The sequence below is a fragment of the Allomuricauda sp. CP2A genome, assembly GCF_001683915.1.
In the GTDB taxonomy this organism is placed as follows: domain Bacteria; phylum Bacteroidota; class Bacteroidia; order Flavobacteriales; family Flavobacteriaceae; genus Flagellimonas.
The window spans coordinates 1-57,671 of record NZ_LXTT01000034.1 but is presented as its reverse complement, the minus strand read 5'-3'; the positions used below and the strand labels follow the sequence as shown (position 1 = coordinate 57,671).

The 57,671-nt window shown below is 43.9% G+C and carries 51 protein-coding genes and 1 tRNA gene (1 of these 52 running past the window's edge); 26 read left to right on the top strand and 26 right to left on the bottom strand.

All coding sequences use genetic code 11. The features are described from left to right. Positions 1–79, top strand: the 3' end of a protein-coding gene (locus tag A7D14_RS04640; RefSeq protein ID WP_067030672.1) for a sulfate/molybdate ABC transporter ATP-binding protein. 917 nt of this gene lie to the left of the window's left edge; 79 of the gene's 996 nt are visible here — the last part of the coding sequence; the start codon falls outside the window, past its left edge; the stop codon is at positions 77–79. Further along, a complete protein-coding gene (gene arfB, locus A7D14_RS04635) occupies positions 57–461 on the top strand; it encodes an alternative ribosome rescue aminoacyl-tRNA hydrolase ArfB (protein ID WP_067030669.1) in 405 nt (134 codons plus the stop codon). Before A7D14_RS04640 ends, arfB begins: the two co-directional genes overlap by 23 nt. A gap of 3 nt (positions 462–464) precedes the next feature. Here arfB and A7D14_RS04630 read toward each other — a convergent pair whose 3' ends face one another. The 4 genes from A7D14_RS04630 to A7D14_RS04615 form a co-directional block, all read right to left on the bottom strand. Beyond that, the gene (locus A7D14_RS04630) at positions 465–800 is read right to left on the bottom strand and encodes a hypothetical protein (RefSeq protein WP_067030665.1); all 336 of its coding nucleotides are present in this window, start codon (positions 798–800) and stop codon (positions 465–467) included. 87 nt (positions 801–887) lie between these two features. Next, positions 888–1,337, bottom strand: a complete 450-nt coding sequence (locus tag A7D14_RS04625) for a 3-oxoacyl-ACP synthase (protein ID WP_067030662.1) — start codon at positions 1,335–1,337, stop codon at positions 888–890. Between the two features lie 12 nt (positions 1,338–1,349). Beyond that, positions 1,350–2,702 (bottom strand): sensor histidine kinase, encoded by a 1,353-nt coding sequence (locus A7D14_RS04620; protein WP_067030659.1) that lies wholly within the window; start codon positions 2,700–2,702, stop codon positions 1,350–1,352. Then, a complete protein-coding gene (locus A7D14_RS04615; protein ID WP_067030656.1) occupies positions 2,702–4,066 on the bottom strand; it encodes a sigma-54-dependent transcriptional regulator in 1,365 nt (454 codons plus the stop codon). The genes A7D14_RS04620 and A7D14_RS04615 overlap by 1 nt, the downstream gene beginning before the upstream one ends. Positions 4,067–4,268: 202 nt before the next feature. On the opposite strand from A7D14_RS04615, the gene A7D14_RS04610 reads away from it, so the two are divergent. The 7 genes from A7D14_RS04610 to A7D14_RS04580 all read left to right on the top strand — a co-directional run bounded on the left by A7D14_RS04610 (position 4,269) and on the right by A7D14_RS04580 (position 15,654). Continuing rightward, positions 4,269–5,609, top strand: coding sequence for a TolC family protein (locus A7D14_RS04610; RefSeq protein ID WP_067030653.1), 1,341 nt, complete (start codon positions 4,269–4,271; stop codon positions 5,607–5,609). Positions 5,610–5,617: 8 nt separating this feature from the next. Then, entirely contained in the window at positions 5,618–6,868 is a 1,251-nt protein-coding gene (locus A7D14_RS04605; RefSeq protein WP_067030651.1) for an efflux RND transporter periplasmic adaptor subunit, read from the top strand. 67 nt (positions 6,869–6,935) lie between these two features. Beyond that, the gene (locus tag A7D14_RS04600) at positions 6,936–7,631 is read left to right on the top strand and encodes an ABC transporter ATP-binding protein (RefSeq protein WP_067030648.1); all 696 of its coding nucleotides are present in this window, start codon (positions 6,936–6,938) and stop codon (positions 7,629–7,631) included. Positions 7,632–7,668: 37 nt separating this feature from the next. Further along, positions 7,669–10,104, top strand: coding sequence for an ABC transporter permease (locus tag A7D14_RS04595; RefSeq protein ID WP_067030645.1), 2,436 nt, complete (start codon positions 7,669–7,671; stop codon positions 10,102–10,104). Between the two features lie 23 nt (positions 10,105–10,127). Beyond that, positions 10,128–12,560 carry an ABC transporter permease gene (locus A7D14_RS04590; RefSeq protein WP_067030642.1) on the top strand — a complete coding sequence of 811 codons (2,433 nt, stop codon included), beginning with the start codon at positions 10,128–10,130 and terminating at the stop codon, positions 12,558–12,560. A 22-nt stretch (positions 12,561–12,582) separates the two neighbouring features. Further along, positions 12,583–14,982 carry an ABC transporter permease gene (locus A7D14_RS04585; protein WP_067030640.1) on the top strand — a complete coding sequence of 800 codons (2,400 nt, stop codon included), beginning with the start codon at positions 12,583–12,585 and terminating at the stop codon, positions 14,980–14,982. Positions 14,983–14,991: 9 nt separating this feature from the next. Then, positions 14,992–15,654, top strand: coding sequence for an ABC transporter ATP-binding protein (locus A7D14_RS04580; RefSeq protein ID WP_067030637.1), 663 nt, complete (start codon positions 14,992–14,994; stop codon positions 15,652–15,654). A gap of 257 nt (positions 15,655–15,911) precedes the next feature. Here the strand turns inward: A7D14_RS04580 and A7D14_RS19970 are convergent, their stop codons facing one another. From A7D14_RS19970 to pdxA, 8 genes are all read right to left on the bottom strand, one after another. Then, positions 15,912–16,061, bottom strand: a complete 150-nt coding sequence (locus A7D14_RS19970; protein ID WP_176712361.1) for a hypothetical protein — start codon at positions 16,059–16,061, stop codon at positions 15,912–15,914. A gap of 189 nt (positions 16,062–16,250) precedes the next feature. Further along, on the bottom strand, positions 16,251–17,369 hold the full coding sequence (locus A7D14_RS04575) for an NAD(P)/FAD-dependent oxidoreductase (RefSeq protein ID WP_067030635.1): 1,119 nt from the start codon (positions 17,367–17,369) through the stop codon (positions 16,251–16,253). A gap of 121 nt (positions 17,370–17,490) precedes the next feature. Continuing rightward, positions 17,491–18,843 carry an acetyl-CoA carboxylase biotin carboxylase subunit gene (gene accC, locus A7D14_RS04570; RefSeq protein WP_067030632.1) on the bottom strand — a complete coding sequence of 451 codons (1,353 nt, stop codon included), beginning with the start codon at positions 18,841–18,843 and terminating at the stop codon, positions 17,491–17,493. A gap of 89 nt (positions 18,844–18,932) precedes the next feature. Next, the gene (accB, locus tag A7D14_RS04565) at positions 18,933–19,427 is read right to left on the bottom strand and encodes an acetyl-CoA carboxylase biotin carboxyl carrier protein (protein WP_067030629.1); all 495 of its coding nucleotides are present in this window, start codon (positions 19,425–19,427) and stop codon (positions 18,933–18,935) included. Between the two features lie 25 nt (positions 19,428–19,452). Further along, entirely contained in the window at positions 19,453–20,451 is a 999-nt protein-coding gene (locus A7D14_RS04560) for a beta-ketoacyl-ACP synthase III (protein ID WP_067030626.1), read from the bottom strand. A 175-nt stretch (positions 20,452–20,626) separates the two neighbouring features. Further along, positions 20,627–20,827 carry a 50S ribosomal protein L32 gene (gene rpmF, locus A7D14_RS04555; RefSeq protein ID WP_067030623.1) on the bottom strand — a complete coding sequence of 67 codons (201 nt, stop codon included), beginning with the start codon at positions 20,825–20,827 and terminating at the stop codon, positions 20,627–20,629. A gap of 7 nt (positions 20,828–20,834) precedes the next feature. Next, a complete protein-coding gene (locus tag A7D14_RS04550) occupies positions 20,835–21,365 on the bottom strand; it encodes a YceD family protein (RefSeq protein WP_067030620.1) in 531 nt (176 codons plus the stop codon). Positions 21,366–21,478: 113 nt separating this feature from the next. Continuing rightward, positions 21,479–22,531, bottom strand: a complete 1,053-nt coding sequence (pdxA, locus tag A7D14_RS04545) for a 4-hydroxythreonine-4-phosphate dehydrogenase PdxA (RefSeq protein WP_067030616.1) — start codon at positions 22,529–22,531, stop codon at positions 21,479–21,481. Positions 22,532–22,589: 58 nt separating this feature from the next. Here pdxA and A7D14_RS04540 point away from each other — a divergent pair, with 58 nt between their 5' ends. From A7D14_RS04540 to A7D14_RS04530, 3 genes are all read left to right on the top strand, one after another. Beyond that, a complete protein-coding gene (locus A7D14_RS04540; protein WP_067030613.1) occupies positions 22,590–23,180 on the top strand; it encodes a riboflavin synthase in 591 nt (196 codons plus the stop codon). Between the two features lie 70 nt (positions 23,181–23,250). Further along, positions 23,251–24,006, top strand: a complete 756-nt coding sequence (locus A7D14_RS04535; protein ID WP_067030610.1) for a sulfite exporter TauE/SafE family protein — start codon at positions 23,251–23,253, stop codon at positions 24,004–24,006. A 99-nt stretch (positions 24,007–24,105) separates the two neighbouring features. After that, on the top strand, positions 24,106–24,789 hold the full coding sequence (locus A7D14_RS04530; RefSeq protein ID WP_067030607.1) for an aspartate/glutamate racemase family protein: 684 nt from the start codon (positions 24,106–24,108) through the stop codon (positions 24,787–24,789). 61 nt (positions 24,790–24,850) lie between these two features. On the opposite strand, the gene A7D14_RS04525 is transcribed toward A7D14_RS04530, so the two are convergent. The 5 genes from A7D14_RS04525 to A7D14_RS04505 all read right to left on the bottom strand — a co-directional run bounded on the left by A7D14_RS04525 (position 24,851) and on the right by A7D14_RS04505 (position 31,093). Continuing rightward, positions 24,851–27,466 carry a M14 metallopeptidase family protein gene (locus tag A7D14_RS04525; RefSeq protein ID WP_067030604.1) on the bottom strand — a complete coding sequence of 872 codons (2,616 nt, stop codon included), beginning with the start codon at positions 27,464–27,466 and terminating at the stop codon, positions 24,851–24,853. Between the two features lie 183 nt (positions 27,467–27,649). Then, the gene (locus A7D14_RS04520) at positions 27,650–29,029 is read right to left on the bottom strand and encodes a Gfo/Idh/MocA family oxidoreductase (protein WP_067030601.1); all 1,380 of its coding nucleotides are present in this window, start codon (positions 29,027–29,029) and stop codon (positions 27,650–27,652) included. Between the two features lie 178 nt (positions 29,030–29,207). Then, positions 29,208–29,281, bottom strand: a tRNA-Ile gene (locus A7D14_RS04515). A gap of 61 nt (positions 29,282–29,342) precedes the next feature. Continuing rightward, positions 29,343–29,750: a methylmalonyl-CoA epimerase gene (gene mce / locus A7D14_RS04510; RefSeq protein WP_067030598.1), complete on the bottom strand. Its 408-nt coding sequence runs from the start codon at positions 29,748–29,750 to the stop codon at positions 29,343–29,345. Between the two features lie 8 nt (positions 29,751–29,758). Continuing rightward, positions 29,759–31,093 (bottom strand): alpha-L-fucosidase, encoded by a 1,335-nt coding sequence (locus A7D14_RS04505; RefSeq protein ID WP_067030595.1) that lies wholly within the window; start codon positions 31,091–31,093, stop codon positions 29,759–29,761. Between the two features lie 227 nt (positions 31,094–31,320). On the opposite strand from A7D14_RS04505, the gene rbfA reads away from it, so the two are divergent. After that, on the top strand, positions 31,321–31,716 hold the full coding sequence (gene rbfA / locus A7D14_RS04500; RefSeq protein ID WP_067030592.1) for a 30S ribosome-binding factor RbfA: 396 nt from the start codon (positions 31,321–31,323) through the stop codon (positions 31,714–31,716). A gap of 2 nt (positions 31,717–31,718) precedes the next feature. After that, positions 31,719–32,930: an ABC transporter permease gene (locus A7D14_RS04495; protein ID WP_067030590.1), complete on the top strand. Its 1,212-nt coding sequence runs from the start codon at positions 31,719–31,721 to the stop codon at positions 32,928–32,930. On the opposite strand, the gene dusB is transcribed toward A7D14_RS04495, so the two are convergent. Together dusB and A7D14_RS04485 are read right to left on the bottom strand one after the other, a co-directional pair. Beyond that, complete coding sequence (dusB, locus tag A7D14_RS04490; protein WP_067030588.1) at positions 32,927–33,919, bottom strand: tRNA dihydrouridine synthase DusB; 993 nt, start codon at positions 33,917–33,919, stop codon at positions 32,927–32,929. The two genes, A7D14_RS04495 and dusB, sit on opposite strands and share 4 nt — an antisense overlap. 49 nt (positions 33,920–33,968) lie before the next feature. Then, on the bottom strand, positions 33,969–36,389 hold the full coding sequence (locus A7D14_RS04485; protein WP_067030586.1) for an outer membrane beta-barrel family protein: 2,421 nt from the start codon (positions 36,387–36,389) through the stop codon (positions 33,969–33,971). A 148-nt stretch (positions 36,390–36,537) separates the two neighbouring features. Here A7D14_RS04485 and lepA point away from each other — a divergent pair, with 148 nt between their 5' ends. Continuing rightward, entirely contained in the window at positions 36,538–38,334 is a 1,797-nt protein-coding gene (gene lepA / locus A7D14_RS04480) for a translation elongation factor 4 (protein ID WP_067030584.1), read from the top strand. 57 nt (positions 38,335–38,391) lie between these two features. On the opposite strand, the gene A7D14_RS04475 is transcribed toward lepA, so the two are convergent. The 3 genes from A7D14_RS04475 to A7D14_RS04465 all read right to left on the bottom strand — a co-directional run bounded on the left by A7D14_RS04475 (position 38,392) and on the right by A7D14_RS04465 (position 42,496). Next, complete coding sequence (locus tag A7D14_RS04475; RefSeq protein ID WP_067030582.1) at positions 38,392–38,646, bottom strand: hypothetical protein; 255 nt, start codon at positions 38,644–38,646, stop codon at positions 38,392–38,394. A 141-nt stretch (positions 38,647–38,787) separates the two neighbouring features. Next, a complete protein-coding gene (locus tag A7D14_RS04470) occupies positions 38,788–40,554 on the bottom strand; it encodes an SLC13 family permease (protein ID WP_067030580.1) in 1,767 nt (588 codons plus the stop codon). A gap of 88 nt (positions 40,555–40,642) precedes the next feature. After that, positions 40,643–42,496: a cation:proton antiporter gene (locus tag A7D14_RS04465; protein WP_067030578.1), complete on the bottom strand. Its 1,854-nt coding sequence runs from the start codon at positions 42,494–42,496 to the stop codon at positions 40,643–40,645. Between the two features lie 200 nt (positions 42,497–42,696). Between A7D14_RS04465 and A7D14_RS04460 the strand changes: the two genes are divergently transcribed. The 6 genes from A7D14_RS04460 (at position 42,697) to A7D14_RS04435 (ending at position 50,268) form a co-directional block, all read left to right on the top strand. Beyond that, positions 42,697–43,563 carry an MBL fold metallo-hydrolase gene (locus A7D14_RS04460; RefSeq protein WP_067030718.1) on the top strand — a complete coding sequence of 289 codons (867 nt, stop codon included), beginning with the start codon at positions 42,697–42,699 and terminating at the stop codon, positions 43,561–43,563. Positions 43,564–43,589: 26 nt separating this feature from the next. Further along, a complete protein-coding gene (locus A7D14_RS04455; RefSeq protein ID WP_067030575.1) occupies positions 43,590–45,239 on the top strand; it encodes a S8 family peptidase in 1,650 nt (549 codons plus the stop codon). Between the two features lie 3 nt (positions 45,240–45,242). Beyond that, the gene (locus A7D14_RS04450) at positions 45,243–47,093 is read left to right on the top strand and encodes a M1 family metallopeptidase (RefSeq protein WP_067030572.1); all 1,851 of its coding nucleotides are present in this window, start codon (positions 45,243–45,245) and stop codon (positions 47,091–47,093) included. Positions 47,094–47,133: 40 nt separating this feature from the next. Continuing rightward, positions 47,134–47,532, top strand: a complete 399-nt coding sequence (gene rnpA / locus A7D14_RS04445; RefSeq protein ID WP_067030569.1) for a ribonuclease P protein component — start codon at positions 47,134–47,136, stop codon at positions 47,530–47,532. Further along, entirely contained in the window at positions 47,516–49,147 is a 1,632-nt protein-coding gene (locus A7D14_RS04440) for a S41 family peptidase (RefSeq protein ID WP_067030566.1), read from the top strand. The genes rnpA and A7D14_RS04440 overlap by 17 nt, the downstream gene beginning before the upstream one ends. 158 nt (positions 49,148–49,305) lie before the next feature. Next, the gene (locus A7D14_RS04435) at positions 49,306–50,268 is read left to right on the top strand and encodes a hypothetical protein (protein WP_141673217.1); all 963 of its coding nucleotides are present in this window, start codon (positions 49,306–49,308) and stop codon (positions 50,266–50,268) included. Here A7D14_RS04435 and A7D14_RS04430 read toward each other — a convergent pair. Beyond that, on the bottom strand, positions 50,265–50,816 hold the full coding sequence (locus A7D14_RS04430; protein ID WP_067030559.1) for a hypothetical protein: 552 nt from the start codon (positions 50,814–50,816) through the stop codon (positions 50,265–50,267). The genes A7D14_RS04435 and A7D14_RS04430 overlap by 4 nt on opposite strands. A 229-nt stretch (positions 50,817–51,045) precedes the next feature. On the opposite strand from A7D14_RS04430, the gene A7D14_RS04425 reads away from it, so the two are divergent. The 5 genes from A7D14_RS04425 to A7D14_RS04405 are packed head-to-tail and all read left to right on the top strand — an operon-like array spanning position 51,046 to position 55,385. After that, complete coding sequence (locus A7D14_RS04425; protein ID WP_083157978.1) at positions 51,046–51,996, top strand: DUF2157 domain-containing protein; 951 nt, start codon at positions 51,046–51,048, stop codon at positions 51,994–51,996. Beyond that, the gene (locus A7D14_RS04420; RefSeq protein WP_067030556.1) at positions 51,984–53,060 is read left to right on the top strand and encodes a DUF4401 domain-containing protein; all 1,077 of its coding nucleotides are present in this window, start codon (positions 51,984–51,986) and stop codon (positions 53,058–53,060) included. Before A7D14_RS04425 ends, A7D14_RS04420 begins: the two co-directional genes overlap by 13 nt. Next, positions 53,047–53,535 (top strand): GDYXXLXY domain-containing protein, encoded by a 489-nt coding sequence (locus tag A7D14_RS04415; protein ID WP_067030553.1) that lies wholly within the window; start codon positions 53,047–53,049, stop codon positions 53,533–53,535. The genes A7D14_RS04420 and A7D14_RS04415 overlap by 14 nt, the downstream gene beginning before the upstream one ends. A 16-nt stretch (positions 53,536–53,551) precedes the next feature. Further along, complete coding sequence (dcm, locus tag A7D14_RS04410; RefSeq protein WP_067030550.1) at positions 53,552–54,799, top strand: DNA (cytosine-5-)-methyltransferase; 1,248 nt, start codon at positions 53,552–53,554, stop codon at positions 54,797–54,799. Further along, the gene (locus A7D14_RS04405; RefSeq protein ID WP_067030547.1) at positions 54,777–55,385 is read left to right on the top strand and encodes a hypothetical protein; all 609 of its coding nucleotides are present in this window, start codon (positions 54,777–54,779) and stop codon (positions 55,383–55,385) included. Before dcm ends, A7D14_RS04405 begins: the two co-directional genes overlap by 23 nt. 201 nt (positions 55,386–55,586) lie before the next feature. Here the strand turns inward: A7D14_RS04405 and A7D14_RS04400 are convergent, their stop codons facing one another. From A7D14_RS04400 to rpiB, 3 genes are read right to left on the bottom strand one after another with little or no spacing between them, the layout of a single operon-like run. Next, positions 55,587–56,027, bottom strand: coding sequence for a GNAT family N-acetyltransferase (locus A7D14_RS04400; protein WP_067030544.1), 441 nt, complete (start codon positions 56,025–56,027; stop codon positions 55,587–55,589). Continuing rightward, positions 56,027–56,947, bottom strand: coding sequence for a cation diffusion facilitator family transporter (locus A7D14_RS04395; protein ID WP_067030541.1), 921 nt, complete (start codon positions 56,945–56,947; stop codon positions 56,027–56,029). Before A7D14_RS04395 ends, A7D14_RS04400 begins: the two co-directional genes overlap by 1 nt. Before the next feature lie 9 nt (positions 56,948–56,956). Next, positions 56,957–57,388, bottom strand: a complete 432-nt coding sequence (gene rpiB, locus A7D14_RS04390) for a ribose 5-phosphate isomerase B (protein WP_067030538.1) — start codon at positions 57,386–57,388, stop codon at positions 56,957–56,959. Between the last annotated feature and the right edge of the window lie 283 nt (positions 57,389–57,671).

The following is a 57,671-nucleotide window of genomic DNA, read 5'->3' as shown; positions in this document are numbered from 1 at the left end:
GGGCGACACCATTTTTCTTAATGTATCTTTGAAGACCATCAATAGGCGTCTTCAGGGTGAACAAACAACAAGTCCATAGCGAATTACAATTTAAGGCCGTGCGAAGCAGTGGTGCTGGTGGGCAGCATGTGAACAAGGTTTCATCCAAAGTGGAACTGTCTTTTGATGTTCCTGCTTCCGAAGGTCTATCCGATGTGGAAAAAGAGCGCCTGCTTCAAAAATTGAAGACCAGAATCACCAATGATGGTGTCCTAATGTTGCAATGCGATGAGGCCCGAAGTCAACACAAAAACAAGGAATTGGTGGTAAAACGGTTTTTCGAGGTATTGAAAAAGGGCTTGGCGGTTCCCAAAAAAAGAAAGCCCACAAAACCTACCAAATCTTCCATTGAAAAACGATTGAAATCCAAAAAGAAGGCTGCGGAGAAGAAGGCCAAACGCAAACCGCCGGATGTTGGGTGAAGTTTATCCCTCTTGTTCATCCTCAATCTTCCAAATAAGTTCCCGCATTTGGTCCAAAAGCTCAGCTTCCTCAAAAGGAATAAGCTGGGCTGCCACCTCCAAAACGGTCTGGACGTGTACATGAGGCTCCCTAATGTTTTTGTGTTCTTCCATATTGGGATTTCCCAAGGCCAAAACGCAGACATTGATCATGGCTTCAATATGAAATAGCAGGTCTTGGTGGCCTTTAACGTGAAAATACTCCACACCAGAACCTCCTTTTTTTGGTTGCAAGGTTTGGTAATGTTCTTTCATCAAAAGCTCCAAACTTTTCAAAAAAGCCGTATCGATATTTTTCATGGTTAAAGATTTAGGTTGCTTTAACCAAAGAAACGTGATATATCTGAAAAAAGCGCGGACGATAATCCGCATCAAATAGAATGAATTCTAAACCACCTCCAAAACCGAATGGGAGCTTCCATTAAAAACAAAAGTGTCCCCAACTTCCTTTCCAAAAAGTAATTGTGCAATGGGCGACCCGGAAGAAATGCAATAAATAAGACTTCCATCCTGTTTAAAGACTCCTGCGGAAATAGCAATGAAATAGTGGGCCAAACTTGTTCTCACCAAACTCCCCAACCGAATTTTATCGGACTTTTTCCCAATATCGATTTTTTGGAGAACCGCTTTGGTCCTGTTCAACTCCTGAAGTTGCTGTGCCAGTTTTTCCTGTTCCAACTGTACCATGGCGCGCCCTGTTTCGTGTTTGTCCCCTGCACTGCTCTTGGTCTCGGAATCCAAGGATTCCTGAAGCGAAGCCCCGCTGCGCTGCAAACGTGCTGTTCTTTGGTCCATATAATCCCAGCAAAACTGTAAAAGTTCTTTTTTCCTTTCCATTGCTGTACAAAATTATGCGAAAGTAAGCCTAAAAACAGTTTCGCGGTTGGGCACGGAATGAACTTGAATACCCCCTCCGTGCAACTGCATCACCCGCTTGGAAAGGCTGAGCCCAATTCCGGTGCCCTCACTTTTGGTGGTGAAAAAGGGCACAAAAATCTCATCGATCACATCTGGCGGAATTCCAGGTCCGTTGTCCCGAATATCGATATATTTTTTGCCGTTGTTCTCAATCCCCGCCACCATGAGCACCCTGCCCTTTTCTACAGAAGCAACGGCCTGTAGTGCATTTTTGCCCAAATTGATCAGTACTTGACTGATCAGTTTTTCATCAATGAACAATTCCAAATCCTCGGGGTGACATTCTACCTGAAATTCTGTTTGCCCATCATGCAATCGGGCCGACATTAAAACATCGATTTTTTCCAAAAGATTCTTTGCGCTTACTATGGTTTTGTTCGGTTCTGGAACATGCAACAAACTTCGATAGGATTGTACAAAGTCCATAAGGTCCCCACCTTGTTCTTTGATGACCTCCAATCCTTTCAGCGTATTTTTTATCTGACTTTCCTCCAATTCTTCCATTGGAGTGATTTTTCCATTTTTTCTATAATATTTGATGATGGAGTCCGATATGGAAGCAATCGGGGTTATGGTGTTCATGATCTCATGTGTAAGAACCCTGATCAATCGAACCCACGACTCTGTTTCCTTCTCGTCCAACTCTTTGTGAATATCCTGCACTACGACCATCAAAAGTGATTTTCCATCCAAGGTCAATGGTGTGGATTTGATGGCCAGTTGGGTTTGCTCCCGCTCATTGGACAGCTGAAAAAGTTTTCGCTCAAAAGGTTCAAACGATTCAAAAATTTTATAGAGGTTTTCATCTACTTGACTCAATTGTTTAATATGGTTCAACGGGCTATAATCCAATAATTTCTCAAGCGTTGGGTTGGAAAACAAAATGTGCCCTTTTTCATTGTAGGTCATGATGCCAATGCTGGCCTGCTTTAAAATTTCCTGATAATATTGCTCCCTGATCTGCAATTGAAGGTGCATTTCTTGGATAAGCCCATTGACACGATTTAGACTTTGGTTGAGCTCCTTGAACGATTTTATGGAAATCCGTTCCGGGAACCGGAGGGTAAAATCCTCATTCCGGATGGCATCAAAAAAATAGGCAATCTTCCGATTGGTCCTATTGATGAACACTATGAGTGAATACACCTGGGAGACCAAAAGTACCAGGGTTAAAACCAACATTAAATGCCACTTCTCGGCCAAAGCAAAAGGAAAGGCCACGGCGGTCAACGTGATCAAAAGTACACGGATGATAAGCTGAATATAAAAGTGTCGGCTGGCCATTATTCGTTCTTTTTCTTCAACTTATTGTAGAGCGTCTGACGGGAAATTCCCAATTGGTCGGCAGCAGCGCTGTAGTTTCCATCATTTTGATCCAAGGCACGGAAAATCATCTGTTGTTCCATTTCATCAAGTGTCATTGGCCCTTCATCAATAGACTGCATGGGCTTGGCATGCAGCAAAAAATCAGAAGGTTTTAGCACGTTGCCGTCGGAGAGGATCACGGCCCGTTCCATGGTGTGCTGTAGTTCCCGAACATTTCCGGGCCATGGGTATTCCATTAATTTTTCCTGGGCCAAATTATTGATTCGCAATCCAGCTTTATCATACTTATGGGCAAATCGTTTCAGAAAGAAATCGGCCAACACCAAAATATCGTCATCCCGTTCTCGTAAAGGGGGCACTTCTATATTGATGGTGTTGATGCGATACAGAAGATCCTCGCGGAACAGTCCGTCCACCACCATCTGTTCCAGATTGCAGTTGGTGGCGCAGATCAATCGAATATCGACCTTCACGGGCTTGTTGGATCCCACGCGGACCACAGATCTATTTTGGATGGAAGATAGTAGTTTGGCCTGCATTTGAAGGGAAAGGTTTCCAATTTCGTCCAAAAACAAGGTGCCTTGATGGGCGGCCTCAAACTTTCCGGCACGGTCTTCCTTGGCATCGGTGAAGGAACCCTTGACATGACCGAAAAGTTCGCTTTCAAACAGATTTTCGGCAATGGAGCCCATGTCCACATTGATGAACACCTCGTTTTTTCGGGAAGACAAACGGTGCAATTCGCGGGCAATGAGTTCTTTCCCGGTTCCATTTTCACCGGTAATCAGGACATTAACATCGGTCTTTGCCACCTTGCCCACCAAGTTCAGCACCGAGGTCAACGCTTTGGATTGGCCAATGATAAAGTTCTTGTCCTCATTAATGACCTGCTTCAGGTTGCTCTCCTTTTTCTTAAGGTTATGGATTTCCTGTTTGGACTTTCGCAGTTCATAGGCCGAACGAACCGTGGTCATCAGCCGTTCATTGTTCCAAGGTTTCAGCACAAAATCCGTGGCACCTTGCTTTAGGGCGGTCACCGCCAAATCCACTGCGCCGTAGGCGGTCATCATGATCACCGAGGTGTGGGGCGATTTCTTTTTGATCTCATTGAGCCAATACAAGCCTTCGTTGCCCGTGTTCACCCCAGCGGAAAAATTCATGTCCAACAGCACAATATCAATGTCTTGCATATTGGGAAAAGAAGAAATCTGATTGGGATTGAACAGGCTTTGAACACTTTTGTATTCAAACTGCAATAAAATCTCCAAAGCACTCAATACGCTTTTATTATCATCTATGACCAAAATCTTGGCGTCTATCATTTTGCTGCACTTGATATTTCTCCTAAAACTACGAATTGGGGCGATACAATTGTTTAAAGTGTAAAATAATTGGACATTTTTTGTACAAAAATTTTACACCTTCTCTTTGTTTATGCCGTCAATTCATTTTTAATGTTCTGATTATCATTGAACTATGATTTTGGCACAAGAATAGCCACTATGATTGGCACAGGAATAGACTATGAACCTCAAAACACACATTTCCGTCGCACTATTTTTTATCCCTGTCCTGGTATTTTCACAGGAGACATGGACTTTGGATGAGTGCGTGGCCTACGCCATAGAACACAACCTTCAGATAAAGAACACGACCTATAACAAAGATTCCAGCAAGGAAAGTTATCGGCAGTCGGTCCGGGACCTATTGCCCTCGGTAAATGGGTATACGGATTATCGGATTCGGTACGGTAGATCTGCGGATCCCAACACCAACGATTATGTAAACACAGAGTTTTTCAGCAACAACTATTCCCTGAACGCGAATTTGGATCTTTTCCGTGGTTTCCAAAAATTGAATGCGATCAAGGCCTCCAAGTTTATCTATAAAGCTACCCAAGAAGATATCTTACAGGAAAAGTTTTTGTTGGCCTTTCGGGTGATGGGTGCCTTTTACGACATTAAGTTTTATGAAGGCCTTGTGGCCAACTCACTGGAACAACTCGAAATATCACAGGCCAATTATGATTTGGCGAACAAACAGGTGGAGCTGGGCCTAATGGCAGGCGCCGATCTGTACGAAGCCGAATCCAATCTATTGGGCGACAAACTTTTGGTGACGCAAAACCAAAACCTGCTTGCCAATGCCAAGTTGGTCCTTCTCCAAGAAATGAATCTTACCGAAGTAGATGACATTGTACTCCAAGAAAGCTTGGAAACGCTTCCCGAAGAAGCCATTGAAGGTGTTTCGGTGGATTCACTATACAAGACCGCCAGAGGCTTTGTGCCTTTGGTAAAGTCGCAGGAGTATCGGGTCAATGCGGCCAAAAAACAATTGCAGGCCATTCGTGGCGGTCTATTGCCTTCATTGGCTTTAGTGGCCGGATATGGAACCAGTTATTTTGAGACGAATGTTGACGATGATGGAAATATCATTCCTTTTAGAACGCAGTTCAAGGACAATACCTCAAAATTTTTTGGGGCCGAGCTGAGCATTCCCATCAGCAATGGGTGGGCCAACCACTCCAGGGTAAAGCAACAAAAAATTGCCTACCTCCAAGCCAAGAACAATCTGGAGATCCAAGAGCAGGAACTCTTCCAAACCATACAGCAACTGGTACAGACCCATGAAGCATTGATTGTAGAATTGGAACAGAGCAACAAAAGGGTACAAGCCCAGCAATTGGCCTTTACCATCGCCCAAAAACGCTATGAAAAAGGCCTTATAAATGCTTTGGACCTTTTTCAGGCCAAGAATTTGTTTGGGGTGGCACAAAACGAAAATTTACAGGTAGGCCTCCGATTGAGAGTGAACAAGAGCACCATAGATTTTTACAGTGGCTTGCCCATTTTTAATATCAACTAAACAATACCATGGATATACAATTAGAAAAAAAGAAAGGACTTAAACCAAAACATTACGGCTACATTGCTTTGGGCGTTTTGCTGTTGTTCTTGGGCTGGAAACTCCTTTTTGCCAATTCGGTATCTACTTACAGAACAGAAAAGGAGCGTCTTTCCATAACAAAGGTAAGTGCTGGCAAGTTTGATGATTACATTACCATAAATGGCAATGTGGCACCTATTGCAACCATTTATATGGATGCCTATGAAGGGGGTCGGGTCGCGGAAAAATTGATTGAGGAAGGCTCCATGGTAAAGAAGGGTGACATCATCCTGAAGCTGGAGAACATGGCACTCTACGAACAGATTTTGGCCAGTGAAAGTAATCTGGCCTTGAAGCAGAACGATCTCCGGTCCACAAAACTCACTTTTGATTCCAGACAGGTTGAAGGAAGAAGAAACTTGGCCACGGCTGAATATGATCTGCAACGGTTGAAGCGAAACTATGAGCAGAACCAAGAACTGTACAAGGACGAATTGATTTCCAAAGAGACTTACCTCCTTTCCCAAGAAAATTATGAGCTGGCCAAGAAACAATATGAAATCGTAAAGCTACAAACCGAGCAGGATGATGAGTTGCGCAAGACTTCACTTACCGGGCTCGATGCAGACCTGGAGCGTATGCAAAAAACCCTCTCCATGGTCTATGAGCGTTTGGACCACCTAAATGTACGTGCACCCGCAGATGGACAATTGGGATTTTTGGATGCTGAGATCGGACAAAGCATCTCCCAAGGGGAACGTATTGGGCAAATCAACGTACTTACCGATTTTAAAATTGAGGCCGAGATTGACGAGCACTACATTGATCGTGTCAAACGGGACCTTTCGGCCATCTTGGAGCGGAATGAGAAAGAATACAACCTTCGGTTGCGAAAAGTATACCCCGAAGTCAGGAATGGTCGCTTTAAGGTAGATCTTGTTTTTACCGATGAAAGACCAGAGACCATACGAGCCGGACAGAGTTACAACATTCGGTTACAATTGGGAGAATCCAGTGATGCATTATTACTGCCCAAAGGCGGCTTTTTCCAAAGTACCGGCGGACAATGGGTCTTTGTGGTGAATCCAAGCGGGGATGAGGCCCTAAAACGCAATGTGCGTTTAGGCAAGCAAAACTCAAGATACTATGAGGTCCTAGAGGGTCTCCAACCCGGGGAAAAAGTAATTACAAGCAACTATGACAGCTTTGGCACAGCAGAACGAATTGTGTTAAAATAATAAAGAAACGTAACAGTACAGGAATTTGTTAAGTCTATATACTAACAGCTAAAACAACCATTAGAAAATGATACAGATACAGAATCTAAAGAAAAGCTTCCGAACCGAAGAAGTGGAAACCCTGGCGCTCAACGGCGTAAACCTGAAAGTGGCCGAGGGTGAGTTTGTGGCCATCATGGGACCATCCGGATGTGGAAAATCGACCTTACTCAATATTATTGGGATGTTGGACAACCCTACTGAGGGAAGTTATGAGTTTGCAGGCCATAGGGTGGAAGGCCTTAAGGAAAGTCAACGAACCCAACTGCGAAAAGGCAATTTGGGTTTTGTCTTTCAAAGTTTTAACCTCATTGACGAACTTACCGTTTTTGAAAATGTGGAACTCCCACTGATCTATTTAAAAATGAGCAAATCGGAACGCAGGGAAAAAGTGAACACCGTCCTGGAGCGCATGAAAATTGCACACCGTTCAAAACACTTTCCCCAACAACTTTCGGGAGGACAACAACAACGGGTCGCCATTGCCCGGGCCGTAGTGACCAACCCAAAACTGATCTTGGCGGATGAGCCAACGGGTAACCTGGATTCCAAAAATGGGATTGAGGTCATGAACCTCTTGACGGAACTCAACCAAGAGGGCACCACCATTGTTATGGTAACGCACTCCGATCGCGATTCGCATTATGCACACAGGGTCATCAACCTATTTGATGGTCAAATTGTTACCGAAAGCCAGAACAAACCCATGAAAGCCATGATCTAGGAGTTTATTCATCAATCTCAATCAAAAAACCATCATCATGTTCAAGAACAATATAAAAATCGCTTGGCGAAATTTAAAAAAGCAGCCCTTTTTTACCTTTCTCAACACTTTCGGACTCGCTGTGGGTATGGCCGGGGCACTTTTAATCTGTCTTTATATCTACGATGAATTGAGCTATGACAAAATGTTTTCCGATGCAGACCGTATCCATAGGGTCAATGTTGATATAAAATTTGGCGGTGAGGCCCGAAATTTTGCCGTAACGCCGGCTCCTATGGCAGAAAGCATAAAAAATGACTTTGACGAAGTTGAAATGGTCACGCGGTTCAGGACCCGGGGCAGTATGCTAATTCGCAAATCGGACGCCCGCGCCAACGTAAAAGAAGAGGGATCTACTTATGTTGACCCTTCTTTTCTTGACATGTTTGGCATACCTCTTCTTGCTGGTGATCCAAAAACAGCACTGACACGCCCCAACACCTTAATTTTAACTGAAACCGCAGCCAAAAAACACTTTGGTATTGAGGATGCCGTAGGACAGACTGTTGTTTTGAATAATACAGAAAACTATACCGTTGTGGGGGTAATCCCTGATTTTCCCAGCAATTCATTTTTAAGGAACCACTCCATATTCCTTTCAATGACAGGATTCGGAGATGCTCAAATTGTCAATTGGGGCAGCAATAACTACCAGACCTACATCAAACTCATTCCATCTGCCAAAGCAGAGGATATGCAGGTCCAATTGCGCGGTTTCTTGGGAAAATATATGATTCCCGGGGTACAGCAGTTTTTGCCGGGAATTACCGAAGAACAATTGATTGCCGCCGGCAACTATGTTGTTTACAGCACTATCCCCATGACAGATATTCATTTGCACTCCCATCGTGTTGCTGAAATAAGTCCCAACAATGATATCCAAAGCATTTACATTCTTTCTTTTATTGCCCTTTTCCTTATTGTTTTGGCCAGTGTCAACTTTATGAATCTTTCTACGGCCTATTCGCTAAAAAGGGCCAAAGAGGTTGGGGTAAGAAAAGCTTTGGGGTCTAAAAAAGGGGAACTTGTCCGACAGTTTATGATGGAGTCCGGGGTGGTATCATTCATATCCTTGATCTTGGCCATTGGTATAGCATGTGTGGCAATGCCTTTCTTCAACGACTTATCCAACAAGGATATCACCATTCCCTATTTGAGTTGGGGCTTTTGGTTGGTTGTTCTGGCATCCACAATGGCATTGGCGTTTCTTTCGGGAAGCTACCCCGCATTCTTTATGTCCAGGTTCATGCCCATAAAGGTTCTCAAAGGGTCGGGTGAGACCAGTGTGGGTGGAGGAAAAATCAGGAACGCTTTGGTTGTTTTTCAGTTTATCATTTCCATCTTTCTTATCATAAGCACCATAGTTGTCTACCAACAACTCAATTATATACAAAGCAAAAATTTAGGGTACTCCAAAGACCAGGTTCTCATCGTAGATGATGTATACACGGCGGGCAACGGAATAGAAACATTCAAGGAAAAAGTAAAACAGTTGGCCTTTGTTGAGAATGCCAGTTTAAGCAGCTTTTTGCCAACCCCTTCTGACCGGAGCGATAGCACCTTTGCCCCTGAAGATGGTGCCACTGAGCAGGAAAATGCGGTGAGTATGCAGCGATGGGGAGTGGACCATGATTATATCCAGACCTTGGGTCTTGAATTGTTGGCAGGAAGAAACTTTGACCCTCTGTTTGGTTCAGATTCAACCAGCATCATTGTAAACGAATCTGCAGTTGCCATTATGGGGCTTTCTCCAAAGGAGGCCATCAGCAAACGCTACACTCCTGACATGGCCGTGGAAAATGCCGAGTTCTTTACCATCATAGGTGTGGTCAAGGATTTCCATTTCGATTCGCTACGGGAGAACATAGAAGCCCTTAGTCTCCATTTGCAAGATGGGGCAAGGTCCATGGCCGTTAAAGTCAAGGCGGGAAATTTTTCAAATGCCGTCTCCAGTATTGAACGCATCTGGAACGACCTTGTTCCGGGAGAACCCTTCAACTATTATTTCATGGAGGATTCCTTCAATGACTCTTACCAAGCCGAGCAGCGTTTAGGGCGAATTTTTATCATTTTTACCATTCTTTCCATCCTTATTGCTTGTTTGGGCCTGTTTGGTCTGGCCATTTTCAATGCTGAAAAGAAAACCAAGGAGATTGGCATCAGAAAAGTATTGGGTGCGGGTGTGGCCCAGATCACATATGCGCTTACCCTTGATTTTTTAAAGCTTGTCGGCATTGCCATATTGGTTTCGTTACCGTTAGGATGGTATGCCATGGAATATTGGCTTGAAGATTTCACCTATCGTATCAATATTGGTTGGAGCGTCTTTGTATTGGCATCGTTTTTAGCCCTTATCATCTCTATCCTCTCTGTGGGTTACCAAAGTGTTCGGGCTGCCGTGGCCAATCCGGTCAAAAGCCTTAGAACAGAATAATCAAATAAGAAAAACACACTAAAATGTTCAAGAACAACATCAAAATAGCCTGGAGGAGTTTAAAAAGCCAACCTTTTTTTACGTTCCTCAACACCTTTGGACTTGCCATAGGTATTGCTGGAGGAATATTGATCGCTTTGTTCATCTATGATGAATTGAGCTATGACAAAATGTTTGCCGACGCCGAACGCATCTACAGAGTTGACAGTGATATTAAGTTTGGCGGTGCCGAAATGAAAGCTGCGGAAGCAGCAGCTCCCATGGCCGCAACCATGCAAAGGGATTTTCCGCAAATAGAATCAACGGTACGGTTCAGGGATCGGGGGAGTCTGCTGTTACGAAAAAGTAATACAGAGACCAATACCAAGGAACTTCGGGTAACCTTTGTGGATTCCACTTTCTTCGATTTTTTTGGAATCAATCTTCTGGTGGGGGACAAAAGGACCGCTCTCAACGAACCCAACACCTTGGTGCTTACCAAAACCGCTGCTGAAAAACATTTTGGCGTACAAAACGCTTTGGGCCAGAGCATGTTGTTGAACAATACCGACACCTACACCGTAACCGGGGTCATAGACGACTTGCCCAAAAATTCATTTTTAAGGGAACATTCTGTTTTTATGGCAATGTCCGGTTATGCCGATTCCCACGATCCAAATTGGGGCAGCAACAACTATTTCACTTTCATCAAGTTGATTCCCTCTGCCAATGTCGAAGAGTTTCAGGAGCCATTGAACGGCATTGTGGACAACTATATATTTCCATGGGCGCAGCAATATTTTCCGGGCATGACCAAGGAATCCTTCATTGCATCGGGCAACTATGTGAACTTCTATACAAAACCCCTAACGGACATACATCTGTATTCCCATCGCGATGCAGAAATGAGTGCCAACAGCAGCATCCAAAATGTGTACATCTTATCTTTTATTGGTTTGTTCTTGATTGTCTTGGCCAGTGTCAACTTTATGAACCTTTCCACGGCACAATCCCTGAAAAGGGCAAAAGAAGTAGGGGTCAGAAAGACGTTGGGCTCCAAAAAATTAGACCTTGTCCGACAATTTCTCATTGAGTCGGGGTTGATTTCATTCATATCCTTGTTGGTGGCATTGCTCATAGTCATATCAGTACTCCCCTTTTTCAATGACCTTGCAGGAAAATCCATTTCCTTGCCCTATTCCAGTCCTTTTTTCTGGGGAACCCTGTTTCTGGGAACGTTATTGCTCGGTCTGTTTTCAGGCAGTTATCCTGCTTTCTTTTTGTCCCGATTCATGCCTGTAAAAACCCTTAAAGGAGGTTCTCAAGGAGATGTTGGTGGAGGCAATATCAGAAATGCGCTGGTGGTATTCCAATTTGCCATTTCTGTTTTTCTGATCGTGGGCACAATAGTCGTTTATCAACAATTACAATTTATACAGAACAAAGATCTTGGGTTTACCAAAGACCAGATAGTGCTTGTTGACGATATTTTTGCCGTAGGAGATCAAACCCAAAGTTTTAAAGACGAGATTCTTAAACTCAGCCAAGTGGAAAGTGCCACATTGAGCTATTTCTTCCCAACCCCTTCTTCACGCTCCAACAGTTCGTTTTTTCCAGAAGGGTCCAGAAACCAGGAAGATGCCCTTCAGATGCAAACCTGGGATGTTGATGAAGACTATATCCCTACAATGAATATGGATTTGGTGGCTGGGCGCAACTTCAATATGGATTTTCCAACGGACTCTTTGGCTGTGATTGTGAATGAGGCTACGCTAAAGGTTCTTGGTGTCGGACCTGAGGAAGCCTTGGGCATGCGGGTCTCTCAGGATTCGGAAATGGAAAACCCCGAATTCAACACCATAATTGGCGTGGTCAAAAATTTTCATTATGAATCGTTACGTGAAAACATTGGGGCATTAGGACTGTTTTTGGGGAGGACCTCTGGTATGCTGGCCGTAAAAATGAATCCGGGAAACTTTTCTTCCACTTTGGCAGGCATTGAAGGCCTTTGGAACAAGTTTGCCCCTGGACAACCTTTTTCCTATCGTTTTATGGACGATTCCTTCAATACTACCTATGAGGCCGAACAACGTTTGGGGAAAATCTTTCTGGTGTTCACCATACTTTCAATCTTGATCGCGTGTTTGGGACTCTTCGGTCTCGCCGCTTTCAATGCACAAAAGCGCACCAAAGAAATTGGCGTGCGTAAAGTCTTAGGGGCCACCGTGGGCCAAATCACTTTTAGGCTAACCACCGATTTCCTAAAAATGGTGGGCGTTGCCATTCTTATTTCAATGCCCATTGGTTGGTTTGCCATGAACAAATGGTTGGAAGACTTTTCATACCGCATTGAAATAGGCTGGTGGGTGTTTGTGCTGGCCGCAATTTTAGCCGTAAGTGTGGCCATATTGACCGTAGGCTACCAAAGTATAAAGGCCGCTGTGGTAAATCCTGTAAAAAGTCTTCGAACCGAATAAATCACATCAAAAACAAACCATCATGATAAAGAATTATTTAAAAATAGCCTGGAGAAACCTCACCAAGAACAAGGCCTATACCATAATTAATGTGGGTGGATTGGCCCTTGGTATGGCCGTAGCCTTAATTATTGGGTTATGGATCAGTGACGAATTGTCCCATAATGGTTATTTCACAAACAAGGACAAAATTGCCCAAGTGTACCAGTCACAGACCTTTAATGGCGAAACTGGAACCGGTCCTGCCCTGCCCCGACCCTTGGAAAAGGCATTTCGTGATGGTTACATGGACAATTTTGAATACTTGGTGATGTCTTCTTGGACCAACTCCCATTATTTAAAATATAAGGATATCAACATCTCCAGAACAGGCAACTTTATGCAGCGGGAGGCACCTGAAATGTTCGATCTAAAAATCCTTAAAGGTGAAAAAGACGGCCTCCGTGAAATCAACTCCATTATGCTGTCCTTGTCAACCGCCAAGGCGCTGTTCGGTGATGAGGACCCTATCGGAAAGGCAATAAAAATTAATGGGGAGTTTGATATGATGGTGACAGCTGTCTATGAAGACATCCCCTTCAACACTTCCTTCAACGAAGTAACGTACATCATGCCTTGGGAACAGTATGTTTCCAATTCGGAATGGGTACAAAATGCAGAGGACAATTGGGGCAACAACTCCTTTCAAATGTTCGTTCAAATTGCCGACAACACCACCATGGAACGTGTTACATCAACCCTAAAAGATGTAAAAAAGAATTTGAACGAGGATACCGCAGAATTCAACCCACAGCTCTTTTTGTTGCCCATGAAGGATTGGTACTTGCGCAGTCGTTTTGAAAACGGAAAACAAGTTGGCGGAAGAATAAAATATGTATGGCTTTTTGGGGTAATCGGCATTTTTGTGTTGCTTTTGGCGTGCATCAACTTTATGAACCTTAGCACCGCCCGCTCTGAGAAAAGGGCCAAGGAAGTGGGAATCAGAAAATCAATCGGTTCACAAAGAGGACAGTTGATCAACCAGTTTTTGGGAGAATCTTTCTTGGTGGTTCTTTTTGCATTTGTCATTGCTATTTTAATGGTGGTTTTATCATTGAACGGCTTCAATGAATTGGCCCGAAAGGAAATGGATTTCCCTTGGGGAAGACTTGATTTTTGGGGCGTTTCAATCCTCTTTATAATAGTTACAGCGCTTTTGGCAGGCAGTTACCCTGCGCTGTACCTGTCTTCCTTCAGGCCTGTTGATGTATTGAAGGGCACCTTTCAGACCGGGAAACATTCCGGTTTGGCGCGAAAGATATTGGTGGTGCTCCAGTTTACGGTTTCCGTGGCTTTTATTATAGGTACCGTCATTGTAATGCAGCAAATCAATCATGCCAAAAACCGTCCTGTTGGGTATGACAAGGAAGGTTTGGTTCAGGTACCTACCATGAGCCCAGAGTTTTATGGGAAATATGACTTGATGCGCAACGAATTCCTGAATTCTGGAGCTGTTGTGGAAATGTCTTCCTCCAGTAGCCCCACTACAAGTATTTGGTCCAACAGAAGTGGTTGGACATGGGAAGGCAAACCCGAGGGTTTTCAGGAAGATTTTGCATGGACAGAGGTCTCCCCAGAGTATGCAAAATCCCTCAACCTCAAAATTGTGGCAGGAAGGGATTTTTCCAGAGAGTTTCCTTCAGATTCCAATGCTATTCTCCTCAATGAGACCGCAGTAAAATACTTGGGACTCAAAAATCCTGTGGGCATGATTCTCAGGGATACAAATAAAGAAAATCCAGATGAACCCCTTACCGTTATTGGTGTAGTAGAGGACATGATTACCCAGTCTCCCTACAAACCTGTTAAACAGGGTGTTTATGCTTTTGATAAATACGGTGAACCTTACTACTATAACCTTCGGTTAAACCCAAAACAAAGTGCCAGTCAAAATTTGGCCATTGTTGAACGAGTCTTTAAGGAACACTTCCCCGATATTCCGTTCCAGTATGATTTTGTTGATGAGGAGTATGGCGAAAAATTTGCGGCTGAGGAACGAATAGGAACGCTGTCTGGCATTTTTACCGCCTTGGCCATATTGATCAGTTGTTTGGGACTTTTTGGCCTAACCTCCTTTGTGGCCGAACAGCGTACCAAGGAAATTGGTGTCCGAAAAGTGCTCGGTGCTACGATATTCAATGTTTGGAACATGCTCTCCAAGGACTTTTTAAAATTGATCATCATTTCATGTTTTATCGCTGTGCCCATTGCCTACTATGTGATGAACGGCTGGCTACAGGAATATCCCTACAGGGTCATTCTAAAATGGTGGGTTTTTGCCTTGGCCATGATCGGGGCTTTGTTGATTACCGTAGTCACCGTAAGTTTTCAGGCCATCAGGGCAGCTAGGGCCAATCCCGTGAAAAGTTTGCGGACTGAATAATTAAGAAATATGCTACTACAACTCAACAACATTTTTAAATGGGTCAACTCAGCTGGCCAACGTGTTTTTCTTTTGAAGGACATCAATCTTGAAGTGGAAGAAGGGGAGTTTATCTCTGTAATGGGGCCTTCCGGCTCCGGTAAATCAACTTTGCTGAATGTTATTGGTATGTTGGACACGTTTGATGAAGGCGAATATCAATTTTTGGACGAGCCGGTACATTCGCTCAAGGAAAAGAACAGGGCCAACCTTTATAAGGAATACATCGGTTTTGTGTTCCAATCCTACCACTTGCTGGATGAGCTTACGGTAAAGGAAAACCTGGAAATGCCCTTGCTCTATAAAAAAATAAAGGGTCCTGAACGAAAGGCCAAGGTGGCCGATATGCTGGATCGGTTCAACATTGTGGGCAAAAAAGACCTTTTCCCGGCCCAACTCAGTGGTGGACAACAACAATTGGTAGGTGTTGCCCGCGCCTTGATTTCCAATCCCAAACTTATTTTGGCCGATGAGCCCACCGGAAATTTGAATTCCAAACAAGGGGAAGAAATCATGGAATTGTTCAAGGAACTGAATGACGAGGGGGTTACGATCATACAGGTCACACATTCTGAAAAAAATGCGGAATATGGCTCACGAATCATCAATTTGTTGGACGGGAGAATGGTTTGACCGTTAAATCTCCCCCTATGCTTTGCATCTATAACCAAAGAAACAAGACCGCTTCGCTTATAGAATCAAGAAACTAGACTTGATTAACCATTTGTGGCATTGGTGAAATTCGTGTCAAAAGATTATTGGAAGTCCGAAGCCGGGAGTCGGGTGTCAGTTTGCAGTACGCAGTCGGCAGTAAATCAATAACTTAGTCCAAAGTCTGGTGTCTTGGTTCTTTTGTCTTGCCTCTTTGTTCTTGAACTTGATGCCTGAGTTTAAACTTGTCCGAAGTCCGAAGTTTTGGAATTTGGAATTTGGTGCTTGATGCCCGAAGTCGGATGTCCGTTCTTGGTTTCAAGTTTCAGGTTGTTGGATGATTCGGTTATTGGTCTTTGCTCTTGTTTCTCTTCTCTTTGTTCTTGCAATTGATGTTTGAGTTTAAACTTGTCCGAAGTCCGAAGTTTTGGAATTTGGAGTTTGGAATTTGGTGCTTGATGCCCAAGGTCAGGAGTCAGTTTGCAGTACGCAGTCGGCAGTAAATCAATAACTTAGTCCAAAGTCTGGTGTCTTGGTTCTTTTGTCTTGCCTCTTTGTTCTTGAACTTGAGCTTGAGTTTATTTAGCCAAATCGGCAAGTTCTTTGCCCACCAAACTTCCCAGGGCAACCCCCATTCCGCCAAGACGGACACCGCAATAAATAGAATTGGAAATTGGTTTGACTATGGGCGATTTTTGGCCGCCGACACCCATAATACCGCTCCATCTTCGGTCTATTTCAACCTTTTGATGGGGTAAAATTACTTCGGCCAGCAATTTTTCAAGGGAATTTTGAATGACCTCTGTCTCCCCAAATTCCATGGTTTCCTCGGTTTTAAGGTCAAGGTTACGACCTCCACCAAACAAAATACGGTCATCAATATTCCTGAAATAATAGTACCCCTCATCAAAATGAAAAGTCCCTTTTATGTTCAGGTTTTTGATGGGTTGGGTGACCAACACCTGGGCCCTGGCAGGCTTCACGGTTTCCGACCTCAACAATGTTGAGGCAAACCCATTCGTGGCAACAAACACTTTTTTGGATTCAAACTCAAAATCTTCGGTGACAATTAAGGCTTTTTCACCTTCATCTTGAATATTCTTGACTTCTATGCCGTTTAAAATGGGGATTTGGGCATCATGGCATTTTTGGAGCAAAGCTTTCATCATCTTGCCCGTGTCCAACTGCCCTTCAAATTTATGTGTGATGTATTGCCCTTGAATCTTCCCAAAACCAAAAATATTTTTGGTTTTTTTGAATGGTGCATCGCCAAAAACAGGATGTAATACTTCGTTTAGGACATCTATCTGGTTCATACAGCTCTCAAACAATTCAGGGCGGTCTTTTAAAAACAGCTCATGACCTCCGTGTTGTTCAAAACCGATGGCTTTATCTCCCAAAAGCTTTCGCAACAATTGGATTCCTTTATATCTTTTTTGAACCAATTGGACCACTTCCTCCTCAGAATGGGAATTAAGGTCGGAAACGAGTTCAGAAATACTTCCAAAACAGGCAAATCCAGCATTTTTGGTACTAGCTCCTTGGGGAAGACTTCCTTTTTCCAAGACCAAAATCTTGCTTGTGGGATACTTTTCCTTTAACCGAAGGGCACAATTGAGCCCCACCAAGCCACTTCCAATCACGGTAAAGTCCACTTGGGACAGCCAGGTCTTATATTCCCAATAGCTTAGCTCCATAGCGCCAGATTGTCCAAATGTCAGTTCGCCTGCCTTTGTCGGCAGACAGGCGCAGTCGAGAACTAAATGGGACACGAGCCGTCAAAAAAGGCTTCGACTGCGCTCAGCCTGACACTTGTAGTTAATCTTGATATTTAGGATCCATTTTAAACCCTTCCATGAATTTGGTGGTGTAATTTCCAGCCAAATAATCGGGGTGATCCATTAATTGTCTGTGGAACGGAATGGTGGTTTTCACGCCCTCTATCACAAACTCGTCCAAAGCCCTTCGCATTTTGTTGATGGCCTCTTCCCTGGTTTGGGCCGTGGTGATCAACTTGGCGATCATGGAGTCATAGTTCGGCGGAATCATGTATCCACTATACACATGCGTGTCCAAGCGAATCCCATGGCCTCCCGGCGTGTGCAGCGTGGTGATTTTTCCCGGTGAAGGTCTAAAATCGTTATACGGATCTTCCGCATTGATTCGGCATTCAATGGAGTGCAACTTTGGATAGTAATTTTTTCCTGAAATAGGCACACCACCAGCTACCAAAATCTGCTCCCGAATCAAATCATAGTCCACAACCTGTTCGGTAATGGGGTGCTCCACCTGAATACGGGTGTTCATCTCCATGAAGTAGAAGTTTCGGTGTTTGTCCACCAAAAACTCCACAGTTCCTGCTCCTTCATACTTAATATATTCCGCAGCTTTTACCGCTGCCTTGCCCATCTCTTCCCGAAGGGAATCCGTCATAAACGGAGATGGAGTCTCTTCTGTCAATTTTTGGTGTCTACGCTGTATGGAGCAGTCTCTTTCCGATAAGTGGCACGCTTTTCCATATTGATCCCCAACCACTTGTATTTCAATATGTCTTGGCTCTTCAATGAGCTTTTCCATGTACATTCCACCATTCCCAAATGCAGCGGTGGCCTCTTTGACAGCGCTTTCAAAGTTCTTTTCCATTTCGTCTTCGGACCAAATGGCGCGCATGCCTTTTCCACCACCTCCGGCTGTGGCCTTGATCATAACGGGATAACCCATTTTTTTGGCATCCTTCTTGGCGTGGGCAACATCTTTCAACAAACCATCGGAACCGGGAACAGTGGGAACTCCTGCTTTTTTCATGGTTTCCTTGGCAGTTGCCTTGTCGCCCATCTTTTCTATCTGCTCGCCCGAAGCTCCTATGAATTTAATGTCGTGCTCCGCACAAATCTTGGAGAATTTGGCATTTTCTGAAAGAAATCCATATCCTGGGTGAATGGCATCAGCATTGGTAATCTCTGCCGCAGCAATAATGTTGGGTATCTTTAAATAGGATTCGTGGCTTGGTGGAGGGCCAATACAAACAGCCTCATCCGCAAAACGCACATGAAGGCTTTCCTCATCGGCCTTGGAGTATACGGCCACGGTTTTTATGCCCATTTCCTTGCAGGTGCGGATAATACGAAGCGCAATCTCACCCCTATTTGCAATTAATATCTTTTTAAACATAGAATTCAATTTTAAATTCTGGGTTCTAAACTTTAAATGGTTTTAAACAACTAGCAATTAGTCACCTAAAATTTAGCATTTAAAATTATCTATGATGGGTCTACCAAAAACAAAGGTTGGTCAAATTCAACTGGAGAAGAATCTTCAACCAAAACCTTCACTATTTTTCCAGAAACTTCAGATTCAATGTCGTTGAACAGCTTCATGGCTTCGATCACACAGAGAACATCGCCTTGGCTAACGGTTGTGCCTACCTCAACAAATGGTGGTTTGTCCGGTGAAGGTTTTCTGTAGAATGTTCCAATAATAGGTGATTTTATAGTGATGTACTTAGAGTCATCCGATTTTGATCCAGAGTCTGCCTTGTTCGTTTCGGGTGCTTGGGCGGCAGGTGCTTGGGCCGCTGGAGGAGCAGACTGGGCCTGGGGAACAGGTATTTGCTGTACAATGGTTGTTTCTGGCGAGCTTGAACTGCTGCTGACCGTTCGAATCGTGATCTTGAGGTCTTCCATCTCCAATTTCACCTCGCTGGCGCCCGATTTGGCGACAAACTTGATCAAACTTTGAATTTCCTTAATGTCCATGGAATATGATTTTGTTGGTTCTGTGCTATTTTGAATTATAGGCCCATTTTAAGTAAATGGATCCCCATGTAAACCCTCCGCCAAAGGCGGCAAAAATTAAATTGTCCCCTTTCTTCAATTGTTTTTCATAATCAAACAACAATAAGGGCAATGTGGCGGATGTTGTGTTTCCGTACCGATCTATATTGATCATCACCTTTTCGGGTTCCACGCCCATTCGGTTGGCGGTTGCATCAATAATACGTTTGTTGGCCTGGTGTGGTACCAACCAGTGTACATCTTCATGGCTAAGGTTGTTCCGTTCCATGATCAGTGCGGAGACATCGGCCATATTGGAAACGGCAAATTTAAAAACTGACTTACCGTCCTGATATACATAATGTTGTTTGTTCTTCACGGTTTCTTCGGAAGCAGGTAGAATGGAACCTCCAGCATCAATCTTTAAAAACTGTCGTCCTACCCCATCGGATCGCAAATACTCGTCCTGTAATCCCAAACCTTCTTCATTGGGCTCAAAAAGTACCGCTCCGGCACCATCACCAAAAATGATGCAGGTGGTACGATCGGTATAATCAATGATCGATGACATTTTATCGGCTCCGATCACCAAGACTTTCTTATATCTTCCAGATTCAATATAGCTAGCCGCGGTTGACATTCCATACAAGAAACTGGAACATGCCGCTTGTAGGTCATAGGCAAAAGCGTTTACCGCTCCAATTTCTGAGGCTACATATGCCGCAGTTGATGCAACCGGAAGATCGGGAGTGGCCGTAGCCACCAGCACAAAGTCAATTTCAGATGGGTCAACACCACTTTTCTGTATCAAATCTTCGGCAGCTTTTATGGCCAAATACGACGTTCCGGCGTTCTCCTTTTTTAAGATTCTCCGCTCTTTGATTCCCGTTCTGGTGGTAATCCATTCATCGTTGGTGTCTACCATGGTTTCCAGCACTTTGTTGGACAGAACGAAATCTGGAACATATCCTCCCACAGCTGTGATTGCCGCTGTTGTTTTCTTCATTTTAGCGTCTCTTTTATTGTCAAAAACATTGAAATTTGACCCAAAAGCGGTGAAAATTAGTCATTTTATATGACTTTTTGGTCAAAAGCAGTTCGTTTTTAAATTATAACATCTGCCCATAAAAAAACTCCCGTTGTTGCTTAACGGGAGTTGGTTTATTATGAGAAGGTTGCGGTTAGGCCGCAGTTTCTTCTTCGGTATTGTCAATTAATACTTGGCCTCTGTAATACAATTTACCCTCATGCCAATGTGCCCTGTGGTACAGGTGCATTTCTCCAGTTGCCGAATCCTTGGCAATGGTAGGGGCCACAGCTTTGTAGTGGGTTCTTCTTTTGTCCCTTCTGGTCTTTGATGTTTTTCTTTTAGGATGTGCCATTATAAACCTATTTGTCCGTTAGTAACTTTTTTAAATCGTCCCATCTGGGATCTGTCTTTTCTGATTCTCTTTTGTTCTCTTTTGGCTGTAATTCTTCCAGCTTTTCCAAGATATCCGACTTTAACGTTCCATCTACCACACCTGGGTGTACCCGCTTTTGCGGAACGGCCAGCACCAACATCTCATAGATATACTGTGCAATGTTGAACTGGTGCTCTCCATGGGGAATGATCAAGATTTCATCGTCCTCGTCATTATATTCATCCCCAAATTTTACTACAAGATGCAAATCTGAACCAATGGGTTGATCAAAGGGTTCCCCCGTTAGATCACAGTCCACATTTACCGTTCCCTTTGCCTTGATTTCCAGTTCCATCATATTGTTCATTTTTTCCAATATGGCGGTGACAAGAAGGTCAGCTCCGTTAAACTCTTGGTATTCAAAAGATTCAAAGAACGAATTGTCAATCTTGTACACAAATTCATGTTTTCCCAACTTCAATCCTGAAAAAGGGATAAAAAACTCCTTCAGCTTCATCGTTTCTACACTTAGGGTTTGTGTACCAGCCCGTAAAGGCGGGTGCAAAGATACTACTTATTTGCAAAACTGCAATTCCAAAGCTAACAAATATCAAATCCAAGAACAACTTTTTAGCTGGCTCTCTTTGTCTTTTGCTTTTGCAATGGATTTTGAGTCAGTTCCATATACTCTGAACGGTTCCTAAAGACTTTAATTGCCATGAAAACAGCTTCTTTAAAGGAGCTCTCATCGGCCTGTCCCTTTCCGGCAATTTCGTAGGCCGTTCCATGGTCCGGTGAGGTACGGATTCGCTCCAACCCAGCGGTATAATTGACCCCTTTTCCAAAGGAAAGGGTTTTGAACGGAATAAGTCCTTGATCGTGGTAGGCCGCCAAAATCGCATCAAAATTGGTGTGGGTATTGGATCCAAAGAAACTATCCGCAGAATAGGGTCCATAGACCAACGTTCCCTTGTTGAACAGTTCCTGTATCACGGGTCTTAGGATCTTGTCGTCCTCTTCACCTATAGTTCCATGGTCCCCGCTGTGCGGATTGATGCCGAGCAAAGCTATTTTGGGCCTGCGGATGCCAAAGTCCATTTTGAGCGACTTTTCCATGATGGCCACTTTGTTGCGAATCAATTTAGGGGTAATGGCTTGTGCCACATCCTTTACGGCGATGTGGTCGGTCAACAATCCTACCCGAAGCGTATCGGCCACCATGAACATCAGGCTTTCCCCTTTGAGTTCTTGCGCCAAAAAGTCCGTGTGGCCCGGAAATTTGAAATCGTCGGCCTGTACGTTGTTTTTATTGATGGGTGCCGTTACCAGCACATCAATCTTCCCTTCCTTCAAGGCATCAACGGCAGCCCTGAGCGATTTAATGGCATATTTTCCACCTTCTTCCGTAGCTTTTCCATATTCGATGTTCGGAACTTCCTTCCACACGTTTACAATATTGATCTTGCCATCCAAAGCTTGGGCGGCATCCCTCACCCCATTAAAGGTAATATCGATTCCCAAATCCGATTTTTGCTGGGAGATGGTCTTGTTCGATGCAAAAATGACAGGGGTACAGAAGTCCAACATTCTGGCATCTTCAAAAGTCTTTAGGGCCACTTCACACCCAATGCCGTTAAGGTCCCCAATGGAAATCCCGAGCTTTATTTTTTGCGTTTCTTTCATAGAATCAATACTGATATAGCTACTTTTGCACTACAAAGCTAGTCAATTAATAACATTCATGTTCACAGGTATTATAGAGACTTTGGGGAAAGTTGAAAAGCTCGAAAAAGAAGATGGAAATCTACACATTACCGTTTCATCCAGCATCACCCAGGAATTGAAAATAGATCAAAGCGTTTCCCACAACGGGGTATGCCTTACGGTGGTGGCCATTCAAGATGACTCGTACACTGTGACCGCCATTGAAGAGACCTTGGACAAGAGCAGTTTGGGCACTTTAAAAGTGGGAGACATTGTAAATTTGGAACGCGCCATGCTTTTGGGTGCGCGATTGGATGGGCATATTGTGCAGGGCCATGTAGACCAGACTGCGGTTTGCGCGTCCATTGACCAAAAAGATGGAAGTTGGTTCTTCACCTTTCAATACGACCCTAAGCTAAACAACATTACCATTGAAAAGGGCTCCATAACCGTGGATGGGGTAAGTCTTACCGTGGTGGATTCCAAAAAAGACAGCTTTAGCGTGGCCATTATTCCCTATACGTATGAACACACCCGATTCCATACCTATAAAGAGGGCACCGTAGTGAACCTGGAATTTGATGTAGTGGGCAAGTACGTAGCCCGACTTATGGATTTACGAAGCTGATATCGGCATTCCGGTTCTTCAACCCAAGATATCTTTTTGGGTTACTTTTGCAATCAACCAATACCATTGAATGGACCTTTCGCCACTCTCCCAAATTTCTATTGCCTCATGGGTCATGGCTGCTACAGCCGTATTTCTTATGGGGGTGTCCAAAGCAGGTTTGAAGGGCATGTCCATTTTCAACGTAACCCTTATGGCTTTGGCCTTTGGCTCAAGAGCTTCAACGGGTTTGATTGTTCCCCTATTGATCGTTGGTGACATCTTTGCGGTTATTTATTACAACAGGCATACCCAATGGAAGTACATTTTACGGTTTCTCCCTTGGATGATTCTGGGCATTTTTGTTGGGGTCCTTATTGGTAAGGATCTTCCTGAGCAAGAGTTCAAATGGGGGATGGTCACGGTTATTTTTATCAGTTTGGGGCTATTGTACTGGTGGGACCGACGAAAAACGGAACACGTCCCCACCCATTGGCTTTTTGCAGGATCCATGGGAATCATGGCCGGGATTTGCACCATGATCGGAAATTTGGCCGGAGCCTTTACCAATATTTTCTTTTTGGGGATGCGATTACCCAAGAATGAGTTCGTGGGCACAGCCGCTTGGCTCTTTTTTATTACCAATACGTTTAAACTTCCCTTTCACATCTTTGTTTGGAAAACAGTCACTGAGGAAACCCTCTTAATCAACCTTCGGTTGCTTCCTGCCATTTTGGTGGGGCTTTTTCTAGGCGTGGTCATCGTAAAGAAAATCAATGAGAAAAACTACAAGCGCTTTATTTTAATTGTAACTGCCATTGGGGCCATCGCCATTCTTTTTAAATAAAGGAATAAAACTGTTTTCCAATGTTTTTCGTCATAGGATTTCTATAATTTATTCTGAATCTTTACCCACTTAGTCAATTCATCAAAGAAAATAAGCCTTATGAAAACCTTGGGAATGATTGGTGGAACTTCATGGCATTCCACCGTTGAATACTATAGACTTATCAATCAAATAGCTGCCAAAAAAATTGGGGAACATGCCAATCCTCCCATGATCATCCATAGCATTAATATTGAATTGATGCGTGAACAAAACAAGGAAAAAATAAATGCGACGTATTTAGAGACTTCCCTGAAACTTCAAGAGGCAGGGGCTTTGGCCATAGTAATTTGTGCCAATACCCCTCATATGGTCTATGACTATGTACAGCCAAAAATTGATATTCCCATTCTGCATATTGCTGATGCCACGGGAAAAGAGGCCCAAAAATTGGGGCTCAAAACGCTGGGGCTTTTGGGGAACCGCCCCACCATGACCGGTGATTTTATCCCCAAAGTACTCAACGCAAATTACCATATCGAAACCATCATTCCACAAGCTGATGACATCCCCCAAGCACATCACTATGTGTCTGCCGAGTTGACTCAGGGAATCTTCTCGGATGCTGCCAAGGAGTTTTTCCTGGAGCAAATACGTCTGCTTGAAGCCAAAGGTGCTGAAGGTATAATTTTAGGGTGCACGGAATTGCCATTGCTTATAAAACAGGCTGAGGTTGAGCTGCCCATCTTAGCCACTACGGATCTTCATGCGCAAATGGCCGTTGATTTTATTTTTCAAGAGTAGCACACAAAAAACCCATCGATTTGATGGGTTTCTTTCTATATTAATTTATGTGTTGGTTGTTTTAATCAGCCGCTCCCTCATAAATCGCATTAAAGATCAATTTATAGGTTCCGCGGGGCTGTGCGCGAAATTGGGACCTAAATGCAAACAGGATTACAGATCCTTTTCCATATTTTACCTTGACCAGTGCCGGCTTTTTGGCGATATACTTGTTTTCTCCCATGGCCCAGCCGCTCATCAAGAGGTTCTTCTCGGCATAGGTGGCAATGACCTCAACATCAGGTTTAGGCGCATCTTTAATGTCTTCTACTCCCCCTTCTCCTTTTTTGCTCTGTTTGTTGATGGTAAAAGCCCTGCTCTTATTAAAGGATACCGCTACGGTGTCCTTCATTCCAAAGGCCAACGGGTTTGTAGTATCCATTCCTGTCTTGATCAAGGATCCCGGGATGAAGAAATCCTTACTATCCACCCCCTCAACTGCGTCTTTCAACGGAAGCCCAAACTGCTCAATGACAAAATCGCTGGCGGCGTCAAAGGCCAACAATGTGCCTCCATTCTTCACGTAGTTGCTCAGGGCGAGGGAACCTTCCAAGCCAATACCTCCGGTAAACTTCTCGGGCATTTCCAAAGGTGTGTGGCCATGCAAAATTGATTTTGCTTCTTGGGATGGCAATATGATAGCATCATACTTGGACAAATCCACGGCTTTAATGTCCGCATCGTGCAGCGTATCGGTGTCAAAAGCATACTCATCCATGACAAAGCGGGTCCACCCTTCATCCATATTGGCCACCCATGACTTGTAAAGTCCAACTTTGGGCAAATGAATTTTGGTCAACTGAACCTCAGGTTTGGCCATCAATCCGGTAAACTCCAAGCCATACTCATCGGCGAGGGATTCCATCAAAGTTTTGTCCCCGGAAACCACAAAAGATCCCGCTGGAAAAGAAAACTTCCCAGCTTTGAACTCCGTCATGGCCTTGTAAGCAGTGCCCCCGGCTTTTAAGATTTTATTTGTGGCTGCAACGGAAGCATTTGTATTTACGCTCAACGCATATCCAAATGAGCCATTACGGTTAAGGCTTCCCTCGTAGTACTCCACCAATCCAGCAACCTTCTCAGTGGAGGCATCAAAGGGCTCTGTTATTTTAGCAACGTCCACGCCCATTTGCATGGGTAACGTCCAGCCTGCCAAATCATAAGGCGTATCCGGTGGGCCGCCAGGGTATTGAAAGCGGGTGGGGTAGTTCTGTTTTTCCATCAAATCCAACAAATAGGGTCTGAAAGCCTGTCCACCGAAGATGACATAGGAACCCTTTTCATATTTCGTGTCGCCAATAGTGAAGTCCTTGGTGGCTTTTTCAACCTCAATACCTCCTCGCCGCAAAACATTCACCAAATTGACGGCTTCAAAGGAATCCCACTGCTCCTTTCCGATCACATAGGCAAAAGGCCCTTCCGTCTTGGCTTTTTCAATGGCAGATGCTCCCATTTTATAGATATTGTAGAGGTAGTTGCTCTTTCGGTCCGCAGCCAAATCCAACACGGCCCAAGTAGCGGTGAGCATATAATCCACGGCATCCCTAAAATGGGATTCGCCTCCTTTCCACGGGTCTGGGTACATAATATCCGTTCCATCCGTAGGCGTGCCGCCGGCAACGGTTTTTGGGAGTTTTTCCGGGTCATAGAATCGTGGTGTTGGGGAAGTGTGTCCTGTTTCAGTTAGGATACCGATCATATTATGATAATATGGTACGGTTCTGCCCCCTCCGTTCCAAAACATGGTATAAAAATTATCGGCAATGGCTCCCGGCATGTTTTCCAAGGAAAAGCGTTTGGACATGGCCGAACCTACTTCACTGACGCCTGCCGTTACGGCGGGATGTATCTTTGGATTTACGGGGTCCGCATACGGCGGAATGGAAATCTTGGTCCACGAAGGCGACGATTGGTGGTGGTTGTACACAATCTGCGGATACCATTCGTTGTACAATACTTTGGTGACATTATAGGTTTCTGGCATGGTGTTCATAAACCAGTCCCGGTTATTGTCGTGCCCCATATAATAATGGTAGAGAATGGGAGGTCTTGACGTTTCATAAGGTGTATCCCGGTTTTTTCGGTACCAATCCACCACAATATCCAATCCATCAGGGTTCATTACGGGCATTAATAGCGTGATGACATTTTCCCTCACTTTCTGCATTTCGGGAGTTTCCGAAGTTGCCAAGGTGTAGGCCAATTCAGAGGTCATTTGACCGTGCGCCAACTCGGTGGAGTGCATTCCACCATCTATCCACACAATGGCCTTCCCTTCTTGGGACAGTTTTGCCGCTTCATCATCATTGACTTGGGCCCGGGCCAGTTTGGTGCTGATGTCTTTCCACTTATCCAGCTGCGCGAGATTTTCTTCGGTGGAGATAAACAGCAGATACATTTTACGGCCTAGGACGGTTTCACCAATTTCAATTTTTTTGACCCTTTTTGAAGCATTGTCCAGTTTGGTAAGGTAATCCTCAATTTGGGTATAATCTGCCAATTGGTAGTCGTCCCCAACTCGAAAGCCATAAACATCCTGGGGGGATGGAACACTTTGCGCAATGGTGAACGAGACGAAGGCCAAAGTCATCACTGCGGAAAGCAGCAACGCTTTGTGGGTTGCACTTTTTGGAATCATTTTTTGGGTTGTTAGTTTGAATTTCGTTGGAAATTACGGAATCCTGAGGAGGAACGTAAATCTCAAGGCAGTGAATTGCCTTACCAAGGCTTCTTTTCGCGGGTAAGCCCACTATTTTCCAGTGATGTGTAGCATCAGCAAAACCCTTGGTCAATGATCTATGAATTTTTATGCCGATTGAATTCATAAAATGTTTGCAGATGGGTGCTCCCACGGGCCACGATACTGCCTTTTTAATAATGCCGTGGCCTCGGGGTCATCCACAATGATTCTCTTTTGGGGATTGTAGATCAATGGTCGTTCCAAATCCATGGAAAGATTGGCCATGATACAGCTTGCGGTGGAAATATGGCCTTGCTCCACATCGGCCACCGGCAGTGTGTCTTGTTCAATGGCGGCCAACAAATCCAACATGTGGGCCCTCGTTGCCGGAGCCGTATGGAGTTCAATGTCTTTTTCTTTTAAATCCTCTGGATATTTCTCGCGTTCATACACCACATCTTTTTTGATGGTTTCACCGCCGTCATTTGGAATAAACTCGTACTTGTGTACACTTCCTTTAAGGGTTCCCTTTTCTCCGTAAATAAAAAAGGCCCATGGATATTCGGGATCCGGAGGGGTGCCCCAACTGCGGTGCTGCCAAATGCAATTCAGCTCTTCAAACTCAAATATGGCGGTCTGGGTATCCGAAATATTGGCCATGGAATCTTTTTGCACATAAATACCTCCGGTGGAGCTTACTTTTTTGGGCCATCCCAGCCCCAACATCCAACGTACCGTGTCCAACATATGAACGCACATATCACCGACTATACCGTTTCCATATTCCATAAAAGCACGCCAGTTTCGGTGTGGCAGACCAACAAAAGGTCGCAAAGCAGCGGGACCGGACCAAAGATCGTAATCAAAATAATCGGGAACCTCCTGAACGGGGGGATTGGCATTCCAACGCATGTGGTAATAGCAACACATGTCCACATGGGATATTTTACCTAACAATCCGGCATCAATGATGTTTTTCTTGCCTTCAACCAAGTGCGGTGTACTTCTTCGCTGGGTTCCCACTTGGACCTTCTTTCCCAACTTTCGTGCGGTTGCCAAAATTGCCTCACCCTCCAAAACATCAAGACTTATCGGTTTTTGCAAGTACAAATGTGCCCCGGATTCCATAGCCTCAATGGCCTGAAGTGCGTGCCAATGGTCTGGTGAGCCGATAAGTACAATGTCCAAATCCTTTTCGGCCAACATTTTGCGGTAATCTTTGTATAAACGCGGTTTTCTGCCCGATTTCTGTCTTTGTGAAACCAGTGTTGCGGTTTCCTCCAGATAGTTGCGGTCCACATCGCACAGCGAAACCACTTCCACATTGGCCACTTGAATCAGTTTGAACAAATCGCTTTTACCATACCATCCACAACCAATGAGTCCAACATTCCATTTTTTGGGGGCATACACCAAGTCCAACCCGTAGGCGCCAAATGATGATAGGGCCAAGGCGGCGGTGGAGCCCTTTAAAAAGTTTCTTCGGTTGATGTAAAACGACTTGGATTCACTATTCCTCATGGTGGGTTTTTGACCTTCAATTTAAGATTAATCTTTTAATTGTTCGTCTGGGTTGGCTCCCATCATTTTTTGAGAAACAAGAAAGGGTTAAAGTTTATAGCGAAAAAAATTGACGCGATATTTGACCCCATTGCATTAAAAAAACCCTTCCAAATCTGTGCCTTGAAAGGGTTTTAAGTGGTCCCACCTGGGCTCGAACCAGGGACCCCCTGATTATGAGTCAGGTGCTCTAACCAGCTGAGCTATAGGACCCGCAATTTTTGCGGATGCAATATTAGTGTTTATTTTGCTTCATCGCAAGGTTTTAACGCCGCTACCCCGCTTTTATTTCCTGGCAGAGCTCCACCAAAACCCCATTGGTGCCCTTGGGATGCAAGAATGCCACCAGTTTGTTATCCGCTCCTTTTTTGGGGATTTCGTTTAAAACAACAAAGCCTTCTTCCTTCAACCGGGCCATTTCTGAAACGATGTCTTCCACCGCAAAGGCAATATGGTGGATACCCTCCCCTTTCTTTTCCAAAAACTTGGCGATGGGGCTATCCGGACTTGTGGCCTCCAACAGTTCCACTTTATTGGGCCCCGATTTAAAAAACGAGGTCTTTACCCCCTCGGAAGTGACCTCTTCGGTTTTATAGTGTGGCACACCCAAAAGTTTGGCGAACAAAATGTTCGATGCTTCCAAATCTTTTACGGCAATGCCAATGTGTTCAATCTTGTCCATGAAATTTGTTAATTACTTTCAATAACGGCCCCATCCTCTCTATATAAATCCACTTCCCCATCCAAAAGCACGGCGAGCACGGTCATGTTTTCATCCAGAACATGCTCCGGGACTTTAATGTACTTTATTCCAGGGTATTCACTCCAATATACCTTCCCCATTACCTGATGTTGCAGTTTGGCACCTTGGCCCACCACCCAGATTCGATTGATGTTGTTCTTGAGACCACGCATCACGACTTCGCCCTTAGGGTTTCCTTTTACAAAAAGATATAGCGTCCTTCTGTCTTTCGAGAGCGTGGATGGTCCATAAAAATGTTCTTTCGGGATTCCAGCCATTGTTCCGTATAGGGCTTCTTTGTGTTTGTGGACCCATCTTCCCAACCCTTTCATAAGTGCTACTTGCGCTTCGGGAATGCTCCCATCCGCTTTGGGTCCAATGTCCAGCAAAAGGTTGCCCCCATTACCGATCACATCAGCAAAAATACCGATGATCTGGTCCGTGGTTTTATAGTTAAGGTCTGTTTTTTGATATCCCCACGAGTCGTTCATCGTCATGCAAAGCTCCCAATAAGGATTATCGGGACGGGTAATGGGCATGCCCTGCTCCGGTGTTTCATAGTCCCCGTGTCCCTTTAGTCTGGAATTGAGAATGGTGTTGGGATTTTTGGCCAACAACATTTTCCTCACCTTTGGTGCTTCCCATTCTTCGGCGCTGTGTTCCCAATCCCCATCAAACCAATAGAGGTCTGGATTGTAACGATCTGAAAGTTCCTTCAATTGACCTTGGTAATAGGTCAAAAATTTGTTCCATCTATTGGGTTCTTCCTCAATTTTGTACCTGATGGAGTCCCTTGTAAAATGGGTGTAATCTGCATAAGACCAATCGGGAAGCGAATAATAGATGCCCACTTTTAGTTCTTTGTCCCGAAGCTTTTCCACAAAAGGAGTAAGCACATCTTTTTTGGACGAAGCATGTTCCGCCGCGTTCAATGTCCCAAAACGGGTGTCCCAAAGCGCAAACCCGTCATGGTGCTTGGCAGTGATCACTGAATATTGGGCCCCGCTCTCCACAATAAGCTCCGCCCAAAGGGCGGGGTCGTATTTTTTGGCCGTGAACCCCTTGGTCTGTTTTAGATAATCCTTATGGGAAATGTACCCATTGAAAAACGACCAAGATTCATCAATGCCATCCACCGAATATAGTCCCCAATGGATGAAAATGCCCAACTTGGCATCCTTGAACCATTGCATTTTCTGCTGATGGGCCAAAACCGTGTCCTGCGTTTGCGAACATGCTGGCCAAAAAGCCAAAACCACCAAGGCGGCAAAGCATCTTTTCATTTGTTCAGATTTTTTCCATTATCGAGGAGGTTTGATGCGTTGTCGGAATCAAACATGTCCCGTACCAAAATACATATTCTTGGATAAAATAGTTGATGTCGTTATGGTTAAATATCTTTTCCTTCCCATTATGCGAGCTGTTATCGAAAAAAACGGATAATCCAAGAATAGTCCATCTTCAAACGTCCAATCTAGGGAATAGTCAGTATTTCGCTTATTTTTGCAGTATGGAGGAAACACAACGGCAGAAGAAAATAGCGGGAATCATTCAAAAAGACTTGGCGGACATCTTGCAAAGAGCTGCTACGGATGGCGGACTCAAGGGAACTTTGATTTCCGTAACCAAGGTATCCGTGACCACGGATTTATCCATTGCCAAAGTGTACGTGAGCATTTTCCCCAATAAAAATGCCAAAGAGTTGCTGGATGGCATCAAAGACAATCAGGTGGCCATACGGTATGATTTGGCCCAACGCACCAAGCATCAATTGCGACGCGTGCCCGAGCTTACTTTTTATCTTGATGATTCCCTGGAATACATCGATAAGATTGAAAAATCACTCAAAGGCGAAGAAAATCCCATTGAAAATAGGGACTTGCTTGATAAACGAAAGAAATCCTGATTTTGAACTTTCCGCTGTATATCGCTAAACGTTATCTGCGCTCAAAGAGCAACCAAAATGCGGTAAACATCATTAATTTCATCACTTTTTTGGTGATTGTCATCGGGTCTGCTGCACTTTTTATTGTGCTTTCGGCCTTTGCGGGATTAAAAACTTTTAGCCTCTCTTTTTCCAACACCTTTGATCCCGACCTAAAAGCTCAACCTACTACCGGAAAATACTTTTCCATCGCAACTGATGAAGAAACTGCTCTAAAAAATGTTGAAGGGCTGGCCAATTACTCGAAAGAACTTGAGGAAAGAGCCTATCTCACCTTCAAGGAAAAAAGTTGTATCGCCTACATTAAAGGCATAGATGGAAATTATAGAGCGGTAACCGGGGTGGACAGCACCCTCTATTTTGGAAATTGGGGCGATATGGAATACAATGGCGTTATGGGCATTGGCATTTATAACCAGCTGGGTGTCCCCATTGACAATTATAGAAATCCCATGACGGTTTTGGTGCCCAAGCCCGGAAAAGGAGCCTTTTCACAGCAGGGGCTTAATCCCCCCAAACCCTATAACCAACTTTCGTTGGTGCTGAGTGGGGTGTATGCCGTTGAGGAAAATCTGGACAAAAAATATGTTTTTGCACAACTCCCGTTAGTCCAAGAATTGTTGGAGCGGGACAGCACGGAAATTTCTGGTATCAATTTTAAATTGAATGAAGGGGCGTCCATTGATGATGTGAAGAGTTCCATCAATACGATTTTAGGTGATAAAGTCTTGGTCCTGACCCGCCAAGAACAAAATAGTACGCTGCACCGCATGTTGAAAACCGAGAATTTGGCCACTTATCTCATTTTTACCTTGGTGTTGATCATCGCACTTTTTAATGTGGTCGGGGCCATTATCATGATGATTTTGGACAAGCAGCAGAACTCAAAAACGCTCTTCAGTTTGGGAACCACCCTTAAAGAACTGCGGCGGATTTACTTCATCCAAGGGCTTTTGGTCACTTCTTTGGGTGGACTCATTGGGGTTTTGATAGGTTCCTTGTTGATTGCTTCGCAATTGTTCTTTGGATGGTTGAAAATCACGCCCTCTCTGGCCTATCCTGTGGAATATGATATTATGAATGTGCTTTTGGTCTTGGCCACGATTGTGGTCCTGGGCTTTATCTCATCAAAAATTGCGAGTAGCCGAATTACCAAAAAGTTGATCATGGATTAGGCGAACTGGTAATCGCCAAACTTTTCCTGCACCTCATCAAAAGCGGCAAAAACATCGGCTGCATCATCACTGGTCACCATTTTCATTCGATATTCCTTGAAGTGGGGAATGCCCTTAAAATAGTTGGTGTAATGTCTTCGGGTTTCAAAAACCCCTAATTTTTCACCCTTCCAATCAATCGCCATTTGTAAATGTCGGCGTGCAGCATCCACACGTTCTTCCATGGTGGGCGGGTCCAAATGTTGACCGGTTTTGAAGTAGTGCTTCACCTCCTTGAAAAACCATGGGTTGCCAATGCTGGCCCTACCTATCATGGCACCATCCAGGCCATATTCGTCCCGCATTTTTACAGCGGCTTCGGGCGTGTCCACATCTCCGTTGCCAAAAACAGGGATATGCATTCTGGGATTGTTCTTTACTTCGGCAATGGGAGCCCAGTCGGCTTCGCCCTTGTACATCTGCACCCGGGTACGCCCATGGATGGATATGGCCTCAATCCCAACGTCCTGCAATCGCTCTGCGACCTCAACAATTTTAATGGAGTTGGAATCCCATCCCAATCGGGTCTTTACGGTGACGGGCAGGTTGGTCCGCTTTACCATTTCGGCGGTCAGTTTTACCATTAAGGGAATATCCCGCAAAATCCCAGCTCCGGCATTTTTGCAGACCACTTTTTTAACGGGACAACCAAAATTGATATCGATGATATCCGGATTGGATTGTTCTACAATGTCCACCGCCTGCAACATGGAATCCAGCTCCGCACCAAAGATTTGGATGCCCACAGGACGTTCCTTTTCATAAATGTCCAGTTTGATGACACTTTTGGCGGCATCCCTGATCAATCCTTCGGAAGAAATGAACTCCGTATACACCACATCGGCACCCTGCTCCTTGCACAAAGCACGAAAAGGAGGGTCGCTCACATCTTCCATTGGAGCAAGCAACAATGGAAAATCAGGAAGTTCTATGTTTCGAATTTTTGGCAAATCTTATTTTTTGGATTGCAAAAGTACAAAATACCCGATAATCAAGGCATTACTCTTGAGCTTCAAGTCGGTCCCGTTCCTTTTTATCGATGCCTCTTTGATTGTCCTGTAACCTAAAGTTTCCAAAATTATAGGTAAATCCTACCCGGATAAACTGGGTTTCGGGCCGTCTTCTATAAAAATTATCCTGATTCAAGTAGTTAGAGGTATAGGTAGGAATCCATTTTTCCAAAAGATTCTCCGCGGCAACGGAAATTACAGCCCTATTGTTGAACAGTGACTTTCGTAATCCCAAGGTGAGGTTCAACTGCTCATCAGAAATGTATGAGCCAAACAAAAAATTGGAAATATAGGTCATGGTGACCTCCCCGGTCAAGCTACCGTCTTTGGAGAGCGTCAAATAATTGGCCAAATAGCCATAGACCCCATCCACCTCGTTGGTGTATTCCACATTTCCACTTTCAACGGCCAAAAAGGTTTCCTCTTCATGAAAAAGTGAGGTGTAGGCATATAGAAACCAAGATGGAAGGATGGTCTTGCTCAGCGTAAAGTCCAATCCGTAGGATGTGCTTTCCAATACATTCTGCTTGAGCTCCACCAAGGTTTGGTTGTCATTGTCCTGAAAGACCAAATAGGCGATATTGGCTCCGTTATCCCGATAGTAGACATCGAAAAAATATTCGCTGTTCAGGGTATAGTTAAGGTTAAAGTTGTTGCTGAAACTTGGTGTCAATCTTGGATTGCCCTCCTCGTAATCGTTCTCATTGAAGAAAAACCGAAATGGGTTGAGGTCGTTGTACTTGGGCCGATCCACATTTCTACCATAATCAAAGGAAAAGCTATGCTTGTCCGAAGGTGAGTACAACAGGTAGAGGGAAGGAAAAGGTTCAAAAAAATCTTGGGTATTGGTCTCGTTCAGGGTCAAGGACACCCCTTCTGCCTCAGTAAGTTCTCCCCGCAATCCCAATTTCATGGACCATTTTTCCCAGTTTTTTACAAAGCTGAAATAGGCTGCATACACGTCCTCATCATAGGTGAAGTCATCGGATAGTGATGAATCCACAGTATTGCTACTGCCATTAAAGTTGAAAAAATCCACATTACTTTCCGAAGCGATGGAGGAAATCTTGGCCCCCGTTTCTATGGACGCGTTGCCCACGGGTGCGGAAAAATCTACTTGCCCGGTGAAAATCTGGATGTCTTGCTGCGAATCGGAATCAAAACCAAAATCCCTTAAAAAACTACCGTTGGAATCAAAATAATCCGATGCCAAATTTTGGAAGGACTGCCCATTGTAATACGTATAATGGCCGTTAAAGCTCAATCGTGCCCCCGGTTTTTTCAATTTGTGCACATAACTTAAGTCAACCGCCAAGTTGGTGTTGTCCATAGTGGTGTTGTTCAAGGTGGTAAAGGTGGAGTCCAACTCATATTGGGCATTTCGCATCTCGTTACTTAAGCGGGTTTGTTGCTCCTGATTGGGGTTGAACAATAAGCTTGAGGTGAGATTTATGCTGTTGTTATCATCCAAGTCGTAGTCCATGATAAAGCTTCCGGTATGGGACTGGGTGCTTTTGATTTGGTTGTATCTCGTATCCCAACGCGAAAAAACCGAATTGGTACCATCCATAAAATTGATTCCCTTTTCCGTTTTTCTAATCTCTTTTTGGGGGTTGAAGGTATAATTGGCAAAAAGGTTGAGCTTGTCCGTTTTATAATAATGACTGGTTCCCAAATTAAATTTTGGAAACACCGCTTGGGTGTACGTTCCGTTGACGCTCCCCTTATAGCCAGGGATAATGTTCTTGCTCGTGATGATATTAAGGATGGGCCCGCCTTCGGCATCATACTGGGCGGGCGGATTGATCATAACCTCAACCGATTTGATATTGACCCCGGAAAGCCCCTGCAACAAATCCTGAACTTCTTGGCCCGACAATTGTACCGCTCTACCGTTAAGATAAACCCTTGCACTTTCCCCCCTGACCAACAATCGGTCATCATTTACAATGACGCCCGGCGTACTTCTTAGGATATCCCAAGTTGTGCCTTGCGAAACTATGGTGTTTTCAACCGAAAAGACCAGTCTGTCTGGTAACCGTTGTAGTTTTGGTCGCTGTGCGGTAACGACTACTTCGTCCAATTCATTGGTCTCCAGTGGTATGATCAATGCCCCAAGGGAAACATCCTGGGCAATATCCAATGCACGTGGCTCAGAGCCCCGCCCTACGTAGCTCGCCTGTAAAAGATACAGATCTGGGTCAACCTCGGTAAGGGCAAAAAAACCGTTGTCATCTGCGGACGTGCCTTTTACAAAAGTGGTATCGGCCGCCTGCAAAAGCAAGATGTTGGCGAAAGGAATAGTCTGGTTTTGTTCATCCACAACCTTTCCCGTAATCTTATAGGTCTGACCACTGGCGTGGTTGACCATAACAAACACCAATAAAACAATATAGGTGAGGTTTTTCATTTAAGTTGGGGTTGAACATCAAATCTAAGAAAATATTTTAGAGCGGTGCGAAGCCTGTTTTCTTATTTGCAAAAAACCATTCTCAGGTATTTAAAACAACTATATTTGCAGTTGCTTAGTAGCCCATTTTTGTTGAGCAATTGTTGATATGGAGAAGATTAGGAATTTTTGCATTATTGCGCATATAGACCACGGGAAGAGTACGTTGGCAGATCGCTTATTGGATTTTACCGGCTCTGTCACCGAACGTGAAAAACAAGATCAGTTGTTGGACAACATGGACTTGGAGCGCGAACGGGGCATTACCATTAAAAGTCATGCCATACAAATGGATTATGTTCATGAGGGAGAAGCCTATGTTCTTAACTTGATCGACACTCCCGGGCATGTGGATTTTTCCTATGAAGTGTCCCGCTCCATTGCTGCTTGTGAAGGCGCACTTTTGGTTGTTGACGCCGCTCAGAGCATTCAAGCACAAACCATTTCCAACCTTTATTTGGCCTTGGAGAACGACTTGGAAATCATTCCCGTTCTCAACAAGGTGGATTTGCCCAGTGCCAATCCGGAAGAGGTTACGGATGATATCGTGGACCTTTTGGGCTGCAAACCTGAAGATGTCATTCCCGCCAGTGCCAAAACAGGAATTGGAATCCAAGAAATCCTTACCGCCATTATAGATCGTATTCCTCCTCCAAAAGGAAACCCAAACGAACCATTGCAGGCATTGGTTTTTGACTCGGTCTACAATCCGTTCAGGGGCGTGGAGACCTATTTTAGGGTCATTAATGGAGAAATTACAAAAGGACAGAAAATAAAGTTTGTGGCCACCGGGAAGTCCTATTATGCCGATGAGATCGGCACTTTGAAACTCAAACAGCTCCCTAAAAACAAAATATCGGCAGGAGATGTGGGCTATTTGATCACCGGTATCAAAGATGCCCGCGAAGTTAAGGTGGGGGATACCATAACCGATGCCGTAAACCCAACAAAAAACCCAATTGGAGGGTTTGAAGATGTAAAACCTATGGTTTTTGCCGGAATCTATCCTGTGGACACCGAGGATTTTGAAGAACTGCGTTCTTCCATGGAAAAATTGCAGCTTAATGATGCTTCCCTGGTCTTTACTCCCGAAAGCAGTGCCGCCTTGGGCTTTGGTTTCAGATGTGGCTTTTTGGGCATGCTCCACATGGAAATTATCCAGGAACGCTTGGAGCGCGAGTTTGATATGACCGTGATCACCACGGTGCCCAACGTAAGCTACCATGCTTTCACCACCAAGGACACGGAAACGCCAGTGATTGTCAACAACCCATCCGATTTACCCGACCCGTCTACTTTGGACCGCGTTGAGGAGCCTTACATCAAGGCCACTATCATCACCAAATCCGATTTTGTGGGAAATGTGATGTCGCTTTGTATTGAAAAAAGGGGACAGATTGTCAACCAGACCTATTTGACCACGGAGCGGGTGGAACTTATTTTCGATATGCCCTTGGCTGAAATCGTTTTTGATTTTTACGACCGATTGAAAACCATTTCAAAAGGATACGCCTCTTTTGATTATTCCCCAATAGGAATGCGAGTCTCCAAACTGGTCCGAGTGGATATTCTCTTGAACGCCCAGCCCGTTGATGCCTTATCCGCATTGGTCCATTTTGATAATGCGCACAACATAGGTAAGCGCATGTGCGAAAAATTGAAGGAACTCATCCCCAGACAACAGTTTGATATTCCCATCCAAGCCGCCATTGGTTCCAAGATCATTTCGCGGGAAACCATCAAGGCTTTGCGAAAGGATGTAACGGCCAAGTGTTATGGTGGGGATATTTCGCGTAAGAGAAAATTGCTGGAAAAGCAGAAAAAAGGGAAAAAGCGTATGCGCCAAGTGGGCAATGTGGAGATTCCGCAGCAAGCTTTTATGGCTGTTTTAAAATTGAATGATTAGGGGAACTTTTTTGCCAAAAAGATTGTTCTAGGGCAAACATATTTATCAAAATTAGGGCTAAAGTGGGAGATCGGAGTCACAAAACCCTTGTACGGCCTGTTTTAAAGTGAGATTCCCCAGGGCTTCTTCATCAATTGTTATTATGTTTCCGCCTTCTTTGTACTCGTAGGTGCCATTTCCCTTGTCACACAGTTCAAAGGTATTGCCCAAACTTGAGGTACAGGATTCACATTTCTTGGTTGGGCCATCATCTTTGGAACAGGCCGTCATTAATGCGGCAGCAACAACTGCCATAAGCACAAGTTTTTTCATCTAAATGGTTTTTATTTGGAATAAAACATCAAAATACTTGTACTCCAGCGTTTATTTGTTCTTCAATTGATGGATGCCCTATATTAATTGACGTATTAGGAGTATACCGTAGTTTAAAGATTTGTAATTCTTCTTGATTATCTAAAAGGGAAAAAAGTAAGGGATTACAAAAGTGGCGGCAATCCAAATAATGATATTAAGCGGTGTCCCTACCTTTAAAAAGTCATTGAACTTGTAATTTCCCGGTGCATAGACCATGGTGTTGGTGGGATAGCTTACGGGCGTCATGAACGTAAGGGAGCAGGCGAACATCACCGCCACCAAAAAAGGCCGTTCACTGACCTCCATGGCCGCGGCAAGACTGATTACTATCGGGGTCATAAGGGCCGCTGTAGCCTTGCTGGAGAGCACATTGGTACTCAAAAAAGTGACCAAATACAAAATGCTCAGGGTAATTTGGGCATCGTAGCTTCCCAAGGTCTGCTCTATAAAAAGGGCTATTCTTTCGGCCCCTCCGGTTTTTTCAAGGGCCGTTCCCATGGAAAGCACACCTGCCATCATAAAAATGACCTTCCATTCCACTGCTTCGTAGGCTTCCTTTGGTTTTAAGGTGGAGGTGGCCACCAACAACAAAGCGCCAACCATACTGCTGATCAAAATGGAGGTAAGGTTTAGCGAAGCCGCAAGCACTACCCCCACTGCAATAACAAGGGCAGGAATGGCTTTTTTTAAATTGACTTTCCCGTGCTTGTGCTCGGAAAGGGCCACCACCAAGTTCTGGGCAACCAACGCATCCACATCGGCCTCGGTGCCCAAAATCAGTAACATGTCTCCTTCGGTCAACTTTACATCGGCGAGCTTTTCATACAAAATCTCCCCACGTTGCCTTATGGCCAAGACCGAGCCATTGTATTGCCTCCTAAAATTAAGGGAGCGAAGGGAGCCCTCCGTCAATTTGGAGCCAAAGGGAATAATGACCTCATAAATGTGTTTCTCAAGTTCAGCTTCGTCCAACTGTTTGTCTCCAGTGATTTTATATCCTTTCAGGCTTCGGATGCCGTTGAGTGCTTTCGGGGGAATCATAACTTTCATTACGTCCCCTTCCAATATAAATGTTTCAGGGCCTATGTTTTGCTTGATGGATCCTTCCCTCAATATGGTCAAGACCTGCACATTGTGATCATTGACCAATTTGGACATGCGCAACGGCTTTTTGCTGTCTGGACAATTGTTTTCCACCAGTAATTCGGTAATGTACTTTTCAGCCTCTTTGGTAAGTGCGTTCTGCTCCTTTTCTGCCTTGGGCAACAGAAGGGGCGCCACAAAAAAGATGTAGGCAAAACCAATTACGGCCAAGCAAAGTGCCGCCAAACTGAATTCGAACATCCCAAAGCCCTTCAGTCCATATTCTTCGGTGTAACTGCTCACGAGAATATTGGTGGACGTGCCGATCAAGGTACAGGTGCCCCCAAAAAGTGCCGAAAACGATATGGGGATCAATAGCATCCCCGGAGATATTTTGGTTTCCCTACAAACGGTTAGCGCAATGGGCAAAAGTAGCGCCACTACAGCGGAATCGTTCACAAAAGCGGAAAACATGCCCGCAATGAGGCAAAACGTGATCAGGGCAATGCTGTAATGCATTTTGGCCAGTTTTATGATCCTATGGCTAAGACCATCCAAAATTCCTGAGTTGAACACCCCGGCACTTACCACGAACATGCACCCAAGTGTTAAGGTGGCCGGGTGGTTAAAGCCCGAAAAACCTTCTTTAGGACTAAGGACACCCGCCACTATGAACAGGGCCATAATGATTATGGATGTGGTATCTATGGAAAAATAGTCCTTTACAAAAAGGACAATCCCTATGCCGATGATGACGATGGTAATGATCAAATCGGTGTGCATAGCGTCCTTAATTTACTATTCTTCCCCGATAGAAAATGGTGCATTGTTTGTGATGTAAAAACCTTTTTATTCCCATATAAAAGCTTGGTTAAGCTATTTCGGGTGTCTTCCCTTCTTTGGCCACTTCCAGTTCTTTGCCCAGATACACCAACTTGTACCCTTCTTTTATTTCTTTGAACTCCAAGCTAAAGGATGGTATAATCTGCAATTCTCCTGTTGGTGTCTTTAGAAAAATAGGTACAATATCACGGTCGGCCTTTGTTATCTCGATGAGGCCTTCATAATGTTCTTTGTCCTTTAGTTCAATTTCATGGACGGTGGGGTTCTTTCTAGCTGCCTCGATCAATGTTATATAATCATCCGTATGGGAAAAGAGGCCTTCCTTCGGGTTGCTTTCAGGATTGTTCATCTCTTCTGAATTTACCAGCCTGAACGATCCATTTTCCCCAAACTGATCCTTAAAAGAATCAATTGCATATTGATTAATGTCCGAGTTCCCCGTAAGGGCCATCAGGTAGCCCACATCACTCAACTCAATGTAATCCGAGAGATTATCGGAATAGATATTGGAAACAATGGCCTCCAAACCTTGTTTTTGGGCCTTTTCCACATTGGTCCTGTTGTTGTCCACCAAGACCACATGCCTTTTGTTCTTTTGCAGGTAGGCTCCTATCAACCTGGAGGGTAAAGATGCCCCGATGATGATGATACCTTCCGATTTCTTTAAAAAGACCCCCACCATTTTTGCGAACAGCCTTGCCGTTGTGGCGTTTAGCAATACCGTTCCCAAAACAATCATGAACACCAATGGGGTAATGTACTCCGCTCCAGGCTCTCCCTTTGCAATCAACTTGGAACCGAACAAGGATGCGATACCGGCCGCAACAATACCTCTTGGTCCCACCCATCCGATAAAAAGCTTTTCGTTGAATTTCATGTTGGACCCATGAGCACTCAGAAAAACACCCAGTGGTCTAATGATGAAAACAACCGCGGCAAAAAGCACTACTGTGTTCCAGTTGTATATCAATTCCAGATCACCGATATTGATATTTGCAGCCAACAGTATGAAGAGAATGGATATCAGCAACACGCTCAACGACTCCTTAAAATAGAGCAACTCCTTTAGGTTGGGCAGGTTCATGTTCCCAAGCACCATTCCCATGACCACCACGGCCAAAAGACCTGATTCGTGCGCAAAAATGTCCGATTCTACATACACAAGTAATACAGTGGACAACGAGACTACGTTTAAGAGGTAATGAGGTATAAAATTCTTCTTTATGGCAAACCCTAGTGCATGGGCAAAAGTGAACCCGAAGGTAAATCCGAACAACAAAATTTTTGCAAATTCCACTAGTGCCGTTTGGGTAAAGGCATGTCCTTCGCCAACGCTGATAAACTCGAACACCAAAACCGCCACCAATGCGCCAATGGGGTCTATGAGGATGCCCTCCCACTTCAGTACCGTGGACACATCTTTTTTTAAGGGTATGTTTCTTAAAATTGGGGTTATTACCGTAGGTCCCGTAACAATGATCAATCCGGAAAAAAGGAAGGATATCTGCCATGAAAGCCCAAAAATATAATGGGCCGCCACACCGGCACCAAAAAAAGTAACTACTGTCCCAACGGTAATCAATTTGGTGATTACCGGGCCTACATTGGATATTTCGGCCCGTTTTAGGGTTAGCCCCCCTTCAAACAGGATGACGCTAATGGCCAAGGACACAAAATAGTAAAGCCCCTCTCCGGGAAACAACCCTTTCTCTCCGTTCCAAACGGGTTCAATGAGCTTTGATCCATCTTCGGTGTACAAAGTAGCTATGGGACCCACCAACAGACCTATCAATATTAATGGTAAAATGGCCGGCAATTTAAACCGCCAGGCCACCCATTGTGCAATGATGCCAAGAATAATGATTCCCGCAAGTTCCAGCATGGTTCAAGTTTTGTGGAAATTTACAGTTTTTCTTTTAGATTCTACCCAATCCAAAAAGATGGGTTTTTATTTATGGAATGTCCCATGGGCACGATCTTAAGTTTCCTTTGTGCGATTTTGTTAAAATACGGCCAATAAATTCTTATTTTTTAGCCATTTGCATTGTGCTTTTCTTATTTTGCATGCCATTTGCTTTCAAAATGACGATTTATCCTGTAGAGACTGGTAATTTTAAGTTGGATGGTGGGGCCATGTTCGGTGTGGTTCCAAAATCCATATGGAACAGGACCAATCCGGCCGATGCCAATAATATGATCGATTTGGGCGCCCGTTGTCTTCTGATTGAGGATGGGAACCGGCTTATTTTGATTGACAACGGTCTGGGCAACAAACAATCCGAAAAATTCTTTAGTTACTATTATCTGTGGGGAGATCATTCGTTGGATGGCTCTTTGGAAAAATTAGGGTTTCACCGGGATGACATTACCGATGTTTTTTTGACCCACCTCCATTTTGACCATTGTGGCGGAAGCATTCAATGGAACAAGGACCGAACAGGCTACGAGCCTGCTTTTAAAAATGCCAAATTTTGGACAAATCAGGATCATTGGGAATGGGCCACCAAGCCAAATCCAAGGGAAAAGGCCTCTTTTTTAAAGGAAAACCTCTTGCCAATGCAAGAAAGCGGGCAACTTCATTTTGTACAGCAAAGCAAAGATTCCTTTGTGGATAGTTCCGAAGTGGGTTTTGGAATTCATTTTGTGAACGGACATACAGACAAGCAGATGCTCCCCCATATTGCCTACAAGGGCAAAATCTTGGTTTTTGTGGCCGATCTTATCCCAACGGTTGGGCACATTCCATTGCCTTATGTGATGGGATACGACACCCGCCCTTTACTGACCATGGAAGAAAAAGCAGCATTCCTCAATAATGCGGCGAATAACGATTGGCTGCTGTTCTTTGAACATGACGCCCATAACCAACTCTGCTCCCTAAAGCATACCGAAAAAGGCGTGCGACTGGACGAAACATTCTCTTTTAACGAAATATTCAACACGCAATAAAGTTTTACATTCTATACATTTATTTTATGAATCGCACATATAGCAAACTATCATTCCTGTCTCTTTCCGCTGCACTGCTCCTGATGGGCTGTGGGGCCACTTCTTTGGTTTCCACCCCCGTTGAAAATATTGATGCTGTCCCCCTTAAGATCACAGACCTTACCGAAACCGAGAAAAAGAATTGGGGACATACCGACCTTATTACGGATACCATCCCGGGTATGAGTGTGGATAAAGCCTACAAGGAAATCATCAAAAACAAAAAAGGAAAGACCGTTATTGTGGCCGTGGTCGATTCTGGAATTGATTTGGAACACGAGGATTTGGATGGTGTGCTCTGGACCAATAAAGACGAAATCCCAAACAATGGCAAGGATGATGACGGTAATGGTTATGTGGATGACATTCACGGCTATAATTTTTTGGGCGATTCCTACAACGAGCAATTGGAATATGTACGAATGCTTCGCTTGAACATTGGTGATGCATCAGAAAGGGCCCAAGCAAGATTGTTGTTGGACAAGGAATACCCAGAGGCACTTCAAAACAAACAGCAGTATGAGCAAATTTTCCAAGTGGTAAAAGGTGCCGATGCTGCCGTTAAAGATGAGCTGGGTAAAGAAACCTATACCAAGGAAGATCTAAAATCCATTGAGCCCAAAACACCGATTATGGAGCAAAGTGTAGCCGTTCTAACGCAGATGTTCACCTACGGTGATGACATTCCCAGTGTGCTGGATGAGCTTAAAGAAGGCATTACCTATTTCGCGGATCAGGTCAACTACAACCTCAACAAAGATTTTAATGGTAGAACACCGGTTGGCGATGACCCTTATGACATCACCGATGTTCCCTACGGGAACGGGAACCCTAAAAACCAAGTTGAATCTGAAAGTCACGGTACCCATGTGGCCGGGATTATTGCCGCGGAACGAAATAATGGAATAGGAATGAACGGTGTGGCCCAAAATGTGGAAATTATGAGCGTCCGTGCCGTGCCCAATGGCGATGAATATGACAAGGATATCGCTTTGGGGATTCGTTATGCCGTTGATAATGGGGCTAAAGTCATTAATTGCAGCTTTGGAAAGGCCTTTTCCCCCGAAGCCGAATGGGTCTATGATGCCATTCGGTATGCTGCTTCCAAGGACGTATTGATCGTACATGCCGCTGGAAACGATGGCAATGATCTGGACAATCCAGAAAACCCCAACTACCCCAACGACCATAAATTTGGCCAAACAGAGATTGTGGACAACCTCATTACCGTGGGAGCCCTTACCAGTAGCTATGGCTCTGATATGGTGGCCACTTTTTCCAACTATGGAAAACAAAATGTAGATGTTTTTGCGCCTGGGGACGACATCTATTCAACGCTTCCCAACAACACCTATGATTTTCAGGGAGGCACCTCCATGGCCGCTCCGGCTGTTGCTGGCGTCTCGGCCTTGATCAGGTCATATTATCCAGATTTGTCCGCTGCTCAGGTGAAAAATATAGTTATGCAGTCCGGTCTGTTTTCAAAAGCCTCCGTAATTGTGTCTGGCGATGAAACCAAACCCACAACATTCGATAAAATCTCAAAATCAGGAAAAATGGTCAACGCCTTCAACGCCTTGCTTTTGGCGGACAATATCTCAAAAGGCAGAATGACCTTGAACAGCAATTCAAAATAAAATATGAAGCGTTTACTAGTATTCTTTTTTACAACAGTATCGGGGATTTCCCTCCTCTTCGCACAGAACAATTCATATTGGCAACAGCATGTGGATTATACCATGGATGTTGCTATGGATGTGAAAACCTATCAGTACACAGGAACACAAAAGCTGGTCTATACCAACAATTCGCCTGATGTTTTGGACCGTGTTTTTTACCATCTGTACTACAATGCCTTTCAACCGGGGAGCGAAATGGATATTCGGTTGCAGAACATCAAAGATCCCGATAACCGGATGATGGAAAACGGTGTGAGTAGAATTTCAACCCTTTCTGAAAGTGAAATGGGTTATCTGCACGTAGAAAGTCTTACGCAAGATGGACAAGCCGTATCATTTACCGAAGAAGGCACCATCCTTGTGGTTGATTTGGCCAAACCCATTCCCTCTGGTGGAAAAACAACCTTGGAAATGACCTTTAAAGGCCAAGTTCCATTACAGATTCGCCGCTCGGGAAGAAATAGCAGTGAGGGTGTGGCCCTTTCCATGAGCCAATGGTACCCCAAACTTTCCGAATATGATTTTGAAGGTTGGCATCCCAACCCGTACATCGCACGTGAGTTTCATGGCGTTTGGGGCAATTTTGATGTAAAACTCACTCTGGATAAAGACTATACCGTTGGAGGAACCGGATACCTTCAAAATCCACAAGAGATTGGGCATGGGTACGAAACCCCGGGCACTCAGGTGAAAACCAAGGGCAAGACCCTTACTTGGCATTTTGTAGCCCCAAATGTGCATGATTTTATGTGGGCCGCCGACCCAGAGTACATTCATGATGCTTTGGAAATGGAAGATGGGCCAACGCTCCATTTTTACTATAAGAACAACCCGGAAATCATTGAAAACTGGAAAAACCTACAACCAAAAACAGAAGCTGCCATGCGGTTTTTCAGCAAAAACATAGGAAAATACCCCTATGAGCAATATTCCGTGGTGCAAGGAGGTGATGGCGGTATGGAATATGCCATGAGCACCTTGGTCACGGGCAACCGGGAGTTCAGTAGTTTGGTGGGGGTCATGGTACACGAAATGGCGCACTCCTGGTTTCAGCATGTTCTAGCCACCAACGAATCAAAACACGAATGGATGGATGAGGGCTTCACCACCTTTATCAGCAGTCTCTGCATGAACGAAATTATGGGGCAGAACAAACAGAACCCGTTTGAAGGTTCCTACAAAGGGTACTACGCTTTGGTGAACTCTGGTTTGGAAAAGCCCCAGACCACCCATGCGGACCGCTATGCCACAAACTTTGCCTATGGCATATCTGCCTATAGCAAGGGGGCCATATTTTTGTCGCAATTGGGGTATGTCATCGGTCAGGATAAGTTGATGGAAACCGTCAGAAAATATTATGAGGATTTCAAATTCAAGCATCCCGTTCCCAATGATGTCATCCGAACCGCAGAAAAGGTTTCCGGAATGCAGTTGGATTGGTATCTGACGGATTGGACCAAGACCACCAACACCATAGACTATGGCATTCAAAATGTTGCTGCTGAGGGTGAAAAGACCAAAGTAACCTTGGAACGTATTGGTGAAATGCCCATGCCTTTGGATATATTGGTAGTGGGGGCTGACGGGACTCAAAACACCTATTATATTCCATTGCGAATGATGTTTGGAGAAAAAAACAATCCATATACAAATTTGGAACGAACGGTGTTGGACGATTGGGCTTGGGCATATCCCACCTATGAATTCACCATAGACATGCCTTTGGACAATGTAACGGCCATTGTAATAGACCCCTCCCAGCTCATGGCCGATGTGGATGGGGAGAACAACATATATCAATCCAACCCATAAGTTTTAATTTTGGCCCTAAGCGGCTATAATTTTTGTTTTCGTGGACACCTTAAATCGCTTTACGTTCCCAAAAAAAGAGAAGCTCAAAAGTAAAATACTATTTGAGTCGCTTTTTAATGAAGGAAAAAGCGTTTCCCGGTTTCCCTTGAAGTTGATCTATCTCAATACACCTTTTGATGATGGTGCCAAAATCAAGGTGGGCGTGGTGGCTCCAAAGAAAAAATTTAAAAATGCCGTTGACCGTAATCGCATAAAGCGACTTTTGCGTGAAGCCTATCGTCACAACAAGTCCCTTATATTTAACAACATAGAAGGTAACTTTGCGTTCTTGTTTTTATACCTTGGGAATAAGATGCCTGGTTATGCTGACATAGAAGTTGCCATGAAGCAACTTATGGAAGACTTCTTAAAAAAAGAATCCCATGAAAAAATTGATTAAAAAACAGATTTTCGTTCCCATTTTGGCGGTTGCCGTTTTGATCGGGGCAAGTAGTTTTAGTTTTAAAAGCGATTTTTTTGAAATTGCAAAGCAAATTGAAATTTTCACCACACTCTTCAAGGAGCTGAACATGAACTATGTGGATGAGACCAACCCCGCAGAGCTCATGGATTCGGCCATTAAGAGCATGTTGGACGAATTGGATCCCTACACCCGCTTTTTGAACGAGCAGGATGTGGAGGCCTATAAAATCAACAATGCCGGCGAATACTCCGGAATTGGGGCCTTGGTGCGTTCGTATGAGAGCAAATTGCTCATTGTGGAGCCCTATGAAGGGTATGCCGCGGATAAGGCCGGATTGAAAGCTGGGGACGAAATCATTAAAATTGGCGATACCCAGGTTTCTGATTTTGATAACGATGCCGGCGAACTGTTGAAGGGCGCCAACAACACTTCGGTAAACGTAACCTTTGTACGACAGGGAGAAACCAAGACCGCAACCATCACCCGTGAAGGTGTGGAGGTGGACGCCGTCCCCTTTTATGACATGATCGATGAAAAAACCGGATACATTGTGCTTTCCCGTTTTAACCGAAAAGCATCTGGACAGACCAAGTCGGCCATGCAGGACCTAAAAGGCCAGGGTGCCGAAAAACTGGTCTTGGATCTACGTGGAAATCCAGGCGGACTTCTATCCGAGGCCATAAATGTGACCAATTTGTTCGTTCCCAAGGGCGAGCTGATCGTTACCACAAAATCCAAGGTCAAAAAGTTCAACCAAGAATACAGGACCAAAAACCAACCCGAAGATTTGGATATCCCGCTCGTGGTCCTGGTCGATGGAAAAAGCGCCTCTGCCAGTGAAATTGTCTCCGGAGGGTTGCAGGATTTGGACCGTGCCGTGATCATGGGGGCCCGGAGCTTTGGAAAAGGGCTGGTACAACGTCCTCTAAAACTTACGTATGGAACACAATTGAAAGTGACCATTTCGCGCTATTATACCCCTTCTGGACGATGCATCCAATCATTGGATTATTGGAACCGCGATGAAGAGGGCAATGCCGTTCGCAATACAGATTTCCACGAATTCACCACCAAAAATGGCCGTAAGGTCTGGGATGGCGGTGGCGTAATGCCCGATTTGGTCATCAATTCCCTAAAGACCAACTCCCTTATCAATTCCTTGCAGGAGAACAATGTTCTTTTCAATTTCGCCACAGATTTCTATTACAGCCACGGTTTTGAAAGCATTGATGATTTTGTTTTTTCCGATGCGGACTACGATGCTTTTAAAAGCTATGCGAAAGAACAAAACTTCACCTTTCAAACCAAAACAGAGGAGTTGTTGGAGCAATCCATCAACACGGACGATGCACTTTTGGGCCCCGCGGTACAAGAAAAATATAAGGATTTGTTATTGGCCGTAAATCGAGGGAAAATCACCGCATTGGATACCTTTAAAGACGAAATAAAGAAAGGATTGGAAGATGAGATCATTACCCGTTACTTTTATCGAGACGGACTTTACAAATATTATCTCAATCACGATGACGCCATTTTGGCCGCAACGGAATTGTTGGACAACAAAACCAAGTACGACAGCATTCTTCATTAATTCTTTTGTTTTTTAATGGTTGGTGCGCAACCCGGCTAATTTGTTTGGGCGATCCATCAATCCATATCCTGTCATTGTCAGATCTTGTTGGTGTTCACTCCGCCCAAATCCTACCTTGGTACTAAAGATTGCTCCTAAATAACTTTAGTCCGAGACCCATGACCTACACAATTATCGCTCTGACCATCGTCTGTCTTGTCCTGCTCTTTTGGCTGTACAAGTTGATGCGCTACTGCTTTTTTCGCCCCCTTGCGTTGTGGAAGTCTCAAAAAAGCAGCTCTGTTCCCGCCAAGAATGCCACAATACTTTCGGTAAATACACTCCAAAATGGAAAGTTCCCCCTTTTGGAGCTTGACCTTCTTTTTGAAAACTTTTCAGGATATCCGGTTCAGGACAAAATTAGGTTGATGGACAAAAAGCCTCATTTAAAACGGTTTAGAAAGGATGATACCATGCGTATCTTGTTGGATTCCGGTAAAAAACCCGGCAATCCCATTTTTCCTGAGACAGGTGAATATCGGATTTCAATGATGCAAATCCTCTTTTATAGTTTTTTGACCATCGCCTACGTTGCTGGCTGCTACCTTCTTATGGGCGAGGCCATTTCAAGAATACGTGCATCCCCTGCACATTATGAGGCTATTTTTTTCAACTCCACTGAAGAGGGGAGCGTAACCTTTATTGTTGCTGTCTTGATACTGGTTTTTCTTTATTTTCTTTTAAAGCGGTTGGGGTTGTTGACCTCCAAAAAGGCCAAATCCCAAAATTGGGATCTATTGTATTATGGTTTGGGCACATCTGCCGCGGTTAAACAATATGAGAACACCGGTACCCTTGTCAATAATAATCCTGTAGTGAAATTTACCTATACGTATCCAGACCAAAGAGGCCAGATCATTGAGGGAAGTGACAAAAAGGTTCTTGGCAAGTTGGAAATAGCTGGCCTACCGGATATGCACGAGCTGGAAATCATGTACATGCCCAATAGTCCCCATATTTCCCGTTTGGCCGAAAATTTACAAAAACAGGGGTTTTCTACCTATGTGAGCCGTATGCTTCTCTTCTATTTGTTCATTTTTTCTGTAATCCTTTTGGGTTCTTTCTACCAAGATATATTCTAATCGCCCTCTTGGTAATACCCGGAAATACGATATAACGTGTCTGATTGGAAGCGGAACTCCATATTTCCATAAATATCCGTGAGACTAAAAATATTTGCTGTTGCGGTTTTTTTGGGATCAAATTTCATGGCCTCGATGAAATCCGTTTTTTTCATCCCAATCTTAATGCCGTCCATGACCGATAATTTTGGTGTAGTAATTTTGGTCTCATAGCCTCCAAAGTCATAAAAACTGATTTCTGTGTCCTGATATGTAACGGTGGTATACGTATATGCTCCATGTTCATCATCAACATACTCCTCTTTGATTTCAACTTCTTCACCCAAAAGGGACTTGATGGCCTCTATTTCCAAAGGAAAATCAAAAGGATCATAAAGCCATCCTTTATCTTCAATGCTGTATTCCAAATCGGGTTGCTCCTCTGTGCCAGTATTTGTTTCAGTAATGGTTTTTGGCTCTTCAATGTTATTTGAAATGGTTTTGGCCTTGTGCACAACCGTATCATTCGAGGTCGTTTTCTCCTGATTTTGGGAGTTTTTCTTCGGCATGCAACTCATAAAAAGAATGAACAGGACTAAAGTATATCGTACCATAGTAGCAAAGTGTTATATTTTCCCCAACTTAGGGCCAATACCGTAACAAACTGTTTATAAATTGATCAAACCCCTGTTTGGGTTTATGAAAGGCCTTTTTTTATGAACTGAAAACCGCCCTACATCAATTTATGTGTTGATACTTCTTCTATTTTGGTATCTTTCCTAAAGTTCTATCAGCCACATGCCAAAAATTGATCGCGAAGACATACAGATACTCTGCAACCACAGCAATTGGTCCGATGCGGGTGTGCGGAAAACCTTGGAAGAGCACATTTACAATGGCCTTTCTTCTTGGCGACGATTTTTACAGCTCCTGTTATTGGCTTTGGGTGTCTCCTTTACCACTGCGGGAATCATCTTTTTCTTTGCCTATAACTGGGCAGACCTGCACAAGTTTGCAAAGCTTGGATTGATTGAGTCCCTCATTGTCATTTTGATTCTGGCGGCGGTTTTCACCAAGGCAAAACCTTTGGTCAAAAAAATGCTGGTTCTGGCTGCGTCCATTTTGGTTGGGGTCTTGTATGCTGTTTTTGGACAGGTGTATCAAACCGGGGCCAATGCGTATGATTTTTTCCTGGGCTGGACGCTATGTGTTTTTGTTTGGGTCCTGTTTTCCAACTTTGCTCCCCTTTGGACGCTTTTTGTAGTCCTGGTAAACACCACGCTTTTTCTTTATGCGGAACAAGTGGCCCATGAATGGTCCGAAATGTTTTTGTATACATTGCTCTTTTCCATAAATGGGCTTTTTCTTGTGTCCTTTCTCTGGTTGCCCCGTATTCTTAAATTGGCCCCTTTTCCGTCTTGGTTTGTGCAACTTATCGCTTTGGCGACCGTTGCGTGTGCAACCATTGGTGTTTCGGGTGGAATTTTTGAAGAAATGGAACCTTCATTTTTAATACTGCTCTTCTTAACGGCATTATGTTATGGGGTGGGTATCTGGTATGGGCTAAAAACCAAGAGCCTGTTTTATCTTTCCGTTGTTCCTTTTAGTGTGATCATTATGCTTAGTGCAGCTTTGTTGGACATTTCGGATGAAGCGAGCATGCTTTTTGCCATCGGAGTTTTTATTGTGACCAGCATTACCTTGTTGATTAAAATCTTATTGAACTATCAAAAGAAATGGGCAAGTTAGAGGATATACAGCAGCATATAAAAAACATCAAATCCCTTGAGGGCTCTTCTTTTCAGTGTGATGAACCTGCTATTTTGGAAGAATATCAAAAAAGGGGTGGGGAAAAATCCAATTTTATCATTAAAGCACTCTCCATTTTTGGCGGCATCTTGGCTTCCCTTGCTTTTTTGGGCTTTCTCTTGATTTTGGGCTTATATGAGTCCGAGGCGGCAATATTGTTGGTGGGGATTGGTTTAATCATCATATCCGTTTTTCTCACAAAAAAATATGATGCGCTCATCATGGATACCATAGGTATTTCGCTCTATATGCTTGGTCTGGTGCTTTTCATTTTTGGGCTCTTCACTTTTGACATCAACGAGGATGTCGTTACACTCTTGGTCATGGCCGTGGCACTTTGCAGCTTGTTTATTGTTCAAAATCCAATTTTGTCCTTCTTTGCGCTATTGATCATTAGCGGTGGGTTTTTGACCTTGATCGTTTCCAATGATGTGTACAGCTTGGTTCATCTGTATATCAACCTACATGCTTTTGCCCTCACTTATGTGTTCTTGAACGAATCAAGCATCCTCACCTCCGATTTGAAATTGGTGAAATTGTACGACCCCCTCCGTATAGCCTTGGTGTTTTCTTTGTTATTTGGTCTTGTGGCCACCATCAAACAAGAGTTCTTTTTCTTGTCTAAAAACCATTTCTGGATATCCTCATTGGTCATTATCCTGATCTTGATGTATGTGGTCCACTCACTTCTAAAAACATTTGAGGTCTCAACTTTGAAAACCAAAATTGGGGTATATCTTTTTAGTGCCCTTACCCTATTGCCCACATTGTTTGCGCCAGCCATTTCGGGAGCGCTCCTTATTGTTTTATTGAGCTTCAAGGTCAATTACAAAACGGGCTTGTCCATAGGTATCATTTCGTTGGTGTATTTTGTGATTCAATATTATTACGATCTTAATTTTACCTTGTTGACCAAGTCCATAATCCTGTTTTCTTCAGGATTGGTATTTCTGCTCTTTTATATTTTCCTCACCAAAAAGCTAAACTCCAATGAAAAAGTATAGCGCGCTCATCATTTTGGTCAATCTGGTCCTGTTTTTGGGATTTTTTAATTATGCCATTGTGCAAAAAGAAGACATTATAGAAGATGGACAGCTGATTCTTTTGGAACTTGCCCCTGTAGATCCCCGATCTTTAATGCAAGGGGATTATATGCGGTTGAACTATGCCATTTCAGATGAAGTGATCATCGATCAGATTCCTAAACGGGGGTATTGTGTGGTCACTTTGGATTCTGAAGGCGTGGCCCAACACAATCGCTATCAAAAAAATAATGCTCCCAAAAACGAAAACGAGTATCTTATTGAATACAACATCGGTGAATGGAGCGCGGTTAAGATCGGTGCAGCATCTTTTTTCTTTCAGGAGGGCGAAGGCGAAAAATATGCTGACGCCAAATATGGTGGCATTAAAGTGGATGAAAATGGGAACAGTGTTTTGGTGGGCCTTTATGATTCCAATCGAAAAAAGATAGAATAAATCCTATTTTTGGGGCATGCAAAAACTTAAGGTCTGTGAACTTTTTGCCGGTGTGGGCGGTTTTCGTTTGGGCTTGGAAAAAACAGGGCGCTACGCAGTAGTGTGGAGCAACCAATGGGAACCTTCTACCAAAATGCAACACGCTTCCTTGGTATATGAGGCCCGTTTTGGACCCCAAAATCACTCCAACAGCAATATTGAAGAGGTAGCAACAGCCGAAATTCCCGACCACGATATGTTGGTGGGCGGTTTTCCCTGCCAGGATTACTCCGTGGCCACTACCCTAAAAAACTCCAAGGGCCTTATTGGAAAAAAGGGGGTGCTTTGGTGGTCCATTCACCGTATTCTTTCCGAAAAGAAAAATAAACCCAACTATCTCTTTTTGGAAAATGTGGATCGCCTTTTAAAATCGCCTTCCGCCCAACGGGGCCGTGATTTTGCCATAATGCTCCGAAGCTTGAATGATTTGGGGTATGCTGTGGAATGGCGTGTGATTAATGCGGCCGAGTATGGAATGCCGCAGCGCCGAAGGCGCGTTTTTTTTCTGGCGTATCACATATCCACAGAGCTGTTCAAATCCCTAAAAAATTCCAATCCTAAGGATTGGCTGTTGAAGGATGGGGTCATTTCTACAGCTTTTCCGGTGGAAAAAACTGCCCAAAATCCAGTTTCATTTGATTTGGAGCAAAATTTAGTCTCCCTTTCAAATCATTTTAATGCAGAAAAGGGACTTTCTCCGTTTTTAAACTCGGGAATCTGTGTGGATGGGTCTGTTTTCACCTTAAAAACCACACCTTCCTACGATGGACATCGTACCCTACTTTCTGATGTCTTGGAAAACGGTTCCGCAGACGCAAGTCTCTATATTGACGAAACCGACCTGCCCAAATGGGAATATTTAAAAGGTGCAAAAAAAGAAGTTCGCAAGACCAAAGCGGGTTTTGAATACAACTATAGCGAGGGAAGCATGGTGTTTCCCGATGCGCTTGATCAACCTTCCAGAACCATTATAACCGGAGAGGGCGGCAAATCCCCTTCCCGGTTTAAGCACGTGGTCCAAACCAAAAAAGGACTGCGAAGACTTTCTCCTGTTGAATTGGAACGGTTGAATATGTTTCCGGACAATCATACCTTATTGGAGGGTATTCCTGATGCCAAACGGGCATTTTTTATGGGAAACGCCTTGGTGGTGGGTGTTGTGGAACAGATAGGTTCCGCGCTGTTCCAGAAAATATCCGAAGTTGAAAAGCAAGTTCAAAGCTGACCTATCCAAAGAACAACGTTTAACCCCATTATTGGATTCGTATTATAAAAAACATTTAAAACAGTATCGTTTTGAACGAATCGGTGACTTGGAACAACAGTTTCAAGGGATAGATTTAATCCTTACGGATAAGAAAACGGGCAACACCTATTTGGTGGATGAGAAAGCCCAATTGGATTATATCAATGAAAGTCTGCCCACGTTTGCTTTTGAGCTTTTCTACGAAAAAAACCATGCCCAAAAACAGGGTTGGCTGTTCGATGCTTCCAAAAAGACCCATTTTTATGCCTTGGTGACCAGTATTTTTTCTGATGAGGAAGACTGCTTTACGGCTTGCAACATCACCTTTGTAAATCGGAAAAAACTGATCGGGCATTTGGCCGATTTGGGCTTAACACAGGAACGGTTGGAAAAAATTATCGGTGCAAATAAGAATCTTCACGGTAAATTGGGGTTGGCGAAACTAAATCCATGGCACGAGGGTTATCTTTTCTTTTCCACCCAAAACAAAGCGGAAAAACCTATAAATCTTGTATTAAAATTGGAGTATTTAATTGCTGTCGGGGTGGCAAAGCGGTTGGTTTAATATATGCCATTCCCGACTGGGCAGGAATCTATTATATAAAACACCCCTAAGGTCCCACTTCGACTTCGCTCAGTGCAGGTTCTCAAGGGGACAATTAAATTAATTCCTCTTTCAAAATTTGAGAAAATTGGATCCCTTTTCCGAAGTTATTTCTACTGTTACCCTTCGACTACGCTCAGGGTGACAGGCATTCAAAGGGCTTTACTTATACAGCATTCTAACATGGGGAATACCATCTTCCAAATATTCCTCTCCAATGGCCTCAAATCCCAAATCTGTGTAGAACTTTAAAAGATATTTCTGTGCTGAAATTTCAAGGGTCGTTTTTGGAAAGCGTTGCTCAAGCGCTGCCATGGAAACTTGCATAATCTGTTTACCATACCCATATTTCCGTTGTTCCTGGGACACCACTACCCTTCCAATGCTCGCATTTTTAAAATAATCACCCGGTTTGAACATTCGGGTGTAGGCGACCAGCTTCCCATTTTTTAATCCCAAAACATGGAGCGCTTTTTGGTCTTTGTTGTCGATATCCTGATAAACACAATCCTGTTCCACCACAAAGACTTCGCTGCGCAATCGCAGTATTTGATATAGCTCATCCGTGGAAAGTTCATCAAAGGTTTTAACAACAGCTTCCATCAATCTTGAACAATTACATGTTTGGAATCACATTTGTCAAACTCCGGTTGAATGTTCACATGGTTGATGCCGTGTTTGTGGTAAACGTTTTCTTCTATCTTTTCCAAAATAGCATCGAATTCGGATAATTTGATGTCTTCTTTAAAATCGATATGGGCCTCCATGTGCACCTCGTTTTCATTGAGTTGCCAAATATGTACATGGTGAACATTTTTTACAGGTTCTATGGTGCAGATGGTTTCTACAATGTCTTGTATTACTATGGATTTTGGGGTGAAGAGCATCAATACTTTGGTGGATTCCTTCAATAAATCGTATCCCATATAAATCAAGTAAATGCCAATCAACATGGTCAATATGGCATCCACCCAATAGATTTGGAAGAATTTCATGAGAATACCACCAATCAAAACGGCCACAGAAGCCATCATATCGGTCAACAAATGCAGGTATGCCGATTTCATGTTCATATTGCTTTCAGAATCTTTCTTCAGCAACAACACACTGAAACCATTGGCCAAAATACCCAATAAAGAAAGCCATATTACCAAACCCGATTCTATTTCTTGTGGATCGAACAGGCGTTCCACGGCTTCTTTCATCAAAAAAATGGCAACCACCACCAGGGTGGCGGCATTTACAAAAGCCGCCATAATCTCGGCTCTTTTGTACCCAAACGTTTTATGGCTGGACGCTTTTTTCTTTCCAAAAATGGTCGCTGCGTAGCTAATTACCAAGGAAAGTACATCACTGAAATTATGGAGCGCATCGGACAAAAGGGCCAAACTTCCGGAAATAAATCCTCCAATGACCTGGGAAACGGTAATGGCAATGTTCAAAAAGATGGAAATAAGAAGATTTCTTCCTTTTAAATCATTGTGTGCATGTGAATGACCATGATGGTGGTGGTGATGGCCCATGTACTTGGTTTAACTGCAGGGTATTTTTTCTATTCTCCTTTCATGTCTCCCCCCTTGAAATTCGGTGTTCAAAAAAGTCTCTACCATATCCAACGCCTGGGGTAGTGCGATAAATCGTGCTGGAAGGCTTAAAATATTAGCATTATTGTGTTCCCTGGCCAGCTCGGTTATCTCTTTGTTCCAACAAAGGGCGCCGCGTACTTTTTGGTGTTTATTGATGGTCATGGAGGCACCATTTCCGCTTCCGCAGACAACTATGCCCATATCCACTTTTCCTTCTTCCACATCCTTGGCCACAGGATGCACAAAGTCTGGATAATCCACACTGTCGGTACCATCGGTACCATAATTTATAACTTCTATTCCTTTCGATTTTAAAAGCCCAATAATGGCTAGCTTGTAGTCGGTTCCGGCATGATCGTTCCCTATGGCAATTTTCATGGTTCTGGTATTAATTTGATGGATTACAAAAATACGATTCTTTTTAATTGCCCTTGTTGATAAAAATCAACTATTCCTTTTTTGGGATTGTAATACAGCGTATTACCATTCTACCTATTTTGTTGATTGTTTTAAGAAAACTAAGCGTAATTATATTTTGTTTTTTCAAAGAATAAAACCATTACACTATTTTCTTAAGGTTTAACTTATAATTCTTTAAAAATTAATCAACCCATTGGGAACATAAAATTGGAGTAGTTAACATTAAATCAATACTAAGTTT

What these genes read in the sequence shown, in the direction of transcription:
- mce (WP_067030598.1), bottom strand. Translation starts at nt 29,750, where the DNA reads ATGGACAAGATTGAACACATTGGCATTGCCGTAAAAGATTTGGAAGCA.
- A7D14_RS04615 (WP_067030656.1), bottom strand. Translation starts at nt 4,066, where the DNA reads ATGATAGACGCCAAGATTTTGGTCATAGATGATAATAAAAGCGTATTG.
- A7D14_RS04470 (WP_067030580.1), bottom strand. Translation starts at nt 40,554, where the DNA reads ATGCACACCGATTTGATCATTACCATCGTCATCATCGGCATAGGGATT.
- A7D14_RS04400 (WP_067030544.1), bottom strand. Translation starts at nt 56,027, where the DNA reads ATGGAAGCTGTTGTTAAAACCTTTGATGAACTTTCCACGGATGAGCTA.
- A7D14_RS04475 (WP_067030582.1), bottom strand. Translation starts at nt 38,646, where the DNA reads ATGAAAAAACTTGTGCTTATGGCAGTTGTTGCTGCCGCATTAATGACG.
- A7D14_RS04435 (WP_141673217.1), top strand. Translation starts at nt 49,306, where the DNA reads ATGACCTACACAATTATCGCTCTGACCATCGTCTGTCTTGTCCTGCTC.
- A7D14_RS04420 (WP_067030556.1), top strand. Translation starts at nt 51,984, where the DNA reads ATGGGCAAGTTAGAGGATATACAGCAGCATATAAAAAACATCAAATCC.
- A7D14_RS04580 (WP_067030637.1), top strand. Translation starts at nt 14,992, where the DNA reads ATGCTACTACAACTCAACAACATTTTTAAATGGGTCAACTCAGCTGGC.
- A7D14_RS04395 (WP_067030541.1), bottom strand. Translation starts at nt 56,947, where the DNA reads ATGGGCCATCACCACCACCATCATGGTCATTCACATGCACACAATGAT.
- accC (WP_067030632.1), bottom strand. Translation starts at nt 18,843, where the DNA reads ATGTTTAAAAAGATATTAATTGCAAATAGGGGTGAGATTGCGCTTCGT.
- rpmF (WP_067030623.1), bottom strand. Translation starts at nt 20,827, where the DNA reads ATGGCACATCCTAAAAGAAAAACATCAAAGACCAGAAGGGACAAAAGA.
- rpiB (WP_067030538.1), bottom strand. Translation starts at nt 57,388, where the DNA reads ATGAAAATTGCCATAGGGAACGATCATGCCGGAACCGACTACAAGCTA.
- A7D14_RS04600 (WP_067030648.1), top strand. Translation starts at nt 6,936, where the DNA reads ATGATACAGATACAGAATCTAAAGAAAAGCTTCCGAACCGAAGAAGTG.
- A7D14_RS04595 (WP_067030645.1), top strand. Translation starts at nt 7,669, where the DNA reads ATGTTCAAGAACAATATAAAAATCGCTTGGCGAAATTTAAAAAAGCAG.
- A7D14_RS04530 (WP_067030607.1), top strand. Translation starts at nt 24,106, where the DNA reads ATGAAAACCTTGGGAATGATTGGTGGAACTTCATGGCATTCCACCGTT.
- A7D14_RS04630 (WP_067030665.1), bottom strand. Translation starts at nt 800, where the DNA reads ATGAAAAATATCGATACGGCTTTTTTGAAAAGTTTGGAGCTTTTGATG.
- A7D14_RS04505 (WP_067030595.1), bottom strand. Translation starts at nt 31,093, where the DNA reads ATGAAAAGATGCTTTGCCGCCTTGGTGGTTTTGGCTTTTTGGCCAGCA.
- A7D14_RS04560 (WP_067030626.1), bottom strand. Translation starts at nt 20,451, where the DNA reads ATGAAGAAAACAACAGCGGCAATCACAGCTGTGGGAGGATATGTTCCA.
- A7D14_RS04450 (WP_067030572.1), top strand. Translation starts at nt 45,243, where the DNA reads ATGAAGCGTTTACTAGTATTCTTTTTTACAACAGTATCGGGGATTTCC.
- A7D14_RS04520 (WP_067030601.1), bottom strand. Translation starts at nt 29,029, where the DNA reads ATGAGGAATAGTGAATCCAAGTCGTTTTACATCAACCGAAGAAACTTT.
- A7D14_RS04585 (WP_067030640.1), top strand. Translation starts at nt 12,583, where the DNA reads ATGATAAAGAATTATTTAAAAATAGCCTGGAGAAACCTCACCAAGAAC.
- A7D14_RS04535 (WP_067030610.1), top strand. Translation starts at nt 23,251, where the DNA reads ATGGACCTTTCGCCACTCTCCCAAATTTCTATTGCCTCATGGGTCATG.
- pdxA (WP_067030616.1), bottom strand. Translation starts at nt 22,531, where the DNA reads ATGAAAGAAACGCAAAAAATAAAGCTCGGGATTTCCATTGGGGACCTT.
- accB (WP_067030629.1), bottom strand. Translation starts at nt 19,427, where the DNA reads ATGGACATTAAGGAAATTCAAAGTTTGATCAAGTTTGTCGCCAAATCG.
- A7D14_RS04430 (WP_067030559.1), bottom strand. Translation starts at nt 50,816, where the DNA reads ATGCCGAAGAAAAACTCCCAAAATCAGGAGAAAACGACCTCGAATGAT.
- lepA (WP_067030584.1), top strand. Translation starts at nt 36,538, where the DNA reads ATGGAGAAGATTAGGAATTTTTGCATTATTGCGCATATAGACCACGGG.
- A7D14_RS04415 (WP_067030553.1), top strand. Translation starts at nt 53,047, where the DNA reads ATGAAAAAGTATAGCGCGCTCATCATTTTGGTCAATCTGGTCCTGTTT.
- A7D14_RS04485 (WP_067030586.1), bottom strand. Translation starts at nt 36,389, where the DNA reads ATGAAAAACCTCACCTATATTGTTTTATTGGTGTTTGTTATGGTCAAC.
- A7D14_RS04440 (WP_067030566.1), top strand. Translation starts at nt 47,516, where the DNA reads ATGAAAAAATTGATTAAAAAACAGATTTTCGTTCCCATTTTGGCGGTT.
- A7D14_RS04460 (WP_067030718.1), top strand. Translation starts at nt 42,697, where the DNA reads ATGACGATTTATCCTGTAGAGACTGGTAATTTTAAGTTGGATGGTGGG.
- dcm (WP_067030550.1), top strand. Translation starts at nt 53,552, where the DNA reads ATGCAAAAACTTAAGGTCTGTGAACTTTTTGCCGGTGTGGGCGGTTTT.
- A7D14_RS04525 (WP_067030604.1), bottom strand. Translation starts at nt 27,466, where the DNA reads ATGATTCCAAAAAGTGCAACCCACAAAGCGTTGCTGCTTTCCGCAGTG.
- A7D14_RS04590 (WP_067030642.1), top strand. Translation starts at nt 10,128, where the DNA reads ATGTTCAAGAACAACATCAAAATAGCCTGGAGGAGTTTAAAAAGCCAA.
- A7D14_RS04620 (WP_067030659.1), bottom strand. Translation starts at nt 2,702, where the DNA reads ATGGCCAGCCGACACTTTTATATTCAGCTTATCATCCGTGTACTTTTG.
- A7D14_RS04455 (WP_067030575.1), top strand. Translation starts at nt 43,590, where the DNA reads ATGAATCGCACATATAGCAAACTATCATTCCTGTCTCTTTCCGCTGCA.
- A7D14_RS04540 (WP_067030613.1), top strand. Translation starts at nt 22,590, where the DNA reads ATGTTCACAGGTATTATAGAGACTTTGGGGAAAGTTGAAAAGCTCGAA.
- A7D14_RS04605 (WP_067030651.1), top strand. Translation starts at nt 5,618, where the DNA reads ATGGATATACAATTAGAAAAAAAGAAAGGACTTAAACCAAAACATTAC.
- A7D14_RS04610 (WP_067030653.1), top strand. Translation starts at nt 4,269, where the DNA reads ATGAACCTCAAAACACACATTTCCGTCGCACTATTTTTTATCCCTGTC.
- rbfA (WP_067030592.1), top strand. Translation starts at nt 31,321, where the DNA reads ATGGAGGAAACACAACGGCAGAAGAAAATAGCGGGAATCATTCAAAAA.
- A7D14_RS04425 (WP_083157978.1), top strand. Translation starts at nt 51,046, where the DNA reads ATGCCAAAAATTGATCGCGAAGACATACAGATACTCTGCAACCACAGC.
- A7D14_RS04550 (WP_067030620.1), bottom strand. Translation starts at nt 21,365, where the DNA reads ATGAAGCTGAAGGAGTTTTTTATCCCTTTTTCAGGATTGAAGTTGGGA.
- A7D14_RS04465 (WP_067030578.1), bottom strand. Translation starts at nt 42,496, where the DNA reads ATGCTGGAACTTGCGGGAATCATTATTCTTGGCATCATTGCACAATGG.
- A7D14_RS04575 (WP_067030635.1), bottom strand. Translation starts at nt 17,369, where the DNA reads ATGGAGCTAAGCTATTGGGAATATAAGACCTGGCTGTCCCAAGTGGAC.
- A7D14_RS04625 (WP_067030662.1), bottom strand. Translation starts at nt 1,337, where the DNA reads ATGGAAAGGAAAAAAGAACTTTTACAGTTTTGCTGGGATTATATGGAC.